We start from the raw sequence: 57,671 nt of genomic DNA, 5'->3' as shown, positions 1-57,671 counted from the left end.
GTAGCAGTAGCAAGAGCTATGGTGAATGATCCTGCTATAATTCTTGCTGATGAACCTTCCGGTAATCTGGATTCAAATAATGCAGAAAACCTGCATCGATTGTTCGTTGATCTTCGTGATTCACTTAACCAAACCTTTGTGATCGTAACGCATAATGAAAATTTAGCCAATTTGGCAGATAGAAAGGTTTTAATGAAGGATGGACAGATAATTAATTATTGAAAATGTCTGTAATGATAACTGCTGCTGCTGATTCTGCAGCTTTTCGTCTCGCCCGTATCCTAAATACCGAAGATGTATATTTTGCCGCTTATGCAGATATGCCTGCTATATCCGGAAAACGATTTTTAAAGATATCCGCAGCTAATTCTCCAAGTTTTACACATGAAGTTCTAAAGATCTGCCTGGATCATAATATCAAAGAAATTTACCCGCTGATGCGTGATGAAATTGTTGAATTATCAGCATCCCGGCAACTTTTTGAAGAATATGACATTAAGCTAGTTATTCCATCCATCCCATGGATAGAAACAAGATTAAACGATTTGCTTTTTCAATCGTCTAATCTGTTTATACTTATTAATGGAAAAGTACGAGCAGGGGATATTCCAGCGAATGGAACTTTACCTGATAATGAAGAAAATGGTGTTTTTCAATGGGAATTGAAAAATGGTCAGTTGATCTTTGGCTCATTTATTGTCTGATATGTTGAAATATAAAGATCTGGATTCCAGAAAGAAGGCTTTCGTATTTGAATTGGATGATGTTCTGTATCCTGAAAGAGATTATCTCCTGCAGGTTTATTATCTGTTTTCCAATTTTATTGAATTTACTGAAGGTTTTCCTCAGGCAACAGATTTGACTGAATTTTTCAAAAAGGCTTATTTGCATCATGGAGATGAAGCCATTTTTGATAGAGTGAAAGAAGCTTTTGGAATTAATGAGAAATACAGAGATAACTTTGACAGGCTTTATCATACTGCCAGGTTACCTCTTAAGCTATTATTGTTTTCAAATATGCTAACCCTACTGCAGGAAATAGTTGTTGACAGGAAGGAGATATTTATCGTTACTAATGGTAAGCCTGAAATACAGATCAATAAGATCATGCAAACTGAGTGGAACGGACTTGAAAACTATTTAAAGGTTTATTATGCCCGGGAGATAAACCAAAAACCGGAGCCCGACGTATTGTCGTATATATTGAAAGAACATAATTTATTGAGGCAGGATCTTTTTATCATTGGCGCTACAGAAACTGACAAAGAATTTGCAGCATCAGGAGGTGTGGATTATCTGAATATCAGTGAATTTATGTAATTTGTAAGCTTGATTTTTATTAAAAAAACTAAAACGAACCTGTTATAATCCTAAAAATATATGTTGAATAAAATCATTTCGAGGTCTTTAAATAAACTGATCGTTTTTACTTTCAGTATTTTAATTATGGCTTCTGCCTGTAAAAAAGATCCAAAATCCAGTACACCTACAACTCCAACTACTCCTGTTGTACTACCTACAAGAGCTGAATTAACAAAAGATTCAATTTTTCTTTATTCCAAGGAGACCTATTTCTGGAATGACCTGATGCCATCTTATGATATTTTCAAACCCCGTACCTATGCCAATAACCAGGCTGTATTGGATGCAATAAGAGCACTGCCTGGAACTGGCAAGCCCTTTTGGACCACAGAGACTGATCCAATACCCAGAGAGAAGTATTCATTTTTGGACGATGGATCGGTATCAACCTCATTGGGTGGTGTTAGCGGTGATTTTGGATTCTCGGTATTTTATAATGACGATGATGCAAATTCCTCTACACCAACGGAGGATCTGCGCATTAAATATGTATCTCCAGGTTCTCCTGCTGCTAATGCGGGACTTAAAAGAGGGTACCAGATCACTACACTCAATGGTAGATCAGGTTCATCTTTGAGTACATCTCTGAATGCGAATGTAAGTTTTGTTTCAACTGCTGTATTTGGAAGTGGATCTACAGTTTCTATGACAGTTAAAAAACCAGATGGAAGCAGTCAAAGTTTAACAATTGCCAGGGCAACCTATTCTAATAATCCAATTTTAGCAACCAAAGTATTCACTGTTGGCAGTAAAAAAGTTGCCTATATAGTGTATAATAGTTTTACAACCAATTCAAGAGATGCACTCAGAACAGCCATTGGGAAATTTCAAACGGATGGTGCTTCTGAATTGATCGTCGATCTTCGTTACAATGGTGGTGGTTCGGTAGCAACATCGGATGTTTTTACCAATTTAATAGCTCCTGCATCTGTGAATGGTCAGGTAATGTATACCACTTTATGGACAAAAACCATGCAGGATGGTAACGCTAAAATATTAGCTAATCAACCTTTGCTCGATGCTAACGGCAAATTACGAACTGATCAACCACAATTATATGGCAACGGCAAATGGGCAACTTATGCGGATATTAACTATAAACCAACATTTGATGCTGGTAATGTAGAGAATTTTGCAAAAGAAGGTACGGCAGATTTTAAAAAGATCTATTTCCTGGTACTTAGTGGAACAGCCTCTGCAAGTGAATTACTGATCAATAATCTTAAAGGAGTAATGCCAAGTGAGGTTAAACTGATTGGTCGTCAAACCTATGGTAAACCAGTTGGATTTTTTGCCATTAATATCGATAAACTTGATCTTTATGTACCTCAGTTTGAAACCAGGAATCAAAAGAATTTTGGTGGATATTATGATGGAATGGTCGTTGATAAATCACTTGCTGATGATGTTACCAAAGATTTTGGTGATGAGAAAGAGGCACTTTTAGCTGCAGCACTGGCTTATTCTGAAAAGGGATTCTTCGCAGTCAGCACCAAAGGAAATACTTTAAGCAGTATTTCAGGAATGTCTGTTACTGAAGAAAAAGGATTGAATGAAGTTTTAGAAAGAAATAAATTCAATGGAATGATTGATGACAGGCCCAGAAAGTTTAAAAAGCAGTAGTTTATAGCTTTTTAATTAATCTTTATTCGCTTAATTCAAGCAATAATCTACAAGGAATAATCAAACCACATGATTGTAAAAAAAGCACTCTGATTCAAAATCAGAGTGCTTTTTTTTTGAACTAATCAAGAATATCCAGTAAATTAGTAGAATATTAAACGTATTTTAAATTATACCATTATGAATTTGAAACTAGGCGATCTTGCACCGAATTTTACAGCAAAGACATCTCAGGGAGATATCAGTTTTTACGATTATTTAGGCGATAGCTGGGCAGTTCTGTTTTCGCATCCGGCAGATTATACACCTGTTTGTACAACAGAATTAGGAAAAACAGCTTCATTAAAGAGTGAATTTGATAAACGTAATGTAAAAGTGATCGCACTAAGCGTGGATTCAGTAGAATCACACAAAGGATGGATCAATGATATCAATGAAACCCAGCATGTAGAAGTTAATTTCCCGATCATAGCTGATGAGAACAGGGAAGTAGCAGAATTATATGGCATGATGCATCCTAATGCTTCAGAGACATTTACAGTTCGTTCTCTATTTATTATTGGCCCTGATAAAAAGATCAAATTAATGATCACTTATCCTGCATCAACAGGCAGAAACTTCCAGGAAATATTAAGAGTGATCGATTCGCTTCAGTTAACTTCAAATTACAGTGTTGCTACTCCTGCCGACTGGAAAGAAGGTGAGGATGTGGTAGTAATTCCTGCAATTAAAACAGCTGATATACCCGCTAAATTTCCAAAAGGCTTTACAGAGATCAAACCTTATTTGCGTATGACTCCACAACCAAATAAATAATTTATTTCATTATTAAGAGGAGTTCTTTTTGGACTCCTCTCTTACAGTGATATTAAATTAAATGCTCATTCAAGCGGCAATGCCCATCAATATTGCTTCCCTTTTGGGAAGATATAATACCCCTTTTTTGTATTCAACTATTCAGGTATTATAGATCTGAATTGAACTGATTTCCACTATTCAAATATCCTCTCACAGTTCAATACCAAGCGTTCTTCTTTTAGTCCGGTACAAAAGAGCAGGTATTCTTCACTGCCGTCATTGATCTTTAATTTTTTCTTGAGCTCTTCCGGACTTAAACTAAAGTTCCGGCAAATAATATTGGCTTTCTTAAATTGATGTTCTTTTATAAACGTTCCATAGTTCCAGGCTTTTTTCAATTTAAATTTTCTGCCTGGAAATGAATTTTGTAATTCACAGGAGGTATATAAATGAGTATGCTGATGAATTTTATTAATTCTGAAATCACGGGTGATCAGCTTAAAACATCCTGCTTTTAGTATTGCAGCATCAGGTTCATAAATATAATTTAATGGCCCGGAGTATTGATTGATTTGAAATTCCTTTTCTTCGGACAGTCTGAAGCAATAGGTCTTTTCATTATCTCCAAGCAATGCACAGGTAATAACAGGATCATCAGTAACTTGTTTATTATCAATCAGTACCAGTAATTCTTTGCATTCGTTCTTTATACTGATAACATGTATTGCACTTACCTGCTTCAATTCCCTTATGGTGGACTGAATATCCAGTAGAGGAGCTGTTTTTATTAGAATACAGGAGGTATGATCCTTTAAAAGCTGCAAATTACTGATGATATCGGGTTCACAATCTTTAAGCATGAAAACCTTCTTTAATTCAACTCTGCGTGAAGGATCAATGTAAATCGTGCTGAATGTCTTGTTTGATTTGTTAAGATAATCCAGTCCGTTTGAATTAATATAATTGATATCAACACCTAATATTCTGGAGTTATATTCAGATATTTCAGAAAGTTCCTTATTGAGTTCACAATGGGTCACAGACTTTGCTTTCAGAGCAAAGAATAGCGTGTCGACACCGAAACCACCGGTGAGATCTATAATTTCATCTCCTTGTATTAATTCAGCTTTATATTTTGCTGCAAGTTCTGATGATGCTTGTTCGATGGCAAGTTTTGTCGGATAATAAATACCTTCTGTCCTGAACCAGAGAGGTAGTTTAAATTCGCACCTTTTCTTGCTATCAGTTTGTTGGGCTAATTCTCCTGAACTTACCGAAGGAAATGGACTCTTTTTGAGGCTAAGGCCGGGAATGTCAGATTTTAAATTATTATTTATAAACTTCTGTACATCGCTATTTAATATTTCCTTATTCACAGCTTTACTGCAGGATTATTTGTGCGGTATTACGACTGAATTGTTCCATTATGATGGTCCTTCCGGCTGTTATAGTTTCCAGTTCCTCTCTCTTAAAATGCCGTACAGTAATTAGGTCTAAGCCTTCATTATACTTGCATTTAAACTTATCCTTCAGGATATCATAAAGCTTTCTGAATTTAGCTTCATCCTGATTAAAGCAGAAAGATAAACTAAGTGCAGACCGCTGCATCATATTTAACTTGATATGAGCTTCTGAAATGCATTGTAACAGGTAAATAAGAATATGCTCATCGATGAATGAAAAGTCCTTTGAGGAGATCGATAAAAGCATCTGATTCTGCTTGACAATTATGGCAGATATATCAGTATTCAGTTTTGCAGTGGAATCGATACGGGTTCCCTTTTCATCTGGAAGAAGGAAAGGTCTTACAAAAAGTGGTACTCCTGCATTCTGCAGGGGTTTTATTGTCTTGGGATGGATGACTGTTGCTCCATAATAAGCCATCTCTAAAGCCTCTGAATAGGGCAGTTCCTCATATTTTTGTGCACTTGCAAACAACCTGGGGTCAGCATTCATGATTCCTGGAACATCTTTCCAAACGGTCAGAGATTCAGCATTGAGTAAGGAGGCAAATATTGCAGCAGAATAATCTGAACCCTCACGACCTAAAGTAGTACTAAAATTTTCTGAAGTTCCTCCAATAAATCCCTGTGTAACAACTGTTTGTTTTTGAAGTGCACTATTTAAAACAGGCATAGATGATCTGGTTTTATCCATATCAATGATTCCTTCCCGGTAGGTATTATCAGTGTGGATGAAGTCTCTGGCATCCATCCATTTAGTGTCTATGTTATTTTCATTAAGATAGGCAGCTACAATTCTGCTTGATAAGAATTCACCAACTGAAACAATCTGGTCATAGTTAAAATCATAATCTGGATGTGGTTCATCCTCAAGCATCCATTCTATTTCAACAAAAGTGTTTGCAATCTCATCGAAAACAGGATGTGACTTTGTCCCAAAAAGTTCAACCATGATATTTTCATGGAATTGTTTTATTGTCTTAAGAATGTCTTGTGCATCCTCTTTCCCTTCCACGTATGAATTGCAAAGTTTTTCGAGCGCATCAGTAGTTTTGCCCATTGCTGAAACAATGATCAGAATTTGATCATCACTATATTCACTAACGATCTTTACCAGATTTTTAACAGATCCTGCATCAGAAACAGCAAATCCACCAAATTTAAATACCTTTATCAAGAGTTTATGTAATGTTTATATGTATTTGTATATGAGTTATTTATAATAATTAAATCAATTTTTTAAGCTGCTCCTTTGAAAGTGCAACATTAAACCAGCCAGCATCAAAATCTGAATTGTACTTTCTGTAGAAATTTATTGCAGGTTCATTCCAGTCCAGAACCTGCCAGGTCATTCCTTTGAAATCTTTTTCAACTGCTTCCTCAATTAGTCGGTCGAAGATCATTTTACCAATACCTTTTCCACGCATTTTTTCTGTTACCAGCAGATCCTCCAGGTACATTCTGCAGCCTTTCCAGGTAGAATAGCGAATATAATATAATCCAAATCCTTGTATTATCCCGTTTTCTTCAGCTACAAAAGCTTTCCATACCGGATTGTTTCCAAACCCTGCCTCTTGAAATTCTTCCAGGCTAACCGTAACCTCATCCGGAGCTTTCTCATATACAGCAAGCTCAAGAATTAACTCCAGTAACCTCTGACAGTCTTCCCTTACGGCCGCCCTGATCTTTATTTCCATTATAAATTATTAATATTAAAAAACAATTATTTAGCCTTTGCCTGCCTGCCTCCAAAGATAGTACTGCCAAGTCTGATCATGGTACTTCCCTTTTCAATTGCTAATAAATAATCGCTTGACATACCCATTGAAATTTCTTTAAATGCAGGGTCTTTTCTGAAAAATGTGTCCTTGAGTCCTTTGTAGAAGGTACTTAGTTCATAAAACTCTTCAGCAGTCATTTTGGGATTGTCGGTTAAGGTTGCAATACCCATTACCCCGCAGATCCGTACATTCTTCAATTCCTGAAACTCATCTGATCGCAAAAGTTCAATTGCCTCTGCCAGATCCATTCCGAATTTGGTTTCCTCATCGGCGATCTCCAATTGAAGTAAACAGTCAATTACCCGGTTATTTTTTAAGGCCTGTTTATTAATTTCCTGTAGCAATTTCAGGCTGTCAACAGAATGGATCATACTAATAAAAGGTGCTATATATTTAACTTTATTAGTCTGCAAATGACCAATCAGATGCCATTCAATATCTTTAGGAAGTTTTTCATATTTTTCAACCAGTTCCTGAACCATATTTTCGCCAAACAAACGCTGTCCTGCTTCATAGGCTTCAGTAATACTTTCGATAGGCTTGGTTTTGGAAACTGCAATCAGCTTTACATTGCTGTTCCCTATCTCTTTCTTTATGGCTGATATATTAGCTGCAATGCTCATTAATCTGTATTTTTGATTGAAATTTTGAAAGGTTAAACCTACGTGATACTATATTAATATGCAACTGTATTCTCATTATCAAATCCTCTGGAATCGTTACTGAAATGAAGGGATTTAAACTATTTATTTTCGGATTGCTTCTTATCACCGCGTGTAAGGATAATGAACTGCCAAAGGACCTGATTACTGAACAAAAAATGATCCGAATTATTGCTGATCTGCATATTATAGATGGCTATATGGCCACTCTTGTGTATACCGATTCGCTTAGGATCAACGGCAAGAATTATTATGCTACAGTATACAAAAGTCATAATACAACAAGAGCACAATATGAAAAAAGTCTGAAATATTACAGTATGGATCCTGTTAGGCTTGATAGTATGTACAACCGCGTAGAGAAGCTATTAACTGATAAAGAACGCAAGCTGAATAAAATTCAGTTAAAGAATCCTGAGATTAAACAATGATATACCCTGATAACGCCGGAGAAAAACTCGGTTTTCTTGATATAAAAGAATTGATCAAAACATACTGCCTGAGTACCATGGGGCAGCAAATGGTTGATAAAATTCAGGTAATGACGAATTTTGATTATATAAATAAGTTCCTCCGGCAGACTTATGAATTTAAAAATATACTGCAGAATGACTCTCCTTTACCCATTCAAAACTTTTTCGACATCAAGAGTATGGTGGAAAAGGCAAGAATTGAGGGTACTTATCTCACAGAGGATGAGTTTTTTAAAGTATCTCTATCCTTGAGTACTGTATTTTCTGTCATTCAATATTTTACAGACAGGGAGGGCCAATACCCTAATCTTGAAGCACTTTTTGAACACCTGCCCATTGAAAAGTCGATCATTCGTAAGATCGAAATGATCATTGATCCAAAAGGTAAAATAAAGAATAATGCTTCTTCTGAACTGATGACCATAACCTCCGGTATCGCCAAAGCAGAGCAGGAGGCGCGTAAAAAGATAGATCAGATATTCAAAAATGCACAGAGTAATGGCTGGACAGCCGATGGTAACCTGACCATACGCGATGGAAGATTATGTATTCCTGTACTTTCTGAAAATAAAAGAAAATTAAAAGGTTTCATTCACGATGAGTCTGCTTCTGGTCAGACGGTCTTTCTGGAACCTGATGAGGTATTTCATCTGAATAATATCATCCGTGATCTTGAATTTGAAAGAAGAAGGGAGATCATTAAATTGCTTGTTGCACTTACCGATGAATTAAGGCCCAGTGTGCCATTATTATTATCCTATCATGGTTTGCTTACCAAACTTGATTTTGTTAGGGCAAAGGCTCTGTTTGCCATCAATATAGAAGCAGAAATGCCAGTTCTAATAAAGGAAGCAGAAATTGAGCTGATCAATGCCAGACATCCATTATTGTTTTTAAACTTTAAAAAGGAACAGCAAACGGTTGTCCCGCTGAATATAAAAATTGATGAAGAGGAGAGGGTGATCGTAGTTTCTGGTCCGAATGCAGGGGGTAAATCAGTCTGCATGAAAACAGTAGGTTTACTTCAGATAATGATCCAGTCTGGACTGCTGATACCTGCCGATGAACATTCGAAAGTTGGTATTTTTAAGCAAATTTTCGCAGATATTGGTGATGATCAATCCATTGAGAGCGACTTAAGTACGTATAGTGCTCACCTCTCAAAAATGAAGTACTTCATTGAATTTGCCAATTCAAAAACTCTTGTTCTTATTGATGAATTCGGTACAGGTACTGATCCGCAGTTTGGTGGGCCAATTGCTGAGGCTGTGCTTGAAAATCTGAATAAAAAAAATGTCAGAGGTGTCGTTACCACACATTATTCGAATTTAAAGACTTTTGCGAATTCAACGCCAGGGCTTGAAAACGCATCCATGTTGTTCAATAATGAAAAGATGCAGCCACTTTACATTCTTTCACTGGGAAAGCCTGGAAGTTCCTATGCATTTGAAATTGCTCAGAAAATTGGCCTTAGTGCAGAGGTACTGGAATCTGCAAAGCGGAAGGTTGGGAATTATCAAAAGAAGGTGGATACCTTGCTTGTAGACCTTGAAAGAGACAAAAAGGAGTTGATCGAAGCCCGGATATCAGTTGAAAAGAAGGAGCAAAAGGTTAAAACCCTACTTTCGGAAAATGAACAACTTAAGGCTTATCTTGAAGAGAACAAAAAACTTATTCTTAAAAATGCCAAAATAGAAGCTCAGAGCATCATTAAAAATGCCAATAAGCTTATTGAAAACACAATATCAGAGATCAAAGAAAGTAAGGCCGATAAAGTTCAAACCCAGAATCTTCGGCAAAACCTGGAGCAGGAACTTAAAAAGCATGAAGTTCAGGAAAAGAAAGCGCCTAAAATTCAGCATTCTGAAGAATTGAAAAAAGGCGACTGGGTTAAATTTTTAGATTCTGAAAATATCGGACAGGTTATGGAAATCGCCAGAGATAATGTAATTCTGGCCATGGGTGATCTTCGCTCTGTTGTAAAATTAAACAGAGTTGAAAAGGTGTCCAACAAATCTGTTCCAAAAGAGATCAGAAAATCTCATAGCACTGATCTTACAGAGAGTTTTTCCACCTTCAATACTGAACTTGATCTACGGGGAATGAGAGGCGACGAAGCGCTATATGAGATTGAAAAATACCTTGACAGGGCTGTAATGTTGGGCCTGTCCGGTTTAAAGATCATTCATGGAAAAGGCGATGGTATACTCCGGAAACTCATTCGGGAATATTTACGTAAATATCCTCAGGTAAGTCATATAGAAGATGAACATGCCGACAGAGGAGGGGATGGCATCACTTTTGTGTATCTCAAATAGAAATATCTGATACTTTAAAATGGTTAATTAAAAATTATATCATGGAAAAGAAGATTAAAATTCTGGGTATACTTATTTTGATTTTGGCTTCCGGGTGTAAAAAATCTTCAAAGCCACCTGAAAGTTCATTGCCAGAAACGGCAATTGATATTCAGGTTTTAACTCAGAATTTAAGCCTTCCATGGGAATTAGTCTGGGGGCCTGACAATATGATCTGGATGACAGAACGTGGAGGAAAGGTCAGCCGTGTAAATCCCTCAAATGGTTCCTTAAACGTCTTAATTACAGTTCCTGATGTTAAATCAATAGGGGAAGGTGGTTTGTTAGGAATGGCCCTTCATCCTGATTTCTCTTCAAATCCTTTTGTTTTTTTAGCCTATAATTATGATAAGGCAGGTACTTATACTGAAAAGATAGTTAGATACACGTATAATGGAACCACATTGATCAATCCTATGGTCATTTTGGATAATATCCCTGCTGCAAATAATCATAATGGAGCCCGTCTCCTGATTAGTCCTGATTTGAAGTTATTCATCAGTACCGGTGATGCCGCAAATCAGGCTACGGCACAATCACTAAATTCAAGGAGTGGTAAAATTTTACGAATTAATCTTGATGGTACAATTCCTTCTGATAATCCTATTAATGGTAATCCGCTTTGGTCTTATGGCCATCGTAACCCACAGGGATTGGTTTATGTCAATGGCAAACTATATAGCTCAGAGCATGGTCCGGATAAGGATGATGAAATAAATGTGATCGTTAAAAATAGAAACTATGGATGGCCTTCAGTTAATGGTTTTTGTAATGAAAGCGCCGAACAATCTTTTTGTAATGCCAATAATGTGGCTGAACCATTAAAAAGCTGGACACCAACCATTGCTGTTTCAGGAATGGATTTCTATAATAATGATGCTATCTCTCAACTTAAAAACTCATTAATTCTGGCAACTTTAAAAGACCAAACCTTGTACCAACTCAAATTAAATTCAGCAGGAGATGGAATAGAAGAGACTAAAGAATTATTTAGAGGTACTTATGGCAGACTAAGGGATGTTTGTGTGGGAGCAGATGGTAAGATCTATGTCGCTACAAGTAATGGATCAAATGATAAGATCATTGTACTAAAGGGTAAATAATAGATACAACTATTCTTTGCATTTGGTAATCTCGTCCAAAAACCAATTATGCATGATCAAAAAAGTCGTTGCGAATGATTCAATAGTACACTAGAGTCCTATTTCTTCATTCGGTCCAGGGTAAAAAACTCTTAGAAATCCTGTGATCGAGATCGAAGGTGTCTCCACAATAATCTTGTATATAATTCTTGAGCCTTAAGAGCCTTTTCAACCCACAATGTTCATTTTATACCCTACCCCATAATCACTGAAAACCCTTCTTAGCCGGGATTATATCGCTCAAGTTCCAGAATCAGAATCTTCCATAAATGCCCCTGTGACAAGGTAACCAATGTGTTTTAGACTGTAAAGTATTCTGCATATCCAATTTTAAGAGTAAAACCTGATTGTCAATAAAATAGGTTGTTAATACAAAATAAATTTACTTGTATTTAGGTTAATAATAGTCAAGCTTTGCAGTTTAATAGGTTGCTAAGAGTACTTGCCTTTTCATTTTAAACAGGATAAAAATATCAATTTCCACTCCATTGCAATATATATGAGATCAATTTAGTAGTAAATACTTAATTATAGGTATTGTGTCTGTTTGTTTTAAAAAGGATTTTTGGTTTTAGTCGATCCTGGTTAATTCCTAAACCTCCTTTATATGAAAAAACGGATACTTTTCTTACTGTTGGTTGTATCTTGCCTATTTAGTGCTACTGCCCAAACCCCGGGCTGGACAAAAATGAAATCTTTGAATAAGGATATAGCAACCCGGTATAGCAGCCAGATGGTCACTTACAATAATAAGCTTTATTTTTTGGGAGGCTATGGATATGGGGGTGGCGGTTACCTCAATGATTTTTGGGAATACGACCCGGAAACAAAAACGTTGAATGAATTAAGCAGCCTTCCTCCGGACTTATTTCCAAATGCTATTGCAGGCGGTAGAATGATGGTTGTTATTGGGGATAACCTTTATTATATAGGAAATCAATTACGGGAATATAATTTCAAAACAAAAGTATGGAGTGCTAAAGCTAATTCTCCTTCCAGCCTCAGCGGAGCATATGTAATTGGCAATATGCTTTATGCCGAGAGCGGTCTTGATAATACATTTTACAGTTATGATCCCACAACTAACGAATGGACTAAAAAAGCAAGCTATCCCGGCAAAATAAGACAGAATGGATTTAGCTTTGCTATAAGCAATAAAGGATATAAGGGAGGGGGATACTCTAATAATGATAGCTTTCCTCTGGAATTTTACGAATACAACCCAGTTTCAGATACTTGGGCTCAAAAAGCCAATATGCCTTCTTCACTATCCTTTGCGGTAGCTATTAGCAGCAACGGTAAAGGATATGTTGGTACCGGCCAATTGCCTCCTCCTTTTCCATATTCTACGGGAACCTGGTACGAATATGACCCAATCACTAATTTATGGGTAACAAAAGCAAGTGCTCCTGTGGTAATGGAGTCATCTGTAGCCTCAATAAATAATGATATTTATTTATTTTCCGGAAAGGTATACACCCGTGAGGCTGGAATTTTTTCCAGAAATTTTATTAGTAAATATAATTCAGTAACAAATACCTGGACTACAGATACTGCTTATGCAGGTGGAAACAGGACATATGCAAGCGGAATACACTATAATGGGAAGATATATGTTACCGGGGGAGATGATTCTGAACAAAGAACTGATACATGGGAATACACTATTGCTACAAATACATGGGCTCGTAAAGCGGACGTGCCAGGCACTGGTTTTTCCCTGAACGGGCAAGCCATTATAGGCAGCAAATTGTTTCTTGTTGGAGGTTACAGGCGATCTGGAAGCGGGACATTGCCGGTCTATTCTAATGCTACCCTTCAATACGATGCTGCGACTAATGTATGGGAAACTAAAGCGAATTATCCTGGTGGATCCTTAGGTGAAATAGGAGCCTTTACTATAACCGGTGAATTATATGCAGGTTGCGGATGGAGTGGATCACCTAATATAAGTAGTAATGCTTTTTACAAGTACAATGCAATTGCGAATTCCTGGTCAGCATTACCAAATTGTCCCCAAAGCGGGCCTGTATACGCTGCTTTTAGCATTGGTGATATTGGATATTTCGTTTTTGGCACATCCTCATCTGGTACAAGCATAATGTACGCTTACAATCGTACAACAAATACCTGGTCTTTAAAGCAGCCTGTTCCTGACTTTATAGTTGACGGAGGGTCTCAAGCGGGTTCTAATAATACTTTTGTTAGAGATGGCTTGGTCTATATGGTAGGCCTGAATGGCACTCCTGGCGCTGGTTTTAGCTATAGTAAAATAAGAAAATATGATCCTGTCGCGGATAAATGGACCTATGTAAGCGAGACGCCCTTCTCTAAAAAGGGACAAACCATTGTAGATACTGGGAATGATATATACATTGGTTTTGGGCAGGATCAAAATCTAATCCAGTCAAGCGGCACCTATTATCATGTTGAGAATGATTGGTATAAGTTCAACCTTGAAGCGGATGTTTCTGCTTATATAGGAGATAAAATTTATAACTGTCTGGGATCTCAAAATTTACAACCCAATCAGATTAAAGCATTTACAGATGATGAAGGGAAGTTGTTTGTATCCCTGCAAGCTGGTCCCACATCCCTTGTAAGCACTATGTGTATTACTCAGCGATCTTTACCATCTACAAGTGCATTCAGGGAAAATAAAATAATTGCAGACGGGAATATTCCCTATTCCGCCATGTTTATGAATAAGAATTTTGGAGTTACCAGCGGCGGACCTTCAACAGGGGCAAAACTAAGGATGTATTTTACAGATACTGAGCTGGCAGCTTTTGTTGGAGCTTTCAATGCTAAATATGGATCGAATAAGACCATAAATGATATAAAAATTATTTCCGGCAGTAATGGTAGTGGTTCTGCCAATTTAGATCCTGCAGATAATACTAACGCTTACGCAGTTTATACTCCAACTGTTAATAATTACAAAACAGGCAATAAATATTTAGAATATACATTTTTAAATGGTCAGGGAATAGTAGAAGGATATGCTGTCTTGTTAATCAATGAACAAACACTTACTTTTTCCTCACTATCGTCAAAAACATATGGTTCGGCTGACTTTACACCCGGAGCTACGAGCAATAACAGCACTATCCCAATAACCTACAGTAGTAATAATACTGCAATAGCAACGATTACAACAGATGGTAAAATACATATTACCGGGGCTGGTACTACTGTAATAACAGCCTCGCAATCGGGCAATGCAAATTATAATGCTGCAGTACCAGTTTCCCAAACATTAACAGTTACTCCTGCAGCTTTGACTATTACTGCTGATAACAAAACTAAATTTTACGGTTCGGTCAATCCGGCATTAACTGTAGGCTATACTGGTTTTGTAAACGGGGATGATGCAACCAAATTAAATACGCAGCCTGCGGTAATTACTACGGCTACCACCAGTTCAGAGGTAAATACCTATCCCATTACGACAAGCGGTGCAGTCTCGCCAAATTATACATTTGTGTATACAGCAGGCGTTTTGACAGTTAACAGGGCTCCATTATCAATTACGGCAGACAATAAAACAAAAGTGCAGGGAACAGCTAACCCGAACTTAACTGTGAGCTACACGGGTTTTGTAAATAGCGAGACAAGCAGCGTGCTAAGTGTGCAACCCTCTGTTTCTACTACTGCTACATCAGCTTCTGTTCCGGGCACCTATCCCATAACAGCAAGTGGAGCAGCTGCTCTGAACTATAATATTAGCTATACGGCAGGTATACTCACAGTTGCACCTTCTGCACCAGTTATTACCTCCATTACTCCTTCAACCTCAGCGGCTAGTGCCACCGTAACTATCACTGGCAATTATTTCACTGCCGCCAGTTCAGTAAGTTTTGGTGGTGTTCCGGCGGCATCTTTTACGGTAATATCTCCTGCGTCTATAATAGCAGTTGTAGGTTCAGGTGCCAGTGGAAATGTTTCGGTCACAACAAGCATCGGTACTGGCACATTCTCTGGCTATACATTCGTTCCGAAGCCTATTGTTACAGCAGGAGGTCAAACTACTTTTGCGTCAGGAGGGAATGTGGTGCTTACGGCCAGCCCTGGAACAGGGTATGCTTATAAATGGGCGAAGAATGGTATTGATATTGCAGGAGCAACAGCTTCTTCCTATACTGCATCTGAATCGGGATCTTACACGGTAAGTATAACTATTAATTCTGTCACCCTGATATCTGTTGCTACAACAGTAAATGTGATCTTTACTTTGCCTGCAAATAATTTTAAGCTTACAGCAAATGGCGAAACATGTAAGACCAGCAATAATGGCAAAATTAGCATAGCCGCAATACAATCTAAAAGCTATACAGCAGTTCTTACAGGCAATGGACTGAACTTGTCACGTCCGTTTACAAGTACCCTGGATTTTACGGATCTTCAAGCAGGAACCTATAACGTTTGTATAACTCTTACAGGAGAGGCTACTTACAAACAATGTTTTGATCTGGTGATCACGGAACCGAAAGACCTTTCGGTGTATGCGGTTGTTAAAGAAGGCAATAAAATTAGCCTGGATCTGGAAGGGAGCAATTCATATATCATAGATCTCAACGGAACCGTTTTCCGAACAGATAAAGAAAAGCTCAGCCTTGATCTAAAACCAGGAAATAATACACTTAAAGTTTCTACCGGCATAATCTGCCAGGGCATTTTTGAAAAGAATATTCAAGTGTTTGATAAACCAATTATTTACCCTAACCCTTTTGTGAGCGTATTAAACCTATCAACTCTTCCTTTAAAAACCCTGGTTGAGATTCGCTCCTTACAGGGAAGGGTTGTATTTAGACAACATTTCGATAACGAAAGCGGCACAATTGCACTAGCACTTGAAAGTCTGGATGCAGGAATGTATGTATTAAAAACTACAACTGTTAAATCAGAATCAATTTATAGAATTATAAAAAAATGAGATACTTATCAATTTTAATCTTGCTATGTAGTGTTGCCTGGAGTTGTAAAAAATCCAGCAATACTGAACCAGTTAAACAACCTGGCAAGGCAGTGCTTTTATTCCCGGCCCAAAATGAGGCTTGTACATCCGGCACAATTATTTCAGATACTCAGAGTTCTATTGAGTTCAAATGGAATAGGTCTGATAATACCGATAGTTATGACCTTGTATTAAAAAACCTTGAAACAGGTATAAGTAGTACTTACCCTTCTGCAGCAAATAATCAGCTTAATATAAATTTATCCAGAAACACTCCTTACTCCTGGTATATCATATCCAAATCTGCTGCGAACGGAACACCAGCACAAAGTGAGGTTTGGAAGTTTTATAATGCCGGTCCTGCCTCTATTTTTTATGCACCCTTTCCAGCCGATGGGATGGTTCCTCTTATGGGGGCCAGCGTGACCGCAACGGGCGGGAAAATTACTTTGGATTGGAATGGAAGCGATGCAGACAATGATATCATATCCTATAATGTTTACCTTGGGACAACAACCAGTCCAACTTTGCTCTCAGGTAATCTAGTCAACAGTGTTTTAAATGATGTAACTGTGCTCAGTAATACAACTTATTACTGGAAGGTCTTAACAAAAGACTCTAAAGGAAATACTTCCGATTCTGGAAACTATCAGTTTCAAGTAAACTAAGATTAATTTAGGATTCCTATAGCTCATTTATTTACTTTTAAAAACGAAATATCAAAAAGAGAGCTGCTGTTATAGGATGAGATTTGCATATATAAAATGAGTGAGGATAGTTATTATAGTTTAATAAAGCCTTAAGCGTTCACTGGTTACTTGAATTAATTTTTAATTTCAAAAGATTGGCTAAAACATCGGTATGATTTGATCTGTTTTCAATTGGCGAATACATATTATTTCAAAGTGGCGGCGGCGGAACTCAAATTGGAAAAGAGTAGGAAATATATTTTTTTAAACTTAATCTGACTTAAAGCTCAAGGCACGATTAAGTTTTTATCAATGACCAATAAATAGATATTTATTCTGCGAATCATGTTTATCAATTTGATTTAGGAATCCCAAATAAATTAGTAGTCGTCAAGCTAATTAGATCAAAATAGATTGTCCTTAAAAGAATTATTATTCTATATAATGACATTTTAAGTATGATTTATTGCAATGATGCTATGATAGGGTCAAAGGTAGTGGCTCCAACTTTAATATTATTGTTCTTGAGAGTAAGTATTCTGAACAAATATTGCCGGCTTTTGGTAATTTCGTCTAAAACCAATTATGTATGATCAATAAAGTCGTTGCGAATGCCGATGAGGCCATTCAGGATATTTCCAGTGGTATGACACTAATGCTGGGTGGTTTTGGTTTATGTGGCATTCCTGAAAATTGTATTAATGCACTGGTAAACAAGGGTATAGATCAGCTTACCTGTATTTCTAATAATGCTGGTGTAGATGATTTTGGGATAGGGTTGATGCTCAGGAAGCGCCAGGTTAAAAAGATGATATCTTCTTATGTTGGAGAAAACGCCGAGTTTGAAAGACAATTATTAAGCGGTGAGCTTGAAGTTGAACTGGTGCCACAGGGGACTTTAGCTACCCGTTGTATGGCCGCAGGATACGGAATGCCCGCTATTTTTACACCTGCAGGTGTAGGAACAGAAGTTGCACAGGGTAAAGAGATCAGAAACTTTAATGGTAAAGATTACCTGATGGAAATGGCATTTGATGCTGATTTTGCAATTGTCAAGGCCTGGAAAGGTGATACGGCAGGAAATCTTATTTTCCGCTCTACTGCCCGAAATTTCAATCCTGTTATGGCAATGGCCGGTAAAATAACTATAGCAGAAGTAGAGCATCTTGTAGAAGTAGGTGAACTTGATCCAGATCAGATCCATACTCCGGGGATATATGTACATCGGATATTTCAGGGTAAGGACTATGAAAAAAGAATCGAACAGCGGACAGTAAGACCTAAAGAATGACATTAATTATGCCTTTCAGGCAATTTTATGGTCTTAAATAAATAAGATTTCTTTCAGCAGCCACAAGACAAACTTTAAATTAACCAATCAATGTTAGATAAAACCGGAATTGCAAAGCGTATAGCAAAGGAAATAAAGGATGGGTATTATGTCAATCTCGGAATTGGTATCCCTACTTTAGTTGCTAATTATATTCCTGAAGGAATAAATATAGTTCTTCAATCTGAAAATGGATTATTAGGCATGGGGCCTTTTCCTTTTGAGGGAGAAGAAGATCCTGATCTGATCAATGCAGGGAAGCAAACAATAACAACATTGCCCGGCTCTTCGATCTTTGATTCTGCCATGAGCTTTGGTATGATCCGATCTCAAAAGGTAGATCTGACCATTCTTGGTGCAATGGAGGTTTCAGAAAATGGTGATATAGCAAACTGGAAGATTCCAGGGAAGATGGTTAAGGGAATGGGTGGTGCAATGGACCTGGTGGCTTCAGCTAAAAATATCATTGTAGCTATGCAGCATGTAAACAAAGCAGGAGAAAGTAAATTATTATCTGAATGTTCTTTGCCCCTAACCGGTGTGAAATGCGTTAAAAAAATTGTTACGGAACTGGCTGTACTCGAAATTGCCAGTGGAGGTGGGTTCAGGTTATTGGAGCGGGCACCCGGTGTTTCCGTTGAAGAGATCAGAAAAGCAACTACAGGAAAATTGATCATCGAGGGTGAAATACCCGAAATGCAGATTTAAATCAATGATTTATCAAGGACATTAGCACGAAGATTGCCTGAAATTTGGCTTGTTATCTGAATGATATCTTCAGCAACATGGGTGTTATTAGTAATGATCGAATCGCATTGTTCCTTATGCGGCAACAAATAATCTTTGTATGCCGGCATAACATGATTGTTCCATTTATAAAGTACATCACCTTCAGGATAGCCACGTTCTATAAGATCGCGCTTTAGTCGTCGCTGCAGGGCAATATCTTCATCAGTATCTATAAATATCTTCAGATCTAAAATTTGTGAAATTTCTTTAAAGTGAAGTATGAATAACCCTTCAACTATAACTATTGGAGCTGGCTTGATCTCTAAAAGTTTGGGTTCAGCATTTGGATTATTAAAGGTGTATTCTTTCTGATAAACAGTTTCTCCATTGATAAGCCTTTTAATATCACTTAAAAATTGATCATTGTCAATTGTAGATGGAAGATCAAAGTTGTATAGCTTGTTTTCCTCAGCAGTCATGTTATGAGCTACTCTATAATAATAATCATCCTGTGATAACAAACAAACTTCTTCTTCCTTAAAATGGTTTAAGAAGCATTTTAAAAAGAATGTTTTTCCGGAACCACTACCTCCGGCAATACCAATCACAAATGGCTTTTTATTCATTAGGAACACCGTATATTAAGGTTGCTTGAAATCTTTTATCTATTGCTCCAATTAATTCAGCAGTAGCCTTAGTCACTACAATAATAGCATCTTTTGATGACTCGTTTTCAGTAAACTTCCCAACAACTTTTGCAAAGGTACTTTTGCCTGTCATAGGATTAGTGATTTTAATCACAGTTCCTATTGGTGCCGTTTGATGAAGAGCCAGCATCTTAGTCCCATCCAGATTTTCATCTGCTATCCAAATAGCTACACCTCTCTCATTAACTTCCCGAAGGCCATATCTGGCAACAGGTAATTTTAGTCTTTCGCTTGCACTTTTGCTGCTGTCTATTGAAGTAGAACTGGTTCTTGACTCCAATTTAGGCATATCCAATGGAAATGCCGGTGGGGGAGACAACTGCTCGGCAGGCCCAGACCCAAATGGAACCTTGATTATCTGACCAATAGCAAGATTATTACTTGTCAGATTATTTAATGTTTTCAGATCCTCTACTGTAGTATTAAACTTTTTTGCAATGGCAACAAGATATTCACGGGGACCAACCTTATAATCGATTACAGCTACTTTAGCAGAAGTACGCGACTCTTGCTTACTACCTGCACTTATAATAGAGGTATCTGTAAAAGGTCTTTCTGTAGGAACTCTCAGTATGGTACCGATCTGTAAGGATCTGTTGCTGTTAAATTGAATTACAGATTGTGGCGTTACGTTATATTTCCGGGCAATAGAGTAATAGGTCTCTTTGGCCTCCACTTTATGAACTATATTTTTTTTACCATTAAGATTTTCAACACTTACAGAATCTATAGCGGCACTTGCAGTACAGGCTATAAGGGCAAAGGAAATTGATAAAACTAATTGTCTCAGCATTTATCTGGTTTTAAAATTTGTGCAATTATACAAAATATGAAACGATTTCATCCTTATTTCGGATGTACAACAATCGCTTGTTCACAATAAAGAACGACTCAGGCTGTAGTTTTTGTATACCAGCAATCATAATATCATCAAGTAATATCCTATCATCCTGATAAACAACAAGTCTCTGCTGCATATTATTTTCAAATGTTTGATGAAAACATACCATGCTGAGTCTGTTAAAGCTCAAAACAGAGATATCTCCCTGAATTGGACCATGATCAATAAAGTCGGGTAAAGTATAGGATTCAACCAAAGCAGGAAATATTAGATAGCTATTTTCATATTGACTATTTTCTTGTTCAACTATATTCTCAGCACTTATGTGATCAATCCAGGTATATTTTCTTGGATAGATTTTTGGGTCAAAAACCTGCACTCCGTCTGGAACTGCCTGATTGAGGGTGAAATTGTATCGTTCCCACAAAATTTCACCATCAACGATATTTACAGAAATCAATCCTTTGCTTGCAGGACTTTCAGTATGTTCGTTTGCTGTTAATAGTATATTATTCTGGGCTGCATATGCTAGATTGAGATTCATTGGCTCTAAAAAAGATTTTTCTTTAAAATTTATCTCACCAGTTTGATGATCTAAAACAGTAAAGGCAATTTTTCCGGATTCTAATTGACGGCTTTCAATAGCCAGATATCCTTTTTTCTCCTGAATACGGATCTTCCATATTAACCCCTTGAATTTTTCTGAAAAAATCTGTCTGAGCTGTTCTGTTTTTGGCACCATGGAATGCAAAAGTACGTCTTTTCTGCTACAGCCGAATTGGTTTTAATACTTAGTTAAACTTATTCAGGCAGGATATTTGCATAAGTATATGTTATAAACAAAAAAGAACGATTATGAATCCCAAAGAAATTAGTCTGACAGATAAAGAAGTTAAACCAGTAATTGATCACTTAAACGATCTATTAGCGAACTATCATATTCACTATCAAAAGCTACGTGGATGCCATTGGAACGTGAAGGGTTCACATTTCTTCACTCTTCATATAAAATTTGAAGAGCTTTATACCAATGCACAATTAACGATCGATGCTCTCGCAGAACGTATTCTTACACTTGGTAAATCTCCATACAGTACGTTTACAGAATATATAAAGATTTCAGAACTGAAAGAGATCGATACTATAGGAATGAAAGATACAGATATGGTATTGGCTATCATGGATGATTTCAGTAAGCTTATTGAAATGGAACGTTCAATAATGAGCATGACTGCTGAAATTGGCGACGATGGTACCAATGACCTTATCAATTCATTTATGCAGTTTAAAGAAAAGAATAACTGGATGCTTCGTTCCTTTGTAGGAAGAAGTTAATACATTAACCAACAAAAAAAAAATCCGCTTTCAGGCGGATTTTTTTTTGTTTAAAACCTTTTCCCAATTGTAAGGAAAACATTGTTTCTTGTATTCTTTATGGATGCCATTGGACTAGTACCTGGATTCAGGGTATATGGTTTTATATCAGAATTATATACAATTTGCTGATACGTCATATCTATATAAATGTCGTTGAAGCGATAACCCATTCCGCCACTGTAGGTACTGGTTTTAAACCTGTCATTGTCCAGTGCTTTATAAGGGTTACCCTGTACTCCGTATCCTGCTCTTAACATTAGTTTATCGAGCTTATATTCTGCACCTAAACGATAGTTTATTGCACTTTTGTAATTGTTCAATATTTCTCTGTTATTATCTAAAATGACATCAGTATCTTCATAATTCTGAGCTGTAGAAAAATTTATTGTAGAGTAATCTACATAGTCAACATCGGCAGATATAAATCCCTGATTATTTATGAATACTCCAATACCCCCACTAACCTTAAGAGGAGTACGTAACTTGTAAGCGAAATCATAAGTTTCATCATTATTTAAAAATTGAGAATCGACCGTGTTTTTGCCATATTTTGTATCCAGTACTTCAGAATAGCTATCATCGATAGTATACCATGTTGGAGATTCGATTGTTGCTCCTAAGCGTACTGTTGGGACCGGCCTGTATATTGCACCCAATTTTGCATTTATTCCTGAACCTTTAGTGATCTGTGCCTGTCGGTATGACATATCATAATCATTCCTTTCAGTTACATTATATCCTTTTTCTTTATAATTCGCATTGGAAGTGTAATTTATACTTGCTATTCCGATACTTGCTCCAATGTAAAATTGATTGCTGTAATTCGCCCCAAATGCAAAATTGAATTCTCCCTGAGAACCGGTTCTTAAATCATTTTTAGTCTGGACATTATTCACATCAGTCTCCGGGAAATACTGTCCGTTAGAATTATCATAACCGATCAGATAATTATCATAGGCCATTCTTTCCAGACTTCCTGAAGGGAGGGAGTTAGGTGCACCGTAATTTGTGGTGGCTAACTGCGCGTAATAATCCGCAATGGAGGTTTGGGTATTTGTACCAGAGAATAGGATATTATCTCCGTAAGCTTTAGTTCTGTTATAACCAAGGCCGAAGTTAAAACTGATCCAGCCCTCATCCAGTTTTGCACCTTTAGGTTTTGAAACAGTTGAATTCCATACAACTGCAGCATGGGCCAAACCTAGCTGGTCTTTTTTGCCAACAGTTACCTTGCCAAGGTATTGAGCATCAGCATTATAGCTATTGAATTCCGGGGTGAAACTAAATTCTGATCTTGTAAATAAGCCAATTCCAGCAGGGTTACTACCAATGGAACTTAAATCTCCACCCACACCGATTTGTGCACCAATAGCCTTAAATCTGGCAGTACTGCTTGATTGTGTTTGTGAAAAACGTAAAGCATCGGCTGAATACTGCGCATGTAACTCTCCTGTGGCAGCCACTATGGCTGCCATAGATAATAAAATTCTGAATCTCATAAGGGTATTTCTGTCTCTTAATTTCCTCTTGAAGGGCGGGATGATGAACTTCCACCTCCATTATTATTTGATGGTGCAGGGTTTGACCTGGAGCCTGATCCTGTATCCTGTCTTGGTGGAGCAGTATAAATCCGTTCAGGTTGTGCCGCTCTTTGTGGTGGACTTTGGTTCGCCCTGTCTGGACGAACTGCAGGTTGTGTTCTGGTACCTGAAGTAGCATTGGGTTGAACCTGATCTCCATAACGTTCAGCTCTTCCTCTTGAAATGATATTTCCATTTGGGTCTTTGTAGATCACCCCCCCCGGACCACTTATAACAGAACCTCTGTCGATAGTCAGGTTGTCAGTACTTCTTGAAGGTCTTGGACGATAGTTTGGAGAGTTAAATGCAGGGCTGCTGTATATGCCGCTGTAATTTCCTCCATAATATCCGTTTCCATTTCCATAACCATAAGAATTAAAGGAATTGTAAAAGGAGTAGGGTCCCCAGAAATTTGATCCGTATCCATAATTATAACCATAGTTTCTCCATGGATTGTAATTATAAGCACCAAAACCTAATCCTATACCTATATTAAATGAAGACCCACCGAAATAACTGTTTGGAAAATAGGAGTTACTGAAATATGGATCATAATTGTAACCATAAAGGCTATTATAATAACCCAGAGATGGTGCATAAGTCCTGAAACGGTTAAAACGAGAAGTATAATCGTTATAATAACCGTAGTCACCATATGAATCACCATATAATTCATCTTCAGTAACGTAATCGCTGCTTCTTTTTTCTTCTTGTTTTGCAATAACAACCGGATCTACTTCTCTGGCTTTTGCAATTGAATAATATACGTCATCATTCTGATCGTTTAGCTGTGCTGTTTTTGTGCTTGCACATGAACCCATGAAAAGAATAGATGGTATTGCTAGTAAGTGAATGAATTTCTTAATCATAATGATGGTCATTAATAGAAATTAAACGATTATAAAGAAGACGATAGTATATCAGTAATGGTTGCATCGCAAATTATTATAATACATCGTCTAGTTTTATAACTTTGCTAAAATGTTAATTCGATTAAATATACGTAATTTTTTGAGACTTAAATAAGATGAGTAAGGGTTTAACAAGCAGAGAAGAGGATTATTCCCAATGGTATAACGAACTTGTGGGTAAGGCAGACATGGCTGAACATTCTGCTGTGAGAGGTTGTATGGTCATAAAGCCTTATGGCTATGCGATTTGGGAAAATATGCAGGCTGCTTTGGACAAAATGTTCAAAGATACGGGGCACAGTAATGCTTATTTTCCATTATTCATTCCTAAGTCATTTTTTTCAAAAGAGGCTTCCCATGTGGAGGGTTTCGCAACAGAATGTGCTGTTGTAACTCATTATAGATTGAAAAATGATGGCAATGGTAATATCATTGTAGATGAAGATGCAAAACTTGAAGAGGAGTTAATTGTTCGACCAACCTCTGAAACTATAATCTGGAACACCTATAAAGGATGGATTCAGTCATATCGTGATCTGCCAATTCTGGTTAATCAATGGGCCAATGTTGTTCGCTGGGAAATGAGAACACGGCTGTTTTTAAGAACAGCTGAATTTCTTTGGCAGGAAGGTCATACAGCACATGCAAGTTCACAGGAAGCAATTGAAGAAACTGAACGTATGCTTGAAGTTTATGCAGACTTTGCAGAAAATTGGATGGCATTACCTGTGGTCCGGGGAAAGAAAACAGCCAATGAACGATTTGCAGGTGCTTTGGATACCTATTGTATAGAAGCATTAATGCAGGATGGTAAAGCACTTCAGGCTGGGACCTCTCACTTTTTAGGCCAGAATTTCGCTAAAGCATTTGATGTGAAGTTCACGAGCAAGGAAGGTAAACTCGACTATGTTTGGGCAACTTCCTGGGGAGTGTCAACTCGCCTGATCGGAGCTTTGATCATGGCACATTCTGACGATTCAGGATTGATTCTTCCTCCTAAACTTGCACCTATTCAAGTTGTAATTGTTCCTATTTACCGTTCTGATGAGGAATTGGATAAAATATCTGCTATTGCTAAAGAACTGGCTGCCGAACTAAAGTTGAAGAATATTTCTGTTAAATATGATGATCGGGATACACTTCGTCCAGGCTTTAAGTTTGCCGAATATGAAATGAAGGGCGTACCGGTTCGACTGGCAATTGGTGGTCGTGATCTTGAAAATGGCACCATTGAAATCGCACGCCGCGATACCAAAGAAAAACAAACTATATCCAGAGATGGATTAGTTCTTCATATTGAAGAATTATTGGTAGATATCCAGAACAGTATATTTAAAAAAGCTCTTAATTTCAGAGAAGAAAATACACGTGAGGCAAATTCTTACGAAGAGTTTAAAGAATTATTAGATACCAAAGCTGGCTTTATTTCAGCTCACTGGGATGGCACTCCGGAAACAGAGAAGCAAATCAAAGATGAGACAAAAGCTACAATAAGATGTATTCCTTTGAATAATAAACTGGAAAACGGACATTGTATAGTTACAGGTAACCCATCTACTCAGCGAGTTTTATTTGCCAGAGCATATTGATCTGATTATTATCAGATAAAAAACGAACATCATGGAAGAAGTTGAATCTTACCAGCACATTCTGAAATTACTTGAGAATAAAGCAGCTGTAAAACAGAAAATTTTTCAGACTACCTCTGATGTATTTAATCAGTTTAAAACTGTACTTCATGAGATAGGTTTGGATATGCAGGCCGATTTCTCAAAAAAGAATCAAAATGTTGAAATAACATACTCAGACAAAGGAGATTTTGAAGTTCAGTTAAAATTTTCAGGTGATGTGCTTGTTTTATCTATGCACAGTAATGTTTTTAGCTTTCCTCCTGAACATGAGATCAATAAATTAAAATATGTTGAGGAAGATCCTTTAAGAAAGTATTGTGGGATCATCCATATTCATAACTTCCTTGCTGATTCACTGAAGTATAACAGGAGTTCTGATATTGGCTATTTGCTTGGCAGGATATTTATTAATAAGGAGGAACACTTTTTTGTAGATGGACAGAGCCAGCTGGGATTTCTTTTCAATTCATTCCACAAAGGGAAATTGAAAAAGCAACAGGTCAGGAAGATCCTGGAACTGGCGATCATTTATTGTATGGAATTCGATCTGCTTACTCCACCCTTTGAAACTGTTCGACTAATTACTCTTGAAGAAAGGCAATATATGGGCTCAAATTCAGGTTATCCAACAGGAAAGCACATGGGTTATAAGTTTAAAACTGAACTTGATGATCAATTCTTGCCCGTAAGCAGGAAGAAGTAGGCAATTATAATTTGCTGTTTGTAATCTTCCTAAATATTAAAATGTTATAATCAGGAGATTTCTCCTATAACCAATTATAAAACCATTTCATTATGAAATTCGGAACTAAAGCAATTCATGCGGGTCAGGAACCTGATCCAAGCACAGGTGCAATAATGACTCCTATATATCAAACTTCTACTTATTGGCAGAAATCACCCGGAGATAATAAAGGTTTTGAATATTCCAGGGGGACCAATCCAACACGTAAAGCTTTAGAGTCATGTCTCGCAGCTTTGGAAAATGCCAATTTTGGCCTTGCTTTTTCAAGCGGAATGGGTGCTACTGATGCTGTAATGAAATTACTAGCTCCAGGGGATGAAGTGATCACCGGGAATGATCTTTATGGTGGATCATACCGAATCTTTACGAAGATATTTGCTAATTATGGGATAAAATTCCATTTCATAGATATGTCTGATCCGAATAATGTAAAGAATTATATCAATGATCACACTAAACTGATCTGGATCGAAACCCCAACTAACCCAACAATGCAAATTGTGGATATAGCAGCAGTGGGAGCAATTGCAAAGGAAAATAATATCCTCCTTGCAGTTGATAATACCTTTGCTTCCCCTTACCTGCAAAATCCCATTGACCTGGGTGCAGATATAGTTATGCATTCTGTTACCAAGTATCTCGGAGGCCATTCAGATGTTGTTATGGGGGCTTTGATGCTGAATGACGAAGATCTTTATAAACGACTTTGGTTCATTTATAATGCCTGTGGTGCTACACCTGGTCCAATGGATAGCTTCTTAGTATTACGAGGTTTAAAAACGCTTCATCTTCGAATGAAGGCACACTGTGAAAATGGAAGACAGATTGCTGAATTTTTAAAAACTCATCCAAAGGTTGATAAGATCTACTGGCCCGGATTTACCGATCATCCAAATCATGACATTGCTAAAAAGCAAATGCGCGATTTTGGTGGAATGATTTCGATTACTTTAAAAGGTGCTGACCTTCAGGAAACCTACCGAGTAGCTTCCTCATTCAAGGTGTTTACATTGGCAGAGTCATTAGGAGGGGTGGAGTCGCTGATAAACCATCCGGTTTCTATGACACATGGTTCAATTCCTAAGGCTGAGCGTGATAAGGTTGGTGTAACTGATAATTTATTACGCTTAAGTGTTGGTGTTGAAGATATTGAGGATTTGCTGGATGATCTGAAGCAGGCTCTTTCCTAAAATATATAAAAACTGAATTTTTGTAGATCCTCCATGTCTCAATATCCCGTTTCTTTAAATACGTTTCTGGAACTAAAGGATTTTCTCGATGCTAAAGTTGATCAGTATAATCGGCCTGGTTTTATTGAAAATGATCCAATATGTATACCGCATCAGTTTAAACTAAAGCAGGATATTGAAATTATGGGTTTCTGGGCTTCCATTCTGGCCTGGGGACAGCGAAAAACTATCATTAATAAGTGCAATGAGCTCATTACTTTGATGGATGGTACTCCTTATGATTTTATTATGAATCACCAGGATTCAGACCTGAAACGTTTTTTGAATTTTAAACATCGTACTTTTAATGACACCGATACCTTATATTTTATAGAGTTTTTCAGGCAGCATTATAATAAATATCCTTCTTTGGAAAATGCATTTACTGGTTTTAAACCAAAATCGCAGTTTCGGAATGATTATTTAGAAGAAACGGATGAGGAAGAGATTATAGAGTCCAGTTCATCTCCATGTTATTTGGGTGAATTTAAGGTAGAATCTAATAGGTCCTCTATAGAAAATTATTTGAATTCATTTAGAACATACTTTTTTTCATTACCTGATTTTCCATCCCGTACAAAAAAACATGTTAGTTCTCCAAGCCAAAAATCAACCTGCAAACGTCTTAATATGTTTCTGCGCTGGATGGTTAGAGATGATGATAAGGGTGTAGATTTTGGAATCTGGAAAACTATACAGCCTTCACAGTTAATATGTCCTACAGATCTGCATGTTGAACGTGTGGCGAGAAAATTAAAACTTATTACCCGTAAGCAGGTTGACTGGCAAACTGCCACAGAGCTAACATTGAATCTTCAAAAATTTGACCCGGCCGATCCGGTTAAATATGATTTTGCTTTATTTGGACTAGGGGTAGAGGAGCAATTTCAGAATCGGATCATTTAATTTAGCGAATCATTTATTATTCTGTCTTTTTTCTAAAGGTGTAATATCGTTCTCGATTTTAAGCTCTTTATCAACTTTTTTACTGCTCATTCGGAGTTTTGGGAATCGCATCGGACTTTTTACAGGGTTTTCATCACCCAATAATATGCCCCAGGGTTTGAAGATGTTCGAGCGATCGAAAATGATTTTTAATACTGCCACCAATGGTAAAGCAAGGAACATTCCTGAAATTCCTGCCAGACTTCCGGCAATAAAAACTCCAAGTATTGCAGCAAATGCATTGATTTTTACTTTAGAACCTACAATTCGGGGCATTAAAATATTATTGTCAAGAAACTGAACAATTGCAATCACTCCTAATACCGTGAAAATTGGTAATAATTCTTGTGATGAAGTTAAAGTTAACATCACTCCAAGCAGATTGCCAATTAAAGCCCCGACATAAGGGATTAGATTTAACAGTGCAAAGATCACCCCGATCAGGAGGGCATGCTTAATATCCAGAAGTAATAATATTCCACCAAGCAAAACAGTTATATAGGCTATCTGGATTAATAAACCAATCAGGTAACTCTTGATAATAATTTCGGTTTCTTTCATCACCTCCTTTACTTTTTTATGCTGATCGGGTTCAAACCAAACAAATACAAATCGAAGTAAAAGATTCTTGTAGGATAAAAATAAATAGATATAGATCGGTACTAATCCAATAAAGATAAAAGCAGATGTGATGGAGCCGGCAGCTCCACCTATAATATTGCCTGCATTTGTAAGCAGTTTATTGCTTTGGTCATTTAAAAACTTGATTTGTTCCTTAGTAGAAAAATCAGTCTTATTGTTTATCCAATCGCTTATATTATTTAGATGATAGTTTACATTTTTCTGGATTTGTGGAAAATCAGCTGCCAGGATACTTATTTGAGCAGAAAAGAACCAAATAACACCAGCAATAAAAACCGCTCCGAGTAGAATAGGTAATAAAATAGATAGAAATTCCGGAAATTTCCAAGCTCGGAGAAATCTGTAAAGTGGTAAAAGGACAATACTTAAAAAGAATGCCATCAATACTGGCATTATAATATCATTTCCGATAGATAATAGTGCGCCTAACAGACAAATACCAATTAACTCTATTGACCTTCTTACTGTTAGAGGTAGTTCTTTCATACGATGTTTTGTTCTGGCTTATGTATTTAATAAATCTAGGTTCAATTATACAACTTGTGAAAATAGTGTTTATTAATAATATTGTTTAAAAATCTGCTTAATACAATAACCCTGCCTAAAATAAAGCTATAGAATTTATTGCATTATAAATCTTATTGAATTCTTTTCAATCAATTTAATTAAAATAAATTATCCTGAAATGTTAATAACATTCATTGGGACTTTTATTCTCTTATATTAAATTTGCATCGCTTTAGGTTCTCGATTTCATTATCGTGATTAAAAGGGAACCGGGTTAGAATCCCGGACAGTCCCGCTGCTGTGTTCTCCACAACGGTTATCCAAATTATTGCCACTTTCCGCCCAGAGCGGATGGGAAGGCAGGATAAACCGGGAGTAAGTCAGAAGACCTGCCTTCGCATTTATAATTCATAGCTTTCGGGGATTGAAGCTTGGAGAAGGTAGTTCTAATAGAACTGTCTGTTTCTGGTATTCCTTCATTATCTGTTTGCTGTGGGACAAAAACTCACAACAAAATGAAAACAAAAAATTTTTACGTTGCTGCAGGCCTGGGGCTTGCACAACTGGCATTGCTAAACAGTAATGCCCTCGCACAGCAAAGGCCTGTCGCGAATCTTGATGAGGTAGTTGTAACTGCCAGTCGTTCACCAAAAAAAATATCGGAAATCGGTAAAGTTGTGAGAGTCATCTCCGCAGAAACTCTTGCGCAAAGCCAGGGGAGGACTCTTCCTGAGGTTTTAAACAACATAGCGGGGATTACCATAGGTGGAAATGGTGGTAATCCGGCAGATGTTAAAGCAGTGTATATGCGTGGCGCTAGTGCTGCCAATACACTGATTCTTATTGATGGTATCCCGGTGAATGACGCTTCTGAGATCTCGGGAGAGTATAATATTTCTGCCATTCCAATTGATATTATTGAGAGGGTAGAGATTTTAAAGGGTGGAAATTCAACCCTTTATGGTTCTGACGCTGTTGCCGGTGTCATCAATATCATTACCAAAAAAGGAAATGGTGGATTATCAGCTAATGTTTTAGCAACGGCAGGATCATATGATACCTATAAACAGGTTCTCGGCTTAAACGGTCAAATACAAAATACCACTGTGTCATTTAGTGCAAGTAATTCTGATTCTGAAAATTTCTCTTCGGCAGCTCCGGCAAATGGAGTTTCTAATTTTGATAAAGATGGCTTTCATCAAAAGTCCGTATTACTTAATCTGGGACAACAGGTTAGTAACAGGTTTTCATTAAGAGGAAATTTGCAGGCTAATAATAATGCGGCAGATCTCGATAACGGTGCATTTTCTGATGCCTTAGATTATACATACAGTAAATCATCTTTACTTGCTGGATTAGGAGGCCGCCTGGAACTTGATAAGGGAGTTCTTAACTTTAATTTAAGTCAAAATAATGTTAAGAATAAATACGATAATCAGGGTTCTGTGACTAATAATGCTGGGAATATAACTCATCTTGAGACCAATCTTAACTATAATTTTAGTAAATTAATTGACCTTGCAGGTGGAATTTCTTACAGAAATCTGAGTACAGAACAGCATAATCCTTATAGTTCTGCATTGTTTGCAGATAATAACATGACAAGTGCCTTTACTTCTCTGTTTTTTAGAACAAATACCGGCTTTCAGGCAGAATTAGGGGGGCGACTAAATAATCACAGCGATTATGGAAGTAATTTTACATACACTATAAATCCCTCATACCTTTTTGCAGAGCGGTATAAGTTGTTTTTTAATCTTTCATCAGCGTACCGGGTGCCATCTTTGTACCAATTATTTTCTGACTATGGTAATCTTGCTCTTGAACCGGAAACTACCACCAGTTTTGAGACTGGATTTGATTTAAACTTTTCACAAAATATCAATCTCTCACTCTCATATTTCAGAAGAGACATTGAAAGTGTCATCGATTTTGGCCAGATCGCTACCAATAAATTTGGCTATATCAACCAAAACAGGCAAAAGGATAATGGCTTTGAAATTGAATTGGGACTTAAACCATTATCTATGATCAGTTTGAATGCATATTATGCTTACGTCAATGGTGAAGTAACCACACCTGTTAATACCGCTTTTAACTTGTTCCGAAGACCAAAAAACTCTTACGGATTAAATGCAGGTATTGAGTTAAGTAAAAAGGTAAGTATGAATCTGATCTATAAACATACTGGCGATCGAACAGACAGATATTTTGATGGGAAAACATTTAAAACTGTTGAAGCTGATCTTGGCTCTTTCAATATGGTTGATGCCTATATCCAATACAAACCTTTAGCAAAGCTTACCTTATTTTCAGATGTTAAAAACATTCTGAATGAAGATTACATCGAATTTGCTGGCTACCAGACTAAAGGGCTAAATTTTAATGCCGGATTTAGATTAGGTATTCATTAAATAAATTCAAAATATTATTAAATAGCGATGGATAAAATTCATCGCTATTTTTGTTTATAGAAAAGTAAAAATGAAGAAAGTTGTCCTATTCTGGAGTGCAGGTAAAGATTCAGCAATGGCATTGCATAAAATACAGAATGATGAAAATTTTGAGCTGCTTGCGCTTGTTACAACATTGAATGAGGAATATAAGCGTGTCTCTATGCATGGTATCCCTGAAGTCATACTTGATAGGCAATGCGAAGCTTTAGGTATACCATTAATTAAGATGTGGGTTCCTAACCAGGCTGCTAATGATTCATATGAACATGCTTTCCTTGAATTATGCGGTGATTTGAAGAAGAAAGGGGTTGAAGTTCTTGCCTTTGGGGATATTCATCTGGAAGATCTTCGAAAATACAGGGAAGAACTGGTGAATCGGGGAGGTTTAAAAGCCTCTTTTCCCCTTTGGGAAATACCAACTGTAGAACTTATGAACAATTTTATTGCTAATGGATTTAAGGCTATCACCTGCTGCATCAATACTGGGGTATTAAGTGAGGATTGGATTGGAAGGCAATTGGACCGTAAATTTCTTGAAGATCTGCCGGAAGGAGTGGACCCATGTGGTGAAAATGGAGAATACCATACTTTTTGCTTTGCCGGACCGGTTTTTAAGGATTCGATCCCTTATCAAACCGGAGAACTGGTTTTTAAACCATTGAAGATTGAAACAGCGAAAGGTGAATCTGAAAGTGGATTCTTATTTTTAGACATAATTTAGGAAAGCAATGAAAAAGATCGTCGTATTAACTGGAGCAGGCATTTCAGCTGAAAGTGGCTTGAAAACCTTTCGGGATTCAGGCGGACTTTGGGAGGGTTATAATGTGATTGATGTCGCAACCCCTGAAGCATGGAGAAGAGATCCAATACTGGTACAGACATTTTATAATGAACGCCGTAAGAATGTGCTGGATGCAATACCCAATTTAGCCCATTTTGCATTGGCCAGGCTTGAAGAAAAGTATGAAGTCACCATTATCACTCAAAATATAGATGACCTCCATGAGAGGGCTGGATCATCTAATATAATTCACCTTCATGGATTGATCACTAAGTCGCAGTCTGACAAGAATCCTGTACTTACTTACGATATTTTAGGCTGGGAATTGAAAATGGGAGAAGTTTGTGAACTTGGTTCTCAGCTACGTCCTCATGTAGTTTGGTTTGGGGAGCCTGTTCCTATGATCGAATATGCCCAAAAACTATGTTCCCAGGCCGATATCTTTATCGTTATAGGCACTTCTTTAAAGGTATATCCGGCAGCTGGGCTCATTGACTTTGTGCCACCTAATGTTCCAAAATACCTTGTAGATCTGAATTGTCCAGAAATCCCACTTAAGGACCTGGATATGATAATAAAAAGTTCTTCAATTGGAGTTCCTGAATTGGTTGAACGACTCTTAATTTAATAGCATAAAAAAACCTGATTGGATTACCAATCAGGTTTTTTTTATAAATAACAAGATTGTTATTTGGCTAATGCCGGATAACGCTTCGATAAAAGATAAAAGCTGCTGAATAATACTGCAGAGAAAACCATATTTCCAATTAACATATTTCTGAAGAATGGTAAACCAGCTGCATAGGATGTAAGAATACCCGAAATGTTATGCGGGTATAAAGTTACAGGATAAAAGAAGGCAAAATTTGTGATCAGGAAAAATATACTTGCACTGATAAAAGAAGCAAGAACAACATTGGTAACATTAACCTTATTTCTTACAAGGAATCCGCATGCTACCATAGCTGTAAAACCAAAGTATACCAAAAGACTAAAACCATTCCCGATAAATATATCTGAGATTGCCATCGCTGCTAAAGGCATGATAAAAGCAAGGCCTCTGTTATTGAATTGTGCACCAGCAAAAATAGCCAGAGCACCCACAGCTGTGAAGTTCCAGATATGAGGAATCAGATAGGGAAGTGCACGGGTTAAAGCCGCAGCAATAACTAAAAGGCTTAATACTATAAAACGTGGTGACAGGATATCTTTCATGATTCAAAAATATAAAAAAAAATCAATGCTTTTAGATTGAAGTGAAATATGTAAAAATGTTTAAACTTCCCATTAATTTGGCAATAATAGGAGGCAATATTATATTTTGCCATGCAACATAATAAATTAATTATCAGTACTTTACTTTGTTTTATATAAAGCTAAATATAATATATCGCGTAAAAAATTTGGTTAAAATAGGCTATTTTGCAGAATTTAATTCTGTTTGTTGAATTTAAATACTGTAAATCAACTACTTATGATTTAAAAACTATCGTATTCTTTATATGCCTCATTGAAATCACTCCTCATTTGATTAAATCGTTCAGCTGCAGTTTTTATAAAATTATCGTTTAAGATCTTAAATACTCCATCCACCCCCTCAGGTACATCAAGCTCTGATATTTTATAGATCTGCTCAAAAACTCCCTTCTCCAGTTTTATGATATACTTCTGGTTCATTGAAAATATGCTGATCTTACAATCAGGATGTGGTAGCTCTGCAATGACTCTCATTTGTGGTTCTTGTTTTTTAAATGTCTTTAATTTCTACTAATGGATCAATACCATTCAGAGTTCCTGTTCCTGATATTATTTTAAATCTGGCAAAAAGCTCTTCACTATACCAGTCTTCTTTTCTTGTTTTTTTGATCACCTCTGCATGGTCTTTAGAGCCATAAGCAAAGGCTTTCATGTTTTCCATGTTATCCCAAACAGAAATGGTCGCCTGTCTGAAAAAAGGAGCCTCGCCAATACCAACTGAAGTTAGGTATCCCTTTGCCTTAGTCATGATCTGTGCAACCGGATCAACATGTGTCCAGAATCTCTTTAATTTACTCAATCTTATGGTCGCCCTTGTTAAAACTACAACAGGTCCTGTATGATCTTTATCATATTCGTTCATCTTAAATGGTTCTTTACCATCCCATTTTCCATGACTTGCTAAAGGGACACTTAACAATGTCCATTTTTCTGTAGTGAACGTTTTCCACCACCAGGAAATAAAAGAACCTTCATTGAAATTATTAAAATCCTCTTCTGAATCCCATACAGCCATTAGAGCCCATTGCTGCCAGTCGGGTTGCAGGTCAAATGTTCCGTTTCTGCCACATCCCATTAGTTTCCAGAACCTGCACTTATTGTTCATAACCAGTGGAATGCGGTGAACAGCCATCGCCATTAATGCGAAGGGTATGTATAATCGCCGGTACCTGACAATGCTTAATGAAACGATCATAGAGGATCTTAATGATTTATAATACAGGCCTCAAAGTTAATTTATCCGAATGTATTCTTCAGGACAATTTATAAAAGAAAAGTCCTCCCGGTTTGGGGAAGACTTTTCTTTTATAAGAACAGCTTACTAATTAGTCGCGGTCATTGTTCCGGTTTCCGCGGCCTTTAGTATTCTCGTACCTGACATCGTCACTGTTATCCCGGTTTCTGTCCTCATAACGATCATCATTTCGGTTGCGTTCATAGTATCGGGAATCATATCTGTTATCAGATTTCTTTCTCTGTCCGGGAGGCATACCATGGGGATGCTTATTTCTGTTCTGATAATTCTGACCTATATATACTTTTACCCGCTCATTTCTCATTTCATAATGCCCGGGTACTCTGCGGCCTCCTACACCAAATATGCCTCCGGTCCGGTATTCCGGTATCCATACCCTTCTTTCCCGCATTTCATAACGGTATTCACCTCGATCGTCTCTGTAAACATTATTATCATTTGATCCCCAAACAGTTTGTTCCTGTCTATACTGTGCTTGTGAATAGGTCGTCCCCAATGCTGCAAAGAGGGCTACCAGGATGATTGCTTTTTTCATAGATTTTTGTTTTTCCTTTTTATTTTGTCATTAATAAATTATTAATATAATATTTTACAAAACAGATAAAATTTAGTTTTTAATTTTAATATCTAAATTTATTTCAATACAAAAATTGGCATCCAAGATGAATTTAACATGAAGATTGATTTTAATTATAATATTAAATTTTAATTCAATTAATTTTACCGGATGGCAGAAGACTTAAAAATTTTATCAGGAGATAAGTCTGATCAGTACAGGTCCTTACTCCCTCAAATTTCCGCATTGCTTGAAGGAGAAAATGATGAAACAGCAAATATGGGCAATGTTTGTGCCGCTTTAAAAGAACAATTTGACTTTTTCTGGGTTGGATTTTACATGGTCAAAGGAAATGAACTGGTTCTGGGACCCTTTCAGGGACCGGTAGCTTGTACCAGAATACAAAAAGGAAAAGGTGTATGCGGCTCAGCATGGGAACAGGCAATAACACTTGTTGTTCCGGATGTAGATGCTTTTCCGGGTCATATTGCCTGTAGTTCTGCATCGAGATCTGAAATTGTAATTCCTATTATCAGGAATGGCCTTGTTATCGGTGTTCTTGATGTGGATAGTTCTGAACTGAATAGTTTTGATGAGTCAGATGCAGTTAATTTGTCAGCGATTCTTGAACTTATACCATTTAGATCTTGAATAAAAAGCTTACCATAGATTTCTATCAACGTGATGATGTAATAACAATCGCTACTGAACTATTAGGAAAAGATCTATATTCAATGATAGATGGTCAGCTTTGCGGTGGAAAGATCATAGAAACTGAAGCTTATTGCGGTCCGGAGGATAGAGGTTCTCATGCCTACAATGATCGTAAAACTCCCCGAAATGAAATGATGTATAGGTCCGGCGGATTGGTCTATATGTACATTTGTTACGGCATACACGATATGCTGAATATTGTAACAGGTGAAGAAGGAAGTTCTCATGCAATTCTTATCAGAGCAATTGAACCTCATACCGGTCTAGATGTCATGAGGGCAAGAAGAAATATTTTTAATAAAGATCAGCGCTTATGTCAGGGCCCTGGTGCTTTAACTAAAGCTTTAGGTTTAAATAAGACTCATAATGGCTTTGATCTTCAAGGTGATATTATATGGCTATCTGATTGTGAAAATTCATTTCGTAATGACCAGATTATTGCTTCAGCGAGAATAGGTATGAATTTTGAAGGTCCATACAAACTCATGCCTTGGCGCTTCTATATAAAAGGAAATCCCTACGTAAGCCGCCCTCATTTGTGATCATTCAATTATATTGTGTAAATTATGAAGATGACACCAAAAATTTTAGCTGTACTGAATTTTATAGCCTTTGCCTTTCATTTGACTTTTTCATATCTCGTCCAATTGAAATATTTTTCAATTTTGGATGTAGGTCAGGTTTCTGCCAGATATGATACTGTTTTTGCTCCTGCAGGTATCACATTTGCCATCTGGGGCCTTATTTATTTAGCCTTATTTGCTTTCTGTATTTTTCATCTATATGCAGCTTTTGCAAAGGCAGATATTCAACATACTAATCTGGATACCAAAAATATAGGCTGGTTATTTATTGTTAACAATATTGCTACAGGCATTTGGTTACTGGCATGGGTTAATGAGCAACTGCTTACATCCGTAATTTTGATCCTGATTCAGTTGGTCACACTTATTATTATTAGTGTGAGGGCTCATATATCTAATCCGGACCGACCAATTTCAACTAAAATATTCACTCAGTTTCCCCTGAGTATTTATTTCGCCTGGATATGTATTGCCACTATTGCCAATATAAGTGCTTATCTGAAGTCGCTTAACTGGTCTGGTGCTGGTATCTCTGATAATTTCTGGGTAATCATTATGATCGGTGCAGCGACTTTGATCTCCCTTTTCGTTATTTTGGTCAGAAGAAATATTCCATTTGGATTTGTGGTGATTTGGGCATTGTATGGAATTATACTGAAACGTCAGCAGGTTAACCCGACTGATTTTGAGAATGTTATCAATGCTGCGTATGCCGCATTTGTAGTCATCCTTCTCGCTTTGATCATTCGTTTCTTTAGTGGAGCTAAATCGGGAAAAGAACTTATAAACCCTTAATTTTCAGGTGCTTTATATTGCTTTTGATCCAATATATATTCATCCACTTCCCGAAGGGCATCGTTTTCCGATGCTAAAATATGAGCTCATTCCTGAACAACTCATTTATGAAGGCCTGATCACTGAAAAGAATCTTTTTTCACCAGGGGAGCTGCCTGAAGAAATTATCTTATTAAGTCATGTAAAGGCATATTGGGAACGATTACGGGATCTTCAGTTAAGTCCTGCAGAGATCAGGCGGTCTGGGTTTCCATTATCTGCAGGACTTATAGAGCGTGAGAAAAGAATTGCTCAGGGCACAATCAATTGTTGTCTGCATGCTCTTAGTCATGGAATCGCATTTAATGTTGCCGGTGGAACCCATCATGCAGGGTCAAACTGGGCCGAAGGTTTTTGTCTTTTAAATGATCAGGCAATTGCAGCTAATTATCTGCTTTCAAAGGATTTATCAAAAAGGATATTAATTATAGATCTTGATGTTCACCAGGGAAATGGAACTGCAGAAATATTCAATAATGAAGATAGGGTATTTACCTTTTCCATGCATGCGGAAAAGAATTTTCCATTTCGGAAAGAGCATTCAGATCTGGATATAGGACTGCCAGACGGTACTTCTGATAATGAATATCTTAAAATTTTGTCGGATCAATTAAGTATTCTGTTTGCACAGCATAAGCCGGATTTTGTTTTTTATCTGGCAGGGGTGGATATACTTTCTACTGATAAGATCGGTAAACTGAATATTTCGACAAAGGCTTGTAAAGAAAGGGATGAAATGGTGCTTGGAATCTGCAAAAAATTGAACCTGCCTGTTCAGGTTAGTATGGGCGGAGGTTACTCAACCAAAGTATCGGATATCGTTGATGCTCACTGTAATACCTTCCGGATCGCGCATGATCTTTATTTTTAAATTGACCCTAAATGCTGATTTTTTACGTAAAATGCTGATTTTCAATAAATTTAGTGTAAATTTGCAATATGGAAAAGCAACATTTTACGCGTTACAGATTTATTGATACACGGACAGGTGATTTGATCAGATACATGAACATCAATGACCGTCTGGAGGATCATACAGACAGATTGAAGAAAATGCAGTCACAGATCTATAATGAGATCAAAATTCCAGTTTCTGCTATTCTTTACGAGTTAGCCGAACCAGCTTCTTAGAAAAGAAATGGAATCTGGTAAAGAGTAGTCCTGCAGATACAAGTAATCCCAGGGTTAATCCATACCAGATGCCATTTGCTCCCCATCCCATATAAATTCCCAGAAAGTAACCTACAGGCATTCCAATTATCCAATAAGCCACAAAGGTGATCAAGGTTGGAATATTTACGTCTCCTAAACCTCTAAGGATCCCTAATCCAACAACCTGAGTTCCGTCAAATAATTGAAAGAAACCTGCAATTATAAGAAGCTGAGCAGCAATTGATATTACTGCTTTATCTGAAGTATATATCCAGGGTAAATATTGATTCAGTCCTGCAAATAAGAGTGCTGTAATTGCCATAAATACCAATACAATATGGTAGCTCGAAATGGCTGAAAGCCGGAGGTTCAGAAAATCTTCCTTTCCAAAATTGTTACCTGTTTTTATTGTTGCAGCCGCTGAAACTCCACTTGCCATCATATAAGTCATGGATGCCAGATTAATAGCCACCTGATGTGCTGCCTGTTCTACAGCTCCAATCGTTCCGATTAAGACAGCTGCACCACTGAAAGCACTAACCTCAAAGGTATACTGCATCGCTACAGGCGTACCAATCTTCAGAATTTTCAAGGAACGTATTTTACTGATCGATCTGACAGCAAATGATTTTAAATAAATCCTAAAGTTTTTAGATCTGATCACATACATGGCCATTACAACTGCCATTATTGATCTGTCGATCAGGGTACTCCATCCAACACCGTTTATTCCCATTGGTTCGATTCCGAACAGACCTTTAACAAATATGATCCCAAGGCATATATTGAGTGCATTTCCCCATAATGAGATCATCATGGCTTGTTTAGTGAATCCTAAGCCCTCTGCAAATTGCTTAAAGGTCATAAATATCATTAAAGGCACAATAGAAAAACCAAGTAAACCTAAATATGGTTTTGCCTGTGCAACTACCTCAGGGGCTTGTCCCATTCTATCTATGACCAAAAGGGAACCATAATAGATAAGTAAAAAAAGGATTATACCGGTTATTGCATTGATCAGTAAGCTATTGGCTAATAACCTGCCACATTCCTTATAATTTTTCCTTCCGCTTTCTTGTGCTATGAGAGGAGTTAAACCGTAGGAAAGTCCCATTCCGATTACAAGGATCACAATAAATATACTATTCACCAGAGAGACTGCGGCTAATGGGATAGTTCCTGCAAAATGCCCCACAATAACACTATCTGCCGTATGAACAAGAGTATGACCCAGTTGTGAAATTACAACAGGTATAGCCAGGGTCAAATTGGTTTGATAGTGTGGTTTATATTTATTATAGATGCGCTTCACGCTAATTTTAGTGAAAAATGTTCTGCAAAGGATGTAATTAAATTGGATATATATCAGGAAGCGGTATAATATTCTTCCCTTTCAGTGGTATGAAGCCTGATGACTCCGGATAGTACCAGGTTTACCAGAATACGGTGCGTACTCCTTCTTGAAAGTTTTAACATAAGGCTGTATTCTCTGGAGGTGATACGTTCATTCTTATCCAGGTATTCCAGCAGGGCTTTTTCCCTGGCTGAGTACTCTAAAAAGACACCATGTTCATTATTTTCCCTTTTAAGAACATCTACAACGATCTTACTTGCAAGAACACTTTTATCATTGACACGTATATAAACCCACCATTTTTTATCTTCACCCAAAGCATAATGTGGTTTTATTTCACTTTTTTTTATTTCAGCAACCAGAACAACCTTATCATCAATATAAACTTCTTCGAATACAGGATCCAGTGCTGGTTTACAATAAAGATGAGCTGCTCGGGTGATCATGTATTTCTCCTCATCTTCTGATTTAAGTCCGCTTATTGTACCATCATCAGCAATGCCAATTAATAATCGCCCTCCTCTATTGTTAGCAAAAGAGACCATTGTTCTGGCGATCTTTTCACAGCTGGTTATCCTTTTTTTGAAATCCAGAGTAACCCCTTCACCTTCCAGAATTAGCTTCCTGATATTCATTTTCATTAATCTTTAATAAGCAATGGTATGTTCTTCGCCTTTAAATAGGTTACGTATATATACCTCATTGATTACCGTGGCACAAAGTACACCTTCAGAGTTGAACATATTTATTGGATAAGCTTTGATAAATTTTCCAACAGTTCTTAAGGCAGTTTCTGCCTCCAGAATTTCTTCTTCGGTGAGTGTTATGCTAAAGACTAAACTTGTCCTTCCTGGTTTTAAATAATTTATGCTTGCACTTTTAAGCCAAACACGGCATTTTATACCTTTCCTTTGTAATATCTGATCGAAAAGCAATGCATAGAATGGATCTGAGCCACTAAATATGGTCCCCCCGAATATAGAGCTGTTATAATTGATGTTTAGAAAGCTCTTGAAAATTTTCACATGAACCCCTGAGAAACCCTTGTCAAACTTTTTTACCCAAATCCTTTGAAAAAACAGGGGAGGATAAAATCGCATTCCCCACTTTAGCATATTCTCTGATACAACCATCTCTGTAAATATCAGGAAAATGCCTTGATTTTTAAAATTATCATTTATTGATTAGGCTCGCATTAGCTTACAAAGCTTATGTTTTTGTTTTTCAATTTTGTTTGTAGATTGTACACTCAAATAATTGATATGGATCAGATTGCCGCTAATAAAAAAAATGTAAAATTAATTATCATCGTTGCCGCTTTAGGCTATTTTGTAGATATCTACGATCTGATTCTCTTTTCAGTAATTCGTATAAAAAGTTTGAAAGGATTAGGGGTTCCGGACAGTGATCTCCTAGATGTAGGAACCATGCTGATAAATAGTCAGATGTTTGGAATGCTCCTCGGTGGCATTTTATGGGGCGTATTAGGTGATAAGAAAGGTCGTATAAGTGTACTTTTTGGTTCCATATTACTCTACTCCATTGCAAATCTTGCCAATGGTTTCGTAACCTCTGTGCCTGCATACGCAGCTATCCGTTTTATTGCAGGAATAGGACTTGCAGGAGAACTTGGCGCTGGTATAACACTGGTTACTGAAACTATGAGTAAAGAAAATCGTGGTTATGGGACAATGATCGTTGCCGGAGTCGGATTAATGGGAGCCGTGGCAGCGGCTATTATCGGCGAGAATTTTACCTGGGAAACATCTTATATAATAGGCGGAGTGATGGGACTGCTTCTTTTGGGAATGCGAGTAGGTTTGGTTGAATCAGGGATGTTTAAAAACCAGAAGAGCGATGGAGTGAGTCGTGGTAATATATTTATGTTGTTTTCGGATGGTAAAAGATTCAGAAAATATTTAAGCTGTATTCTAATTGGCATTCCATTATGGTTTGTTGTTGGGGTATTGGTTACATTTTCACCTGAATTCGGAAAAGAGTTAAATGCAGTAGATCCCCTTTCTGCTGGTACAGGTATTATGTACTGTTATATTGGTATTGCTATTGGTGATATTGTAGCTGGTTTTATGAGTCAGATGTGGCGTTCCAGGAAAAAGGTTATGTTAATTTTCCTGCTTCTAACCGGTGTAAGTATTGTAGTTTATCTGAATGCTGAAGGCATGACCTCACAGCAATTTATATGGCTTACTTTATTCCTGGGATTCTCTTCAGGATACTGGGCAACTTTCGTTACCATTGCTTCAGAACAGTTTGGAACCAATTTGAGAGCAACAGTTACTACAACCGTTCCTAACTTTGTGAGGGGATCTTTAGTATTGGCTACTCTATCATTCACAACTTTGAAAGGAAGTCTGGGGATTATCAATAGTGCTTTAGTTGTTGGGTTTGTTTCCTTGATCATCGCACTTATTGCCTTATATCAACTAAAGGAAACATTTGGCAAGGATCTTGACTATCTTGAAATAAGCTGAGCAGATTAAATGGGCATTTTGAGAATTGCTTTCGTGTTATTGGTTAAAAACCTCATTTTTGAGACATGATTACGAAGGAGCAGATAGCTGAACAATATCAGCAGATTCAGGATGAAATATGTGCCGGTTTGGAGTTGGCAGATGGCAGCGGGAAATTTCAGGAAGAAATTTGGGATAGAGATGGCGGCGGAGGCGGTCGAACACGTATCATCCAAAATGGAAATGTTCTGGAAAAGGGAGGTGTGAATTTTTCAGCTGTTTATGGAAAACTTCCTGAAAGCATCAAAAAGGCATTTGGAGTTAGTGAAGATGATTTTTTTGCTACAGGGGTTTCAATTGTGATTCATCCGAGTAATCCCTGGATCCCTATTATTCACATGAATATCAGGTATTTTGAAATGACCGGAGAAGCTGGAAAGGAGATGCGTTGGTTCGGTGGTGGCATAGACCTTACTCCCCATTATGTTATAGAAGATGATGCCCGTTTTTTTCATGGATCTCTTCAGGCAACCTGTGATAAATTTCATTCAGATTTCTATTCTAAATTTAAAAAATGGGCAGATGACTATTTTTTTATAAAACATCGTCAGGAAACCAGAGGGATAGGTGGTATATTCTATGATCGGTTAAGTCCTCAGACAACAGGCCTCGAATGGTCGGATATTTTTGAATTTTCAAAGGCAGTGGGGAGAACATTCGTACCTGTTTACACCGAATTGATCAATAGAAATAAGGATAAATCATTTACTGAGGAGCAAAAGCTATGGCAATATCAACGTCGAAGCCGTTATGTTGAGTTTAATCTTGTTTATGATGCAGGAACTAAATTCGGACTCGAGACCAATGGACGGATCGAATCAATCCTGATGAGTTTACCGCCACAGGCAAATTGGGTGTATAATTTTAATGCAAATCCGGGTTCAGAGGAAGAAAAAACACTTGGACTCTTAAAAAAAGGAATTAACTGGACTCAGACTATATAATTGTGAAACCTGCATGAGCCTTTAAAATACAATCAAATTCTTATGAAAAATCTACTTACAGTACCTTCATTCTTATTTTGTCTGATCTTTATATCATCCTGTACCACAAGCCCAATCAAAGGTACCTGGCAATATGATGGTGGTTTATATAATGGAAGAGAGCAGAAGGCTTCTCCAGACTTTCAGATGCAAAGAACCTATACTGGAAACACATTTGAGGCCTTTATGATCGAAGGCTCAGTTCAGCCTGAATTGTATAGTTCAGGAATCTATGAAATAAAGGGAGATACGCTTTTGATTACAAGTAAATTCAGCAGCAGGCCTTCTCAAAACACAGATGTCATGATAACTTACAAGTTTGCAATTGATAAGGATAAGCTAACGATTAATGGTGTACTGCCTAATGGTATGATCGTTGAGGAATATTGGAAAAGAGTTAAATAACCATTCTTTATATCAGGACTAATTAAGTTGTTTAATTTATTTTGTTTGAAAAATTGATTTCTAATTCTTGTTCAATTCACACCTAACTGTAAAAATAGTTAATAAAATAGTTTTGTTTAAATTTTTTGTCATAAATTTAAACAATGAATTTATTTTCTATATCTCAGCTGTCCCAATTCTCAGGGATCAAACCTCATACTATAAGAGTATGGGAGCAAAGATATAATGCATTAAAGCCAAATCGTTCTGATGGTAATACCAGATATTATGACGATTATCAATTAAGGCGATTGCTGAATATTGTAAGTTTAATGGATAATGGCCATAAGGTTTCTACCCTGTGTTCAATGACTGACGATGATTTATTCTTTCTTGTATCTAATTCAAACACACCCAGGATCAGCGAATCTACAGAATATTATATTTCTCAGTTAATTGCCGCAGGTATCAGTTATGACGCCGGTTATTTTGAAATTATATTTTCTGATTGCTTTTTAAAATTCGGCATGAAAGATGCTTATATGAAGGTAATTTATCCGATGATGGAGCGTATAGGACTCATGTGGGCTACCAATAGTTTACCTACTGCACATGAACATTTTATAAGTAATATTGTTCGGCAGAAGCTTTTGGCTGTTTTGGACTCAATAGTAGCGCCTGATCCTGCATCTGAAAGCTGGTTATTATTTTTACCTGAAAATGAGTTCCATGAAATAGGATTACTTTATGCTCATTTGATTATTCGTCTTTCGGGTAAAAAAGTGATCTATTTGGGTAGTAATCTTCCTGTCGAATCAGTTATTTCTGCAATTCATGATATAAAGCCTGAAAACCTTTTATTGTTTTTAGTTCATTACGACCTGCCGGAACAAATACAGAAAAGTTTAGATAAGTTTTATGAATCCTTTAACGGTAATAAAATTTATCTGGCAGGAAATGACAAATTAATAAGTCAGCTAAATTTAAATAGGAATACAGAATACCTCCATTCAATTGAAAGCCTTGAGGAAGTTCTAAATTCAGGTGCGAAATTAAAAACAAACACTACAATATAATGTCGAAAGTAATTGTCATTGGTTCAGGATTTTCAGGATTGAGCGCAGCTGCATACCTGTCAGCTGCCGGGCATGAAGTTCATGTTTTTGAAAAAAATGATACAGCCGGTGGAAGAGCCAGACAATTAAAAGAAAATAATTATGTATTTGATATGGGGCCAAGCTGGTATTGGATGCCTGATGTTTTTGAAAAGTTCTTTTTTGATTTTGGTTATAAGGTGTCTGATTTTTACAAATTAAAATTATTAAATCCCTCATTTGACGTTGTTTTTCCAGAAGCTGAAACGATGAGTGTTCCGGAAAAATATTCTGACCTGGCCAGAATGTTTGAATCGATCGAAAAGGGGAGTGCGGCTCAGCTTGAAAAATTCATGGAAGAGGCCCGGTTTAAATATGAGACCGGCATGGGTAGCCTGGTATATAAACCCGGTTTATCTTTATTGGAATTTGCAGATTTAGATCTGATCAAAGGAACATTTCGTTTGCAGGTATTTAGTTCATTCCGTAAACATGTCAGAAAATTTTTCACCAATCCCAAATTGATCTCTCTTATGGAGTTTCCGGTTTTGTTTCTTGGTGCAATGCCTCAGGATACACCGGCACTATATAGCCTGATGAACTATGCCGGTCTTATGCTTGGTACATGGTATCCTGAAGGTGGTTTCGGGGAAGTTATCAAGGCTATGTTGGAGGTAGCAAAAAGAAATGGAGCTAAGTTTCATTTTAATGCAGCTGTAGATCAAATCGTAGTGCAGGGCAACAAAACAACTAGTATTATGGTTAATGGAGACAAAATAGATTGTGATGCTATTATTGCTTCTGCTGATTACCATCATATAGAGAGCAAATTACTTCCAGAGTCCCATCGTAACTACAAAGAGAGTTATTGGGATAAAAAAACATTTGCTCCTTCATCCCTGATATTTTATGTCGGATTAAATACCAGGATCAAATACCTTCAGCATCATACCCTCTTTTTTGATGAAGACCTGGAGTTACACTCAATAGAGATCTATAAAAACCCAAAATGGCCAAGTAAGCCTTTGTTTTATGTTTGCTGCCCATCACAGTCCGATGATACTGTGGCACCTGAAGGCCATGAAAATCTATTTTTCCTGATGCCATTAGCACCTGGTTTGGAGGATACTGAAGAACTAAGGGAGAAATATTTTAAAATCATGGTCGATCGTCTCGGTAAACATATTCACGTAGATATAAGTGATCATATTGACTATAAGAAATCTTATTGTGTCAAGGATTTTGTGAGAGATTATAATTCATTTAAAGGGAATGCCTACGGACTTGCTAACACCCTGATGCAAACAGCTAACCTTAAACCTAGTATTAGAAATAAGAAAATTAAAAATATGTTTTATACAGGCCAGCTGACCGTGCCTGGTCCGGGGGTTCCTCCTGCAATTATTTCAGGAAAAGTGGCAGCTGGACAATTATTGAAATATTTAAAACTTTAGAGAAATGAAATTACTATATGATAATCTTTCGGTAGAAGTTAGTAAAATGACCACCCGTGCTTATAGTACTAGTTTCTCAATGGGTATATATTTTTTAAATAATCGCCTTAGAAATGCTGTTTATTCCATTTATGGCTTTGTACGGCTTGCGGATGAAATTGTGGATAGTTTTGAGGGCTTCGATAAGAAATATTTACTTTCAAAATTTAAGGAAGAGACATTTTCTGCAATAGACAGTCGTATTTCTCTTAATCCTATATTAAATTCATTTCAGCAAGCAGTCCATCAATACAAAATCAGTACAGAATTGGTTGAAACATTCATGCTAAGCATGGAAATGGATCTTGAAAAGGTAGAATATACTCCTGAAAAGTATGAACAATACATACTAGGTTCGGCTGAAGTAGTGGGACTTATGTGTTTACACGTATTTACAGAAGGTAACTTAACTGAATTTCAGAAATTGAAGCCCTATGCAATGAAATTAGGAGCGGCTTTTCAAAAAGTAAACTTTCTTAGAGACTTGAAAGATGATTATAACCTATTAGGAAGAAGTTATTTTCCAAATGTTGATATATCTGAATTTAATTGTGAAGTAAAGGCTGAAATTGAAAATGAAATTGAAAATGATTTTAAAATAGCTTTAAAAGGAATAAAAATGCTTCCCTCATCATCAAAGGGAGGAGTTTACCTGGCCTATGTTTATTATAAATCGCTTTTCGATAAAATAAAAAAACTTCCTGCTAAACGTGTACTCACGGAAAGGGTAAGAATAAATAACGGAAAAAAATTCGGTCTCATGATCAATTGCCTGGTGCAAAATAAAATGAATTGGGTATGAAAAATAGTTTATTGATCATACTTCTTTTTTGCAGCTCTATTGTGACTGCCAGGGTACCTGCAATAAAAGATGTTAGAATAATGCTTCACAATGCAACAACTAATGAGGAAACATGTAATAAACTGATTAGTTTGCTTGTTCCATTTAATGAAAATAATAATCCATTGTTGTTTGGATACAGAGGAGGAGCTACCATGCTGATGGCTAAGCATGCCTTTAACCCTTTTACTAAGTTGTCCTATTTTAAGAAAGGCCGAATTATGCTTGAAAGAGCAATTAAGGCCGAACGAAATAATGTTGAACTCCGTTTTCTCAGATACACCATTCAAACAAATGTTCCTGGTTTTCTTAATTACAATAGTGATAAAAATATAGACAGAGCTTTCTTATCTCAATCTGTTTCAAAATTAAAGGATCAGGAATTACAGAAAATAATTAACGCATACCTGTTAAAGCATTCAAAATAGAATGAAAAAGGATATTATAGACGGGCAAAATGAATTACTTATTCTGGTTGATGAACAGGATAATGAAATAGGAGTCAAGGATAAGTTATCTGTGCATCTTGATGGCCTGCTTCATAGAGCGTTCTCTATATTTATTTTTAACTCGCATTCAGAGCTGCTTCTTCAGCAAAGAGCTAATGCAAAATACCATTCTCCAGGACAATGGACGAATACCTGTTGCAGTCATCCCCGACCTGAAGAAAGCAACATAGAAGCCTGTAATCGCAGATTATTAGAAGAAATGGGTATGAAAGCCGACCTTCAGTTCAGCTTTAGTTTCCTATATAAATTTGAATTTTCAAACGGTTTAATAGAACATGAGTATGATCATGTTTATATTGGTTATACTGACCAAATGCCCGAAATTAACTTGAATGAGGTACAGGACTGGAAGTATATTAGTATTTCTGATCTTGAAACAGAAATAGGTTTGAATCCGGAATTGTACACACCATGGCTAAAGATTTGCATGGCTGAATTAAAAGAAAATTTATCATCTAAATAAAACAATGATCTATCAATATAATACAGAACATCTATTGCCAATTAGTATTGAACAGGCATGGGATTTCTTTTCATCAGCTAAGAATCTTTCAAAAATCACTCCCCCGGAAATGAGTTTTAAAATATTAACGGATCTTAGTGATCAGGAGGTTTATGAAGGTATGCTGATTGATTATACTGTCAGACCGGTTCTTGGAATTCCATTGCCCTGGCAAACGGAAATATTTAAAGTAAATAAACCTTATTTTTTTTCGGATAGACAACTAAAGGGACCTTATAAGATTTGGGAACATACACATTCCTTTGTACAAATGGAAAATGGAGTTCTTGTGAAGGATGAGGTTAAGTATGAGCTTCCACTGGGAGTTCTGGGTGACATTGCCCATTCTGTTTTTGTTAAAAAGAAGGTAGAAAGTATTTTTAAATTCAGAGAGCTGGCTTTAAACAGACTTTTTCCTCTGGCAGGAATATAAATCTATCTTTGAAAGACAAATAGATACCATATAAATGCTTACATCAAAATACATGAATACCTCCGATCAAAACCTAAAGAAAAACATTCTGATAACCGGAGCCAGCGGCCTAATTGGTACAAAACTGATCAGAAATCTTCAGGAAAAGGGACATGTTGTTTCGGTACTTTCCAGAAACCCGGGTAAACTGAATGGGGTTAAGGCATTTCAATGGAATGTAGAAGAGCAAATTATCGATAAGGAAGCATTAAATGGGGTAGATACTATCATACATTTAGCAGGAGCGGGGATTGCAGATAAAAGATGGACTAAAACTCGTAAGCAGCTAATAATTGATAGCAGGGTTTTATCTACTAAATTATTATATAAGGCAATTGAGGAGACTCAAGCCCAGGTAAAAACAATTATATCTGCTTCAGCAGTAGGATTTTATGGTGATCGTGCGGATGAGATATTAAACGAAAATAGTTCTAACGGGACTGGTTTTCTTGCTGATTGCTGTCAACAATGGGAGAATGCGGTTGAAGAGGGTCTGAAATTTGGTGCCAGATTGGTTAAACTCAGAATTGGCTTAGTTCTGTCAAAGCAGGGTGGAGCATTAACTAAGCTTGAAACTCCTGTAAGTCTGTTTTTGGGAGCTCCCCTTGGATCTGGAAAACAATGGATGCCATGGATACATGTTACTGACCTGCTGGCAATATTTGAAAAAGCCATTGAAAATCCTGAATACAGCGGAACTTACAATGCCTGCAGTCCGATTCCAGTAACAAATTTTGAATTCACAAAGATACTTGCAAAAACACTTTTTCGCCCGGTTTGGCCTATTAAGGTTCCAGAATTTGTTTTAAAAGCAGTATTGGGTGAAATGAGTGCAGTTATTCTTACCAGTAATCGTACATCATCACAAAAGCTCATAGATACAGGCTTTAAATTCCGGTATGCTGGTCTAGATAAGGCTCTTAAAGAGATCTACTCGCATTAATTCTACATTTATTTTAGCAGTTAATGAAAAAAGAAGTTAGCATTTGCTGGTTAAGGCGAGATTTAAGATTAAATGATAATAATGCTTTATTCAAAGCATTAACAGGTCAATATCCTGTTTTACCAATCTTTATCTTTGACCCTGATATACTCGACAAACTTTCAGATAAACAGGACAAAAGAGTTACTTTCATTCACCGAACCCTGGAGCAATTAAATGAAATCCTGAAACAAAATGGATCTGCACTTTATGTATTGCATGAAGGTGTGGAAAAGGCCTTTCAAAGGCTAACTGATGAGTATATTGTGAAGGAGGTTTATGCAAATCATGATTATGAACCTTATGCCATTAGCCGGGATCTAAAGATCAAAGGTCTTTTAGATTCTAAAGGTATTCCTTTTAAGACATTCAAGGATCAGGTGATCTTTGAGAAGTCGGATGTGATGAAATCGGATGGCACACCCTATACTATTTTTACTCCCTATTCCAGAAAATGGAAAGAAAAGTTTTCTCAGGGAATTCTTACAAATTTTCCATCTGAAGAGCATTTTTCGGCCCTTTTAAGATCCCGCGAATTTGCCATACCTTCATTAAAAGAACTGGGATTCGAAAATACAGCGCAGGATTTTCCAGAACTTAATATAACAGAAGAAAGGATCAGGAATTATCAGGATACCCGTAATATCCCATCTGAGGAAGGAACTTCGCAGGTAAGTGTTCAATTACGTTTCGGCACTTTAAGTGTCCGGGATCTTGTTAAACTGGCTGTAGAATGGAATGAACAGTGGTTGAATGAATTGATCTGGCGCGAGTTTTTTATGATGATCCTGTATCATTTTCCAAATGTTGTGTCTGAAAGCTTCAAAAAGAAATACGATAAGATACAGTGGAGGAATAACGAAAGGGAATTTGAGCTATGGTGTAAAGGTGAAACAGGATACCCAATCGTTGATGCCGGTATGCGCCAGTTAAATGAAACCGGATTAATGCATAATCGCGTAAGGATGATCACCGCAGGATTTCTATGTAAACATCTTTTAATTGATTGGCGTTGGGGCGAGGCCTATTTTGCCCAAAAATTACTTGACTATGAACTCTCTTCCAATAACGGAAACTGGCAGTGGGCAGCCGGAAGCGGTTGTGATTCAGCGCCTTATTTTAGAATATTTAATCCAACAGCCCAAACCCTTAAATTTGATCCTAAACTGAAATATATTAAAACCTGGATCAAAGATTTCAGAGTAGATTATTTGTATCCTGTTGTTGATCATGAGTTTGCGAGAAAAAGGGCTTTGGAGGTTTATAAAAAGGCTGTTAACGATTAAATTTTTGATAATTAATTCCATTCCCGAAATTGTTTTTTTGATTGATTAGCTCTGGTTTAAAGGCATTTTTTGCAAGTGATTATTTTTCCAAAGAACCCATTTAAACCGTGAAAATTATTAACTTCGCAAACAATAAAAGCGATTTAATTTTTACAAGTATTTTGACTTGTTCAAAAATTTAATTTATTAATCAGAACTGAAGTATAACATGGCTGAAGATACAGAAAACGATAATTTAGTACCACAGAACGATAGGATAATTCCAATAAATATAGAAGAGGAAATGAAATCTGCTTACATCGATTACTCGATGTCTGTGATTGTTTCCCGTGCTCTTCCTGATGTACGTGATGGTCTTAAGCCTGTACACAGGAGAGTACTATATGGTATGCTGGATCTTGGTGTGACCAGTACCAAACCTCATAAAAAATCTGCTCGTATTGTCGGTGATGTATTAGGTAAGTACCATCCCCATGGTGATTCTTCGGTTTATTTTGCCATGGTTCGTATGGCTCAGGACTGGAGTTTACGATATCCTATGGTTGATGGACAGGGAAACTTTGGTTCTATTGATGGTGATTCACCTGCAGCAATGCGTTATACAGAGGCTCGATTGAAAAAGATCGCCGAAGAAATGCTTGCTGATATTAATAAAGAAACTGTTGATTTTCAGTTAAACTTTGATGATACGCTGGAAGAACCAACAGTATTACCATCCAGAATTCCGAATTTACTTGTAAACGGAGCTTCCGGAATTGCAGTAGGTATGGCAACTAATATGCCTCCACATAATTTGACGGAAGTTGTTAATGCAACAATAGCTTATATTGAGAACAACGAAGTAACAATAGCTGACCTGATGCATTATGTTAAAGCTCCTGATTTTCCAACCGGAGGTATTATCTATGGATATACAGGTGTTCAGGAAGCATTTGAAACAGGCAGAGGCAGAATTGTAATGCGTGCCAAAGCTGAGATCGAATTACACAAAGGAGATCGTGAACGTATCATTGTTAATGAGATTCCGTATCAGGTGAATAAGGCTAATATGATCGAGCAAACAGCTGGTCTTGTTAACGATAAAAAAATTGAAGGAATCAGTGAGATAAGAGATGAGTCTGACAGGGATGGTATGCGTATCGTTTACGAAATTAAACGTGATGCAAATGCCTCAGTAGTATTAAACAATCTTTTTAAATATACTGCCCTTCAAACCTCATTCAGTGTAAATAATATTGCTCTGGTTAACGGTCGCCCGATGATGTTGAATCTGAAGGACCTGATCAGACACTTTGTAGATCATCGCCACGAAGTAGTTATACGCAGAACGAAATTTGATCTTGCAGAAGCTGAAAAAAGAGCGCATATCCTTGAAGGTTTATTAATTGCTCTCGATCATCTTGATGAGGTTATTAAATTAATTCGTGCCTCTAACAGTCCGGATGATGCCCGTATTGGATTGATAGAAAGTTTCAGCCTTTCTGACATCCAGGCAAGAGCAATTCTGGATATGACCTTGCGCCGTTTAACCGGACTTGAGCGTGATAAGATCAAGGAAGAGTATGCAGAGTTAATGAAGACAATAGATTATTTGAATTCAATCCTGGGTGACGAAGTTCTGCGTATGCAGATAATCAAAGATGAACTTACAGAAATAAGGGATCGGTTTGGAGATGAACGCCGTACTTCTATTACCCATTCAGCGGAAGATATGCGGATGGAGGATTTCATTGTTGATGAAGAAGTAGTAATTACCATTTCTCATGAAGGCTACATAAAACGTACTCCATTAACAGAATACCGTAAGCAGGGCAGAGGTGGAAAAGGTTCTATGGGTTCTCAGTCAAGGGATAAAGACTTTATTGAGCATATGCTCATTGCCACTAATCATAATTATATGCTCTTCTTTACTGAAACAGGAAAATGTTTCTGGTTAAGAGTGTTCGAAATTCCGGAAGGAACCAGAACCAGTAAGGGGCGTGCAATACAAAATGTGATCAATATCCCTAAAGAAGAAAATATTAAGGCTTATATTAAAGTTGTTAACCTGAAAGATCAGGAATACCTGGAGAATAACTTTATAATCATGTGTACCAAGAAAGGTACTATTAAAAAGACTTCTCTTGAAGCTTATTCCCGTCCGAGAGCAAATGGTATCAATGCCATAAATATTAATGAAGGTGATCAGTTATTAGAAGCTTGTATGACCAATGGTCAGAGTGAAATAGTGATGGCTTTAAGATCAGGAAGGGCTATTCGCTTTAATGAGTCTACAGTAAGGCCAATGGGACGGACAGCTACTGGTGTTCGTGGAGTGACATTAGCCAATGATAAAGATGAAGTAGTTGGAATGATCGCTATCAATAATCCGGATGTTACCGTTCTGGTAGTATCAGAAAATGGTTATGGTAAGCGTACTGATATTGAAGATTACCGTGTAACAAACAGGGGAGGTAAAGGTGTTAAAACCATTAATGTAACTGATAAAACCGGTGAACTTGTTGCGATTAAAGATGTAACTGATAATGATGATCTTATGATCATTAATAAATCAGGTATTGTGATCCGGATAGGAGTGGGAGATCTTCGTGTAATGGGAAGGGCAACTCAGGGTGTAAGACTGATTACTTTAAAAGGTGATGATTCTATTGCATCTATTGCTAAAGTTGAGCATGAAGAGGAAGAAGAGGAAATATCAGAAGAAGGTGCTGCAGAAGGCACTGAAACAGAGGATCAGACTCCGGAAACTGAATAATTTTTATGAATAAGGTATTCATATTACTCTTTTGTGGTTTTTTTCTGACCCTTGCTTCGGCAGGGGCTCAGACTCTTATTACTAAAGAGGCCATGAATAGTTTTGCTCAATATTCATCAAGCAAGGATATTAAAAAGCTTGAAAATGCACGAAAACTTATTGATAATGGTTATAAAACCAGGTCAGATTCAAGTGCATTTAGAAATAATCTGATCAGAAGTCTGGTTTACTCTACACTTGCAAGAGTAGATTCAAACCTTAAATATTCCTACAAGAAGGATCCGGTGGATGAGGTTTTATTTTCAATGAAATACGTTTATGGATCTAAATTTGAAAAGGACTCCCGGGATCGTATCACCTATATTGAAGCTCAACTAAAACAAACTTATTTATACCGCGCCAATAATTCTTTCAAAAACCGGAAATACACAGATGCTTTAAAGTATTTCAGTATTCTGGATTCTATTGATAAGACAAATATTTCTATAACGCATAACCTTGCTCTTCTTTGCCAGGAATTGGGTTATTATCAGCGATCTCTCGGTTATTATGAAAAATTAATTACAAACAGACCAAGGCCAGAGTATTTTATGGTTGCTGCTAATTTGTATGAATCATTGAATGATGAAAATAATACGATTCGTGTTTTAACTGCAGGAAGCAATGCTTTCCCAACTAACAGAGACCTTTTATTTAAACTTTTAAATATTCTGCTGAACAGGAATGAGTATACTGAAATAATAAAATTTACAAGTCAGGCGCTTAAATTAGACGAGAATAATATTAATTTGAATTATTTGGCAGGGTTTTCTCATGAGATGTCTGGTAACATTCCAAAAGCAGAAGAATATTATAAAGCTATTATTAATATTAATCCTAACAATTATGAAGCAAATTATGCGTTAGGATTACTTTATTTAAATTTATACCTGAAAGATAAGAAGCAAAATGGAGTAATGTATGTTGCGAAATATTATTTGACCAAAGCAAATGAAATTGATCCATATGAAATAAAATCGCTGACTTCTTTATCAATACTTTACAAGCATACAGGAGATATTACTGAATTACAAAAAATCAATAACAGAATAAACCAACTCAAATTAAATTAGAATATCATGAAAATTAAATCTTTCATTTTAGCAGCTGTGTTCTCAGCATCTTCCTTATTAGCTTTTGCTCAAAAGGGGGAAGTAGTAAGCGCTAAAAGTAATTATGAAAAATATCTGGGATTAAAGGATGCTAACTCACTTCTCTTAGCGATCCCCAATCTAAAATTGGCAAAAACTTCCATAGATAAGGCAGTTGTACATGCAAAAACAATGGAGGATCCTGGAGCCTGGACCTATAAGGCTCTTATTTACGGTGAAATGGCATTATTGGATACAGTTCCAGCTACTTCAAAGCCATTGATCGAAGAAGCAAAGGCAGCTCATAAAAAGGCTATTGAGTTAGATAAAGCAGGTGAAAACAAGGCTAATCTTGACAATGCGAATGGTACCATATTTAGCCAATATGAACTAAACCAGGGTGTTAAGGCATATCAATCCAATAATTATGCAGATGCTTATTTAGCATTCAACAATGCATTAGCTTTTCGTCCTGGTGATACTACCATTACTTATTATGCTGGTCTGTCTGCAATTAATGCAAAGAATTATAAAGCAGGAATTCAAAATTATGAGAATTTGATAAAAACTAATTTTTCTGCTAATAGTCAGATCTATCTTGATCTTTCCAGATTATATACAATGGAAGGTGATACTGCAAAAGCAATTAGCATAGCATCTGAAGGAGCTGCAAAGTTTAATGATAGTCAATTAGCTACTCAGGAAATTGAGCTTAGCTTAATGTCAGGAAAACAAAAAGAAGTTATTACTAAAATTACGGAACAGGCTAAAAAGAATCCTACAAATAAACTTTATCCATATTATTTAGGGATTGCTTATAGTACAATAGGAGATAATTTAAAAGCAGAAGAATCATATCTGCAAGCTATTCAGGTAGATCCTAATTTTGCTGATGCTTATATTAATGTTGGTGGAGTATTGCTAAACAAGGGTATTAATCTTTTTAATGATGCCAATAAACTTCCGCAAAATCAACAGAAAGAGTATGAAGATATGACTAAACGGGCTGGTTTAGAATTTGATAAAGCATTGCCATATTTAGAAAAGGCTGCTCTATTAGATCCAAAGTCACGTATTGCATTGGATAATTTAAAGACTTACTATATAATTAAAAAGAACCAAGCCAAGGTTGATGAGATAACAGCCAAGATTGAAGCTTTACCATAGTTTTAATTCAGTTTAATTTAAAAGAGGCTGTCTCGAAACACAATTCGAGATGGCCTTTTTTATTTAATAAATATATTAATCTCTTTGCTGAGTTTTCCGTTTCTGGCGGACAATTGAA

56 protein-coding genes and 1 riboswitch (1 of these 57 running past the window's edge) are annotated in these 57,671 nt (G+C 36.8%); of the genes, 39 read left to right on the top strand and 17 right to left on the bottom strand.

Annotation, left to right across the window (positions count from 1 at the left end; all coding sequences use genetic code 11):
* The 5 genes from BLR27_RS11805 to BLR27_RS11785 all read left to right on the top strand — a co-directional run.
* Positions 1-222 carry the 3' portion of an ABC transporter ATP-binding protein gene (locus BLR27_RS11805; RefSeq protein ID WP_090705129.1) on the top strand. Its footprint begins 435 nt before the window's first position, so 222 of the gene's 657 nt are visible here — the last part of the coding sequence; its start codon lies off the left edge, out of view; the stop codon is at positions 220-222.
* A 2-nt stretch (positions 223-224) separates the two neighbouring features.
* The gene (locus BLR27_RS11800) at positions 225-704 is read left to right on the top strand and encodes an ATP-grasp domain-containing protein (protein ID WP_090705128.1); all 480 of its coding nucleotides are present in this window, start codon (positions 225-227) and stop codon (positions 702-704) included.
* Between the two features lies 1 nt (position 705).
* Complete coding sequence (locus tag BLR27_RS11795; protein ID WP_090705126.1) at positions 706-1,320, top strand: HAD hydrolase-like protein; 615 nt, start codon at positions 706-708, stop codon at positions 1,318-1,320.
* A gap of 60 nt (positions 1,321-1,380) precedes the next feature.
* Positions 1,381-2,985: a S41 family peptidase gene (locus BLR27_RS11790; RefSeq protein WP_143007739.1), complete on the top strand. Its 1,605-nt coding sequence runs from the start codon at positions 1,381-1,383 to the stop codon at positions 2,983-2,985.
* 180 nt (positions 2,986-3,165) lie between these two features.
* The gene (locus BLR27_RS11785) at positions 3,166-3,801 is read left to right on the top strand and encodes a peroxiredoxin (protein ID WP_090705125.1); all 636 of its coding nucleotides are present in this window, start codon (positions 3,166-3,168) and stop codon (positions 3,799-3,801) included.
* Positions 3,802-3,977: 176 nt separating this feature from the next.
* Here BLR27_RS11785 and BLR27_RS11780 read toward each other — a convergent pair whose 3' ends face one another.
* From BLR27_RS11780 to BLR27_RS11765, 4 genes are read right to left on the bottom strand one after another with little or no spacing between them, the layout of a single operon-like run.
* On the bottom strand, positions 3,978-5,159 hold the full coding sequence (locus BLR27_RS11780) for a THUMP-like domain-containing protein (RefSeq protein ID WP_090705123.1): 1,182 nt from the start codon (positions 5,157-5,159) through the stop codon (positions 3,978-3,980).
* 4 nt (positions 5,160-5,163) lie between these two features.
* Entirely contained in the window at positions 5,164-6,423 is a 1,260-nt protein-coding gene (locus BLR27_RS11775; protein ID WP_245704498.1) for an aspartate kinase, read from the bottom strand.
* Between the two features lie 49 nt (positions 6,424-6,472).
* Positions 6,473-6,943 carry a GNAT family N-acetyltransferase gene (locus BLR27_RS11770; RefSeq protein ID WP_090705121.1) on the bottom strand — a complete coding sequence of 157 codons (471 nt, stop codon included), beginning with the start codon at positions 6,941-6,943 and terminating at the stop codon, positions 6,473-6,475.
* A 26-nt stretch (positions 6,944-6,969) separates the two neighbouring features.
* A complete protein-coding gene (locus tag BLR27_RS11765) occupies positions 6,970-7,650 on the bottom strand; it encodes a YggS family pyridoxal phosphate-dependent enzyme (protein ID WP_090705120.1) in 681 nt (226 codons plus the stop codon).
* A 104-nt stretch (positions 7,651-7,754) separates the two neighbouring features.
* On the opposite strand from BLR27_RS11765, the gene BLR27_RS11760 reads away from it, so the two are divergent.
* The 7 genes from BLR27_RS11760 to BLR27_RS11730 all read left to right on the top strand — a co-directional run bounded on the left by BLR27_RS11760 (position 7,755) and on the right by BLR27_RS11730 (position 19,345).
* Positions 7,755-8,120, top strand: coding sequence for a DUF4296 domain-containing protein (locus tag BLR27_RS11760; RefSeq protein WP_090705118.1), 366 nt, complete (start codon positions 7,755-7,757; stop codon positions 8,118-8,120).
* Positions 8,117-10,480: an endonuclease MutS2 gene (locus BLR27_RS11755; protein WP_090705116.1), complete on the top strand. Its 2,364-nt coding sequence runs from the start codon at positions 8,117-8,119 to the stop codon at positions 10,478-10,480. The genes BLR27_RS11760 and BLR27_RS11755 overlap by 4 nt, the downstream gene beginning before the upstream one ends.
* Positions 10,481-10,521: 41 nt before the next feature.
* On the top strand, positions 10,522-11,622 hold the full coding sequence (locus tag BLR27_RS11750; protein WP_090705115.1) for a PQQ-dependent sugar dehydrogenase: 1,101 nt from the start codon (positions 10,522-10,524) through the stop codon (positions 11,620-11,622).
* A gap of 646 nt (positions 11,623-12,268) precedes the next feature.
* Positions 12,269-16,597, top strand: coding sequence for an MBG domain-containing protein (locus BLR27_RS11745; protein WP_090705113.1), 4,329 nt, complete (start codon positions 12,269-12,271; stop codon positions 16,595-16,597).
* Positions 16,594-17,286 (top strand): fibronectin type III domain-containing protein, encoded by a 693-nt coding sequence (locus BLR27_RS11740; protein ID WP_090705111.1) that lies wholly within the window; start codon positions 16,594-16,596, stop codon positions 17,284-17,286. The genes BLR27_RS11745 and BLR27_RS11740 overlap by 4 nt, the downstream gene beginning before the upstream one ends.
* A 610-nt stretch (positions 17,287-17,896) precedes the next feature.
* The gene (locus tag BLR27_RS11735) at positions 17,897-18,598 is read left to right on the top strand and encodes a CoA transferase subunit A (RefSeq protein WP_090705109.1); all 702 of its coding nucleotides are present in this window, start codon (positions 17,897-17,899) and stop codon (positions 18,596-18,598) included.
* Positions 18,599-18,688: 90 nt separating this feature from the next.
* Positions 18,689-19,345, top strand: a complete 657-nt coding sequence (locus tag BLR27_RS11730) for a CoA transferase subunit B (protein WP_090705107.1) — start codon at positions 18,689-18,691, stop codon at positions 19,343-19,345.
* Here BLR27_RS11730 and BLR27_RS11725 read toward each other — a convergent pair.
* Genes BLR27_RS11725 through BLR27_RS11715 form a run of 3 tightly spaced genes read right to left on the bottom strand, consistent with a single transcriptional unit; the run spans position 19,342 to position 21,656 of the window.
* Positions 19,342-19,992, bottom strand: a complete 651-nt coding sequence (locus tag BLR27_RS11725) for a uridine kinase family protein (RefSeq protein WP_090705105.1) — start codon at positions 19,990-19,992, stop codon at positions 19,342-19,344. The two genes, BLR27_RS11730 and BLR27_RS11725, sit on opposite strands and share 4 nt — an antisense overlap.
* The gene (locus BLR27_RS11720; RefSeq protein WP_090705103.1) at positions 19,985-20,866 is read right to left on the bottom strand and encodes a LysM peptidoglycan-binding domain-containing protein; all 882 of its coding nucleotides are present in this window, start codon (positions 20,864-20,866) and stop codon (positions 19,985-19,987) included. The genes BLR27_RS11725 and BLR27_RS11720 overlap by 8 nt, the downstream gene beginning before the upstream one ends.
* A 25-nt stretch (positions 20,867-20,891) precedes the next feature.
* Positions 20,892-21,656: a DUF4905 domain-containing protein gene (locus BLR27_RS11715; RefSeq protein ID WP_090705101.1), complete on the bottom strand. Its 765-nt coding sequence runs from the start codon at positions 21,654-21,656 to the stop codon at positions 20,892-20,894.
* A gap of 113 nt (positions 21,657-21,769) precedes the next feature.
* On the opposite strand from BLR27_RS11715, the gene BLR27_RS11710 reads away from it, so the two are divergent.
* On the top strand, positions 21,770-22,249 hold the full coding sequence (locus BLR27_RS11710; protein WP_090705099.1) for a Dps family protein: 480 nt from the start codon (positions 21,770-21,772) through the stop codon (positions 22,247-22,249).
* A gap of 50 nt (positions 22,250-22,299) precedes the next feature.
* On the opposite strand, the gene BLR27_RS11705 is transcribed toward BLR27_RS11710, so the two are convergent.
* Both BLR27_RS11705 and BLR27_RS11700 read right to left on the bottom strand, forming a co-directional pair.
* Entirely contained in the window at positions 22,300-23,790 is a 1,491-nt protein-coding gene (locus tag BLR27_RS11705; protein ID WP_090705098.1) for an OmpP1/FadL family transporter, read from the bottom strand.
* A 17-nt stretch (positions 23,791-23,807) separates the two neighbouring features.
* On the bottom strand, positions 23,808-24,740 hold the full coding sequence (locus tag BLR27_RS11700) for a hypothetical protein (protein ID WP_143007738.1): 933 nt from the start codon (positions 24,738-24,740) through the stop codon (positions 23,808-23,810).
* Positions 24,741-24,898: 158 nt separating this feature from the next.
* On the opposite strand from BLR27_RS11700, the gene proS reads away from it, so the two are divergent.
* From proS to BLR27_RS11680, 4 genes are all read left to right on the top strand, one after another.
* Positions 24,899-26,371 carry a proline--tRNA ligase gene (gene proS, locus BLR27_RS11695; protein ID WP_090705094.1) on the top strand — a complete coding sequence of 491 codons (1,473 nt, stop codon included), beginning with the start codon at positions 24,899-24,901 and terminating at the stop codon, positions 26,369-26,371.
* Between the two features lie 31 nt (positions 26,372-26,402).
* Positions 26,403-27,116 (top strand): hypothetical protein, encoded by a 714-nt coding sequence (locus tag BLR27_RS11690; RefSeq protein ID WP_090705092.1) that lies wholly within the window; start codon positions 26,403-26,405, stop codon positions 27,114-27,116.
* Positions 27,117-27,208: 92 nt separating this feature from the next.
* Complete coding sequence (locus tag BLR27_RS11685; protein WP_090705090.1) at positions 27,209-28,348, top strand: cystathionine gamma-synthase; 1,140 nt, start codon at positions 27,209-27,211, stop codon at positions 28,346-28,348.
* Positions 28,349-28,381: 33 nt separating this feature from the next.
* Positions 28,382-29,293 (top strand): TIGR02757 family protein, encoded by a 912-nt coding sequence (locus BLR27_RS11680; protein WP_090705088.1) that lies wholly within the window; start codon positions 28,382-28,384, stop codon positions 29,291-29,293.
* 9 nt (positions 29,294-29,302) lie between these two features.
* Here BLR27_RS11680 and BLR27_RS11675 read toward each other — a convergent pair whose 3' ends face one another.
* A complete protein-coding gene (locus BLR27_RS11675) occupies positions 29,303-30,460 on the bottom strand; it encodes an AI-2E family transporter (RefSeq protein WP_090705086.1) in 1,158 nt (385 codons plus the stop codon).
* Positions 30,461-30,698: 238 nt separating this feature from the next.
* A riboswitch (cobalamin riboswitch) is annotated at positions 30,699-30,892 on the top strand.
* Between the two features lie 104 nt (positions 30,893-30,996).
* Between BLR27_RS11675 and BLR27_RS11670 the strand changes: the two genes are divergently transcribed.
* The 3 genes from BLR27_RS11670 to BLR27_RS11660 all read left to right on the top strand — a co-directional run bounded on the left by BLR27_RS11670 (position 30,997) and on the right by BLR27_RS11660 (position 34,346).
* Positions 30,997-32,895 (top strand): TonB-dependent receptor plug domain-containing protein, encoded by a 1,899-nt coding sequence (locus tag BLR27_RS11670; protein ID WP_090705084.1) that lies wholly within the window; start codon positions 30,997-30,999, stop codon positions 32,893-32,895.
* Positions 32,896-32,965: 70 nt separating this feature from the next.
* Positions 32,966-33,658: a Dph6-related ATP pyrophosphatase gene (locus tag BLR27_RS11665; RefSeq protein ID WP_090705082.1), complete on the top strand. Its 693-nt coding sequence runs from the start codon at positions 32,966-32,968 to the stop codon at positions 33,656-33,658.
* Between the two features lie 7 nt (positions 33,659-33,665).
* Entirely contained in the window at positions 33,666-34,346 is a 681-nt protein-coding gene (locus tag BLR27_RS11660) for a Sir2 family NAD-dependent protein deacetylase (RefSeq protein ID WP_090705081.1), read from the top strand.
* A gap of 59 nt (positions 34,347-34,405) precedes the next feature.
* Here the strand turns inward: BLR27_RS11660 and BLR27_RS11655 are convergent, their stop codons facing one another.
* The 4 genes from BLR27_RS11655 to BLR27_RS11640 form a co-directional block, all read right to left on the bottom strand.
* Positions 34,406-34,933 carry a DUF6580 family putative transport protein gene (locus BLR27_RS11655; RefSeq protein WP_090705079.1) on the bottom strand — a complete coding sequence of 176 codons (528 nt, stop codon included), beginning with the start codon at positions 34,931-34,933 and terminating at the stop codon, positions 34,406-34,408.
* 264 nt (positions 34,934-35,197) lie between these two features.
* Complete coding sequence (locus BLR27_RS11650) at positions 35,198-35,449, bottom strand: hypothetical protein (RefSeq protein WP_090705077.1); 252 nt, start codon at positions 35,447-35,449, stop codon at positions 35,198-35,200.
* Between the two features lie 16 nt (positions 35,450-35,465).
* Positions 35,466-36,170: a DUF3291 domain-containing protein gene (locus tag BLR27_RS11645; RefSeq protein ID WP_176767685.1), complete on the bottom strand. Its 705-nt coding sequence runs from the start codon at positions 36,168-36,170 to the stop codon at positions 35,466-35,468.
* Between the two features lie 130 nt (positions 36,171-36,300).
* Positions 36,301-36,765: a hypothetical protein gene (locus BLR27_RS11640; RefSeq protein WP_090705075.1), complete on the bottom strand. Its 465-nt coding sequence runs from the start codon at positions 36,763-36,765 to the stop codon at positions 36,301-36,303.
* Between the two features lie 192 nt (positions 36,766-36,957).
* Between BLR27_RS11640 and BLR27_RS11635 the strand changes: the two genes are divergently transcribed.
* The 5 genes from BLR27_RS11635 (at position 36,958) to BLR27_RS11615 (ending at position 40,049) form a co-directional block, all read left to right on the top strand.
* Positions 36,958-37,437 (top strand): GAF domain-containing protein, encoded by a 480-nt coding sequence (locus BLR27_RS11635; RefSeq protein ID WP_090705074.1) that lies wholly within the window; start codon positions 36,958-36,960, stop codon positions 37,435-37,437.
* A complete protein-coding gene (locus BLR27_RS11630; RefSeq protein ID WP_245704497.1) occupies positions 37,434-38,042 on the top strand; it encodes a DNA-3-methyladenine glycosylase in 609 nt (202 codons plus the stop codon). Before BLR27_RS11635 ends, BLR27_RS11630 begins: the two co-directional genes overlap by 4 nt.
* A 105-nt stretch (positions 38,043-38,147) precedes the next feature.
* Positions 38,148-38,879, top strand: a complete 732-nt coding sequence (locus BLR27_RS11625; protein ID WP_143007737.1) for a hypothetical protein — start codon at positions 38,148-38,150, stop codon at positions 38,877-38,879.
* A gap of 7 nt (positions 38,880-38,886) precedes the next feature.
* Positions 38,887-39,789, top strand: coding sequence for a histone deacetylase family protein (locus BLR27_RS11620; RefSeq protein WP_090705069.1), 903 nt, complete (start codon positions 38,887-38,889; stop codon positions 39,787-39,789).
* 68 nt (positions 39,790-39,857) lie between these two features.
* Entirely contained in the window at positions 39,858-40,049 is a 192-nt protein-coding gene (locus BLR27_RS11615; protein ID WP_090705067.1) for a hypothetical protein, read from the top strand.
* On the opposite strand, the gene BLR27_RS11610 is transcribed toward BLR27_RS11615, so the two are convergent.
* The 3 genes from BLR27_RS11610 to BLR27_RS11600 are packed head-to-tail and all read right to left on the bottom strand — an operon-like array spanning position 40,015 to position 42,557.
* A complete protein-coding gene (locus BLR27_RS11610) occupies positions 40,015-41,382 on the bottom strand; it encodes an MATE family efflux transporter (RefSeq protein WP_090705066.1) in 1,368 nt (455 codons plus the stop codon). The genes BLR27_RS11615 and BLR27_RS11610 overlap by 35 nt on opposite strands.
* 53 nt (positions 41,383-41,435) lie before the next feature.
* Positions 41,436-42,065, bottom strand: coding sequence for an RNA-binding domain-containing protein (locus BLR27_RS11605; protein ID WP_317040475.1), 630 nt, complete (start codon positions 42,063-42,065; stop codon positions 41,436-41,438).
* 6 nt (positions 42,066-42,071) lie between these two features.
* A complete protein-coding gene (locus BLR27_RS11600) occupies positions 42,072-42,557 on the bottom strand; it encodes a DUF4442 domain-containing protein (RefSeq protein ID WP_090705064.1) in 486 nt (161 codons plus the stop codon).
* Between the two features lie 129 nt (positions 42,558-42,686).
* On the opposite strand from BLR27_RS11600, the gene BLR27_RS11595 reads away from it, so the two are divergent.
* The 14 genes from BLR27_RS11595 (at position 42,687) to BLR27_RS11530 (ending at position 57,553) form a co-directional block, all read left to right on the top strand.
* Positions 42,687-43,916, top strand: a complete 1,230-nt coding sequence (locus BLR27_RS11595; RefSeq protein WP_090705063.1) for an MFS transporter — start codon at positions 42,687-42,689, stop codon at positions 43,914-43,916.
* 65 nt (positions 43,917-43,981) lie between these two features.
* Positions 43,982-44,899, top strand: a complete 918-nt coding sequence (hemF, locus tag BLR27_RS11590; protein ID WP_090705061.1) for an oxygen-dependent coproporphyrinogen oxidase — start codon at positions 43,982-43,984, stop codon at positions 44,897-44,899.
* A 42-nt stretch (positions 44,900-44,941) separates the two neighbouring features.
* Positions 44,942-45,343 (top strand): hypothetical protein, encoded by a 402-nt coding sequence (locus tag BLR27_RS11585; protein ID WP_090705060.1) that lies wholly within the window; start codon positions 44,942-44,944, stop codon positions 45,341-45,343.
* Positions 45,344-45,486: 143 nt separating this feature from the next.
* Entirely contained in the window at positions 45,487-46,398 is a 912-nt protein-coding gene (locus BLR27_RS11580; RefSeq protein ID WP_090705059.1) for a MerR family transcriptional regulator, read from the top strand.
* Positions 46,398-47,870 (top strand): phytoene desaturase family protein, encoded by a 1,473-nt coding sequence (locus BLR27_RS11575; RefSeq protein WP_090705057.1) that lies wholly within the window; start codon positions 46,398-46,400, stop codon positions 47,868-47,870. The genes BLR27_RS11580 and BLR27_RS11575 overlap by 1 nt, the downstream gene beginning before the upstream one ends.
* A 4-nt stretch (positions 47,871-47,874) precedes the next feature.
* Entirely contained in the window at positions 47,875-48,711 is an 837-nt protein-coding gene (locus BLR27_RS11570; RefSeq protein WP_090705056.1) for a phytoene/squalene synthase family protein, read from the top strand.
* Positions 48,708-49,178, top strand: coding sequence for a hypothetical protein (locus BLR27_RS11565; RefSeq protein ID WP_090705054.1), 471 nt, complete (start codon positions 48,708-48,710; stop codon positions 49,176-49,178). The genes BLR27_RS11570 and BLR27_RS11565 overlap by 4 nt, the downstream gene beginning before the upstream one ends.
* Position 49,179: 1 nt before the next feature.
* Positions 49,180-49,722, top strand: a complete 543-nt coding sequence (gene idi / locus BLR27_RS11560) for an isopentenyl-diphosphate Delta-isomerase (RefSeq protein WP_090705053.1) — start codon at positions 49,180-49,182, stop codon at positions 49,720-49,722.
* Positions 49,723-49,726: 4 nt separating this feature from the next.
* Positions 49,727-50,194 carry an SRPBCC family protein gene (locus tag BLR27_RS11555; RefSeq protein ID WP_090705051.1) on the top strand — a complete coding sequence of 156 codons (468 nt, stop codon included), beginning with the start codon at positions 49,727-49,729 and terminating at the stop codon, positions 50,192-50,194.
* 34 nt (positions 50,195-50,228) lie between these two features.
* A complete protein-coding gene (locus BLR27_RS11550) occupies positions 50,229-51,176 on the top strand; it encodes a TIGR01777 family oxidoreductase (RefSeq protein ID WP_245704496.1) in 948 nt (315 codons plus the stop codon).
* 23 nt (positions 51,177-51,199) lie between these two features.
* Positions 51,200-52,501, top strand: a complete 1,302-nt coding sequence (locus tag BLR27_RS11545; protein WP_090705049.1) for a cryptochrome/photolyase family protein — start codon at positions 51,200-51,202, stop codon at positions 52,499-52,501.
* 208 nt (positions 52,502-52,709) lie between these two features.
* Positions 52,710-55,256, top strand: a complete 2,547-nt coding sequence (gene gyrA / locus BLR27_RS11540; RefSeq protein WP_090705047.1) for a DNA gyrase subunit A — start codon at positions 52,710-52,712, stop codon at positions 55,254-55,256.
* A gap of 5 nt (positions 55,257-55,261) precedes the next feature.
* Positions 55,262-56,368 (top strand): tetratricopeptide repeat protein, encoded by a 1,107-nt coding sequence (locus BLR27_RS11535; protein ID WP_090705046.1) that lies wholly within the window; start codon positions 55,262-55,264, stop codon positions 56,366-56,368.
* Positions 56,369-56,374: 6 nt separating this feature from the next.
* The gene (locus BLR27_RS11530; protein WP_090705044.1) at positions 56,375-57,553 is read left to right on the top strand and encodes a tetratricopeptide repeat protein; all 1,179 of its coding nucleotides are present in this window, start codon (positions 56,375-56,377) and stop codon (positions 57,551-57,553) included.
* The last annotated feature ends 118 nt before the right edge of the window (positions 57,554-57,671 follow it).

The sequence above is a fragment of the Daejeonella rubra genome, from assembly GCF_900103545.1.
Lineage (GTDB): Bacteria > Bacteroidota > Bacteroidia > Sphingobacteriales > Sphingobacteriaceae > Daejeonella > Daejeonella rubra.
This window is presented reverse-complemented; position numbering and strand designations above follow the sequence as displayed.

Bases quoted from the DNA above. Each gene is read 5' to 3' on its own strand.
- BLR27_RS11800 (WP_090705128.1), top strand. From the start codon at position 225: ATGTCTGTAATGATAACTGCTGCTGCTGATTCTGCAGCTTTTCGTCTC.
- BLR27_RS11795 (WP_090705126.1), top strand. From the start codon at position 706: ATGTTGAAATATAAAGATCTGGATTCCAGAAAGAAGGCTTTCGTATTT.
- BLR27_RS11790 (WP_143007739.1), top strand. From the start codon at position 1,381: ATGTTGAATAAAATCATTTCGAGGTCTTTAAATAAACTGATCGTTTTT.
- BLR27_RS11785 (WP_090705125.1), top strand. From the start codon at position 3,166: ATGAATTTGAAACTAGGCGATCTTGCACCGAATTTTACAGCAAAGACA.
- BLR27_RS11770 (WP_090705121.1), bottom strand. From the start codon at position 6,943: ATGGAAATAAAGATCAGGGCGGCCGTAAGGGAAGACTGTCAGAGGTTA.
- BLR27_RS11765 (WP_090705120.1), bottom strand. From the start codon at position 7,650: ATGAGCATTGCAGCTAATATATCAGCCATAAAGAAAGAGATAGGGAAC.
- BLR27_RS11760 (WP_090705118.1), top strand. From the start codon at position 7,755: ATGAAGGGATTTAAACTATTTATTTTCGGATTGCTTCTTATCACCGCG.
- BLR27_RS11755 (WP_090705116.1), top strand. From the start codon at position 8,117: ATGATATACCCTGATAACGCCGGAGAAAAACTCGGTTTTCTTGATATA.
- BLR27_RS11750 (WP_090705115.1), top strand. From the start codon at position 10,522: ATGGAAAAGAAGATTAAAATTCTGGGTATACTTATTTTGATTTTGGCT.
- BLR27_RS11745 (WP_090705113.1), top strand. From the start codon at position 12,269: ATGAAAAAACGGATACTTTTCTTACTGTTGGTTGTATCTTGCCTATTT.
- BLR27_RS11740 (WP_090705111.1), top strand. From the start codon at position 16,594: ATGAGATACTTATCAATTTTAATCTTGCTATGTAGTGTTGCCTGGAGT.
- BLR27_RS11735 (WP_090705109.1), top strand. From the start codon at position 17,897: ATGATCAATAAAGTCGTTGCGAATGCCGATGAGGCCATTCAGGATATT.
- BLR27_RS11730 (WP_090705107.1), top strand. From the start codon at position 18,689: ATGTTAGATAAAACCGGAATTGCAAAGCGTATAGCAAAGGAAATAAAG.
- BLR27_RS11725 (WP_090705105.1), bottom strand. From the start codon at position 19,992: ATGAATAAAAAGCCATTTGTGATTGGTATTGCCGGAGGTAGTGGTTCC.
- BLR27_RS11720 (WP_090705103.1), bottom strand. From the start codon at position 20,866: ATGCTGAGACAATTAGTTTTATCAATTTCCTTTGCCCTTATAGCCTGT.
- BLR27_RS11715 (WP_090705101.1), bottom strand. From the start codon at position 21,656: ATGGTGCCAAAAACAGAACAGCTCAGACAGATTTTTTCAGAAAAATTC.
- BLR27_RS11710 (WP_090705099.1), top strand. From the start codon at position 21,770: ATGAATCCCAAAGAAATTAGTCTGACAGATAAAGAAGTTAAACCAGTA.
- BLR27_RS11705 (WP_090705098.1), bottom strand. From the start codon at position 23,790: ATGAGATTCAGAATTTTATTATCTATGGCAGCCATAGTGGCTGCCACA.
- BLR27_RS11700 (WP_143007738.1), bottom strand. From the start codon at position 24,740: ATGATTAAGAAATTCATTCACTTACTAGCAATACCATCTATTCTTTTC.
- proS (WP_090705094.1), top strand. From the start codon at position 24,899: ATGAGTAAGGGTTTAACAAGCAGAGAAGAGGATTATTCCCAATGGTAT.
- BLR27_RS11690 (WP_090705092.1), top strand. From the start codon at position 26,403: ATGGAAGAAGTTGAATCTTACCAGCACATTCTGAAATTACTTGAGAAT.
- BLR27_RS11685 (WP_090705090.1), top strand. From the start codon at position 27,209: ATGAAATTCGGAACTAAAGCAATTCATGCGGGTCAGGAACCTGATCCA.
- BLR27_RS11680 (WP_090705088.1), top strand. From the start codon at position 28,382: ATGTCTCAATATCCCGTTTCTTTAAATACGTTTCTGGAACTAAAGGAT.
- BLR27_RS11675 (WP_090705086.1), bottom strand. From the start codon at position 30,460: ATGAAAGAACTACCTCTAACAGTAAGAAGGTCAATAGAGTTAATTGGT.
- BLR27_RS11670 (WP_090705084.1), top strand. From the start codon at position 30,997: ATGAAAACAAAAAATTTTTACGTTGCTGCAGGCCTGGGGCTTGCACAA.
- BLR27_RS11665 (WP_090705082.1), top strand. From the start codon at position 32,966: ATGAAGAAAGTTGTCCTATTCTGGAGTGCAGGTAAAGATTCAGCAATG.
- BLR27_RS11660 (WP_090705081.1), top strand. From the start codon at position 33,666: ATGAAAAAGATCGTCGTATTAACTGGAGCAGGCATTTCAGCTGAAAGT.
- BLR27_RS11655 (WP_090705079.1), bottom strand. From the start codon at position 34,933: ATGAAAGATATCCTGTCACCACGTTTTATAGTATTAAGCCTTTTAGTT.
- BLR27_RS11650 (WP_090705077.1), bottom strand. From the start codon at position 35,449: ATGAGAGTCATTGCAGAGCTACCACATCCTGATTGTAAGATCAGCATA.
- BLR27_RS11645 (WP_176767685.1), bottom strand. From the start codon at position 36,170: ATGATCGTTTCATTAAGCATTGTCAGGTACCGGCGATTATACATACCC.
- BLR27_RS11640 (WP_090705075.1), bottom strand. From the start codon at position 36,765: ATGAAAAAAGCAATCATCCTGGTAGCCCTCTTTGCAGCATTGGGGACG.
- BLR27_RS11635 (WP_090705074.1), top strand. From the start codon at position 36,958: ATGGCAGAAGACTTAAAAATTTTATCAGGAGATAAGTCTGATCAGTAC.
- BLR27_RS11615 (WP_090705067.1), top strand. From the start codon at position 39,858: ATGGAAAAGCAACATTTTACGCGTTACAGATTTATTGATACACGGACA.
- BLR27_RS11605 (WP_317040475.1), bottom strand. From the start codon at position 42,065: ATGAAAATGAATATCAGGAAGCTAATTCTGGAAGGTGAAGGGGTTACT.
- BLR27_RS11600 (WP_090705064.1), bottom strand. From the start codon at position 42,557: ATGGTTGTATCAGAGAATATGCTAAAGTGGGGAATGCGATTTTATCCT.
- BLR27_RS11595 (WP_090705063.1), top strand. From the start codon at position 42,687: ATGGATCAGATTGCCGCTAATAAAAAAAATGTAAAATTAATTATCATC.
- hemF (WP_090705061.1), top strand. From the start codon at position 43,982: ATGATTACGAAGGAGCAGATAGCTGAACAATATCAGCAGATTCAGGAT.
- BLR27_RS11585 (WP_090705060.1), top strand. From the start codon at position 44,942: ATGAAAAATCTACTTACAGTACCTTCATTCTTATTTTGTCTGATCTTT.
- BLR27_RS11580 (WP_090705059.1), top strand. From the start codon at position 45,487: ATGAATTTATTTTCTATATCTCAGCTGTCCCAATTCTCAGGGATCAAA.
- BLR27_RS11575 (WP_090705057.1), top strand. From the start codon at position 46,398: ATGTCGAAAGTAATTGTCATTGGTTCAGGATTTTCAGGATTGAGCGCA.
- BLR27_RS11570 (WP_090705056.1), top strand. From the start codon at position 47,875: ATGAAATTACTATATGATAATCTTTCGGTAGAAGTTAGTAAAATGACC.
- BLR27_RS11565 (WP_090705054.1), top strand. From the start codon at position 48,708: ATGAAAAATAGTTTATTGATCATACTTCTTTTTTGCAGCTCTATTGTG.
- idi (WP_090705053.1), top strand. From the start codon at position 49,180: ATGAAAAAGGATATTATAGACGGGCAAAATGAATTACTTATTCTGGTT.
- BLR27_RS11555 (WP_090705051.1), top strand. From the start codon at position 49,727: ATGATCTATCAATATAATACAGAACATCTATTGCCAATTAGTATTGAA.
- BLR27_RS11550 (WP_245704496.1), top strand. From the start codon at position 50,229: ATGCTTACATCAAAATACATGAATACCTCCGATCAAAACCTAAAGAAA.
- BLR27_RS11545 (WP_090705049.1), top strand. From the start codon at position 51,200: ATGAAAAAAGAAGTTAGCATTTGCTGGTTAAGGCGAGATTTAAGATTA.
- gyrA (WP_090705047.1), top strand. From the start codon at position 52,710: ATGGCTGAAGATACAGAAAACGATAATTTAGTACCACAGAACGATAGG.
- BLR27_RS11535 (WP_090705046.1), top strand. From the start codon at position 55,262: ATGAATAAGGTATTCATATTACTCTTTTGTGGTTTTTTTCTGACCCTT.
- BLR27_RS11530 (WP_090705044.1), top strand. From the start codon at position 56,375: ATGAAAATTAAATCTTTCATTTTAGCAGCTGTGTTCTCAGCATCTTCC.